This window comes from Paenibacillus sp. PastF-3, from assembly GCF_029893135.1.
Taxonomy (GTDB): domain Bacteria; phylum Bacillota; class Bacilli; order Paenibacillales; family Paenibacillaceae; genus Paenibacillus_AQ; species Paenibacillus_AQ nitricinens.
In genome coordinates this window covers 461373-519043 of the sequence record NZ_JARXWM010000002.1, presented here as the reverse complement: position 1 = coordinate 519043, position 57671 = coordinate 461373, and the positions used below count along the sequence as shown (strand labels likewise).

50 protein-coding genes (2 of these 50 cut by a window edge) are annotated in these 57671 nt (G+C 41.3%); 37 read left to right on the top strand and 13 right to left on the bottom strand.

What is annotated here, in order from left to right; translation table 11 throughout:
* From M2444_RS06375 to M2444_RS06345, 7 genes are all read left to right on the top strand, one after another.
* A protein-coding gene (locus M2444_RS06375) for an MDR family MFS transporter (RefSeq protein WP_094875525.1) crosses the window boundary here: on the top strand, positions 1 to 1374 show its 3' portion. 165 nt of this gene lie to the left of the window's left edge; only the last 1374 of its 1539 coding nucleotides appear in the window; the start codon falls outside the window, past its left edge; it ends in the stop codon at positions 1372 to 1374.
* 290 nt (positions 1375 to 1664) lie between these two features.
* A complete protein-coding gene (locus tag M2444_RS06370) occupies positions 1665 to 2624 on the top strand; it encodes an ABC transporter permease (protein ID WP_094870227.1) in 960 nt (319 codons plus the stop codon).
* 17 nt (positions 2625 to 2641) lie between these two features.
* Entirely contained in the window at positions 2642 to 3538 is an 897-nt protein-coding gene (locus M2444_RS06365; RefSeq protein ID WP_042190000.1) for a carbohydrate ABC transporter permease, read from the top strand.
* 92 nt (positions 3539 to 3630) lie between these two features.
* Entirely contained in the window at positions 3631 to 5466 is a 1836-nt protein-coding gene (locus M2444_RS06360) for a type 2 periplasmic-binding domain-containing protein (RefSeq protein WP_280786553.1), read from the top strand.
* A 140-nt stretch (positions 5467 to 5606) separates the two neighbouring features.
* Positions 5607 to 7352 carry a sensor histidine kinase gene (locus tag M2444_RS06355; RefSeq protein ID WP_280786552.1) on the top strand — a complete coding sequence of 582 codons (1746 nt, stop codon included), beginning with the start codon at positions 5607 to 5609 and terminating at the stop codon, positions 7350 to 7352.
* On the top strand, positions 7345 to 8748 hold the full coding sequence (locus M2444_RS06350) for a response regulator (protein WP_280786551.1): 1404 nt from the start codon (positions 7345 to 7347) through the stop codon (positions 8746 to 8748). Before M2444_RS06355 ends, M2444_RS06350 begins: the two co-directional genes overlap by 8 nt.
* Positions 8745 to 10415 (top strand): extracellular solute-binding protein, encoded by a 1671-nt coding sequence (locus M2444_RS06345; protein ID WP_280786550.1) that lies wholly within the window; start codon positions 8745 to 8747, stop codon positions 10413 to 10415. The genes M2444_RS06350 and M2444_RS06345 overlap by 4 nt, the downstream gene beginning before the upstream one ends.
* A 356-nt stretch (positions 10416 to 10771) precedes the next feature.
* On the opposite strand, the gene M2444_RS06340 is transcribed toward M2444_RS06345, so the two are convergent.
* On the bottom strand, positions 10772 to 11191 hold the full coding sequence (locus M2444_RS06340) for a MarR family winged helix-turn-helix transcriptional regulator (protein WP_094870222.1): 420 nt from the start codon (positions 11189 to 11191) through the stop codon (positions 10772 to 10774).
* Between the two features lie 164 nt (positions 11192 to 11355).
* Between M2444_RS06340 and M2444_RS06335 the strand changes: the two genes are divergently transcribed.
* The gene (locus M2444_RS06335; protein ID WP_280786549.1) at positions 11356 to 12819 is read left to right on the top strand and encodes an MFS transporter; all 1464 of its coding nucleotides are present in this window, start codon (positions 11356 to 11358) and stop codon (positions 12817 to 12819) included.
* A gap of 28 nt (positions 12820 to 12847) precedes the next feature.
* On the opposite strand, the gene M2444_RS06330 is transcribed toward M2444_RS06335, so the two are convergent.
* Entirely contained in the window at positions 12848 to 13921 is a 1074-nt protein-coding gene (locus tag M2444_RS06330; protein ID WP_094870220.1) for a glycosyltransferase WbsX family protein, read from the bottom strand.
* Positions 13922 to 13934: 13 nt separating this feature from the next.
* Positions 13935 to 14972 (bottom strand): glycosyltransferase family protein, encoded by a 1038-nt coding sequence (locus tag M2444_RS06325; protein WP_179283582.1) that lies wholly within the window; start codon positions 14970 to 14972, stop codon positions 13935 to 13937.
* Between the two features lie 206 nt (positions 14973 to 15178).
* Here M2444_RS06325 and M2444_RS06320 point away from each other — a divergent pair, with 206 nt between their 5' ends.
* Positions 15179 to 15589 carry a hypothetical protein gene (locus tag M2444_RS06320; protein ID WP_256989811.1) on the top strand — a complete coding sequence of 137 codons (411 nt, stop codon included), beginning with the start codon at positions 15179 to 15181 and terminating at the stop codon, positions 15587 to 15589.
* Positions 15590 to 15680: 91 nt separating this feature from the next.
* Here M2444_RS06320 and M2444_RS06315 read toward each other — a convergent pair whose 3' ends face one another.
* Positions 15681 to 17036, bottom strand: a complete 1356-nt coding sequence (locus tag M2444_RS06315; protein ID WP_256989813.1) for a PFL family protein — start codon at positions 17034 to 17036, stop codon at positions 15681 to 15683.
* A 13-nt stretch (positions 17037 to 17049) separates the two neighbouring features.
* Positions 17050 to 17319, bottom strand: coding sequence for an ACT domain-containing protein (locus tag M2444_RS06310; RefSeq protein ID WP_042189980.1), 270 nt, complete (start codon positions 17317 to 17319; stop codon positions 17050 to 17052).
* Between the two features lie 217 nt (positions 17320 to 17536).
* Between M2444_RS06310 and M2444_RS06305 the strand changes: the two genes are divergently transcribed.
* The 6 genes from M2444_RS06305 to map all read left to right on the top strand — a co-directional run bounded on the left by M2444_RS06305 (position 17537) and on the right by map (position 27788).
* Entirely contained in the window at positions 17537 to 19168 is a 1632-nt protein-coding gene (locus M2444_RS06305) for a diguanylate cyclase (protein WP_280786548.1), read from the top strand.
* A 21-nt stretch (positions 19169 to 19189) separates the two neighbouring features.
* Entirely contained in the window at positions 19190 to 19564 is a 375-nt protein-coding gene (locus M2444_RS06300) for a response regulator transcription factor (protein ID WP_094870215.1), read from the top strand.
* Positions 19548 to 22808, top strand: a complete 3261-nt coding sequence (locus M2444_RS06295) for an ATP-binding protein (RefSeq protein ID WP_094875535.1) — start codon at positions 19548 to 19550, stop codon at positions 22806 to 22808. Before M2444_RS06300 ends, M2444_RS06295 begins: the two co-directional genes overlap by 17 nt.
* Positions 22809 to 23066: 258 nt before the next feature.
* A complete protein-coding gene (locus tag M2444_RS06290; protein WP_094870247.1) occupies positions 23067 to 24929 on the top strand; it encodes an assimilatory sulfite reductase (NADPH) flavoprotein subunit in 1863 nt (620 codons plus the stop codon).
* A gap of 45 nt (positions 24930 to 24974) precedes the next feature.
* Positions 24975 to 26699 carry an assimilatory sulfite reductase (NADPH) hemoprotein subunit gene (gene cysI, locus M2444_RS06285; protein WP_280786547.1) on the top strand — a complete coding sequence of 575 codons (1725 nt, stop codon included), beginning with the start codon at positions 24975 to 24977 and terminating at the stop codon, positions 26697 to 26699.
* Between the two features lie 342 nt (positions 26700 to 27041).
* Entirely contained in the window at positions 27042 to 27788 is a 747-nt protein-coding gene (gene map / locus M2444_RS06280; RefSeq protein ID WP_094870212.1) for a type I methionyl aminopeptidase, read from the top strand.
* Between the two features lie 81 nt (positions 27789 to 27869).
* On the opposite strand, the gene M2444_RS06275 is transcribed toward map, so the two are convergent.
* Entirely contained in the window at positions 27870 to 28274 is a 405-nt protein-coding gene (locus M2444_RS06275; RefSeq protein ID WP_042189973.1) for a CBS domain-containing protein, read from the bottom strand.
* Positions 28275 to 28455: 181 nt separating this feature from the next.
* Between M2444_RS06275 and M2444_RS06270 the strand changes: the two genes are divergently transcribed.
* From M2444_RS06270 to M2444_RS06250, 5 genes are all read left to right on the top strand, one after another.
* Positions 28456 to 30564, top strand: coding sequence for a methyl-accepting chemotaxis protein (locus M2444_RS06270; protein ID WP_280786546.1), 2109 nt, complete (start codon positions 28456 to 28458; stop codon positions 30562 to 30564).
* 284 nt (positions 30565 to 30848) lie between these two features.
* Complete coding sequence (locus tag M2444_RS06265) at positions 30849 to 31049, top strand: cold-shock protein (RefSeq protein ID WP_036685790.1); 201 nt, start codon at positions 30849 to 30851, stop codon at positions 31047 to 31049.
* A 121-nt stretch (positions 31050 to 31170) separates the two neighbouring features.
* Entirely contained in the window at positions 31171 to 31398 is a 228-nt protein-coding gene (locus tag M2444_RS06260; protein WP_094870210.1) for a helix-turn-helix domain-containing protein, read from the top strand.
* 237 nt (positions 31399 to 31635) lie between these two features.
* Positions 31636 to 32730, top strand: coding sequence for an LCP family protein (locus M2444_RS06255; RefSeq protein WP_280786545.1), 1095 nt, complete (start codon positions 31636 to 31638; stop codon positions 32728 to 32730).
* 44 nt (positions 32731 to 32774) lie between these two features.
* Entirely contained in the window at positions 32775 to 33254 is a 480-nt protein-coding gene (locus M2444_RS06250; RefSeq protein WP_280786544.1) for a DinB family protein, read from the top strand.
* Positions 33255 to 33279: 25 nt separating this feature from the next.
* Here the strand turns inward: M2444_RS06250 and M2444_RS06245 are convergent, their stop codons facing one another.
* The 3 genes from M2444_RS06245 to M2444_RS06235 all read right to left on the bottom strand — a co-directional run bounded on the left by M2444_RS06245 (position 33280) and on the right by M2444_RS06235 (position 35820).
* On the bottom strand, positions 33280 to 33489 hold the full coding sequence (locus tag M2444_RS06245; RefSeq protein ID WP_094870207.1) for a hypothetical protein: 210 nt from the start codon (positions 33487 to 33489) through the stop codon (positions 33280 to 33282).
* A gap of 293 nt (positions 33490 to 33782) precedes the next feature.
* Entirely contained in the window at positions 33783 to 35090 is a 1308-nt protein-coding gene (locus M2444_RS06240) for an ATP-binding protein (protein ID WP_280786543.1), read from the bottom strand.
* The gene (locus M2444_RS06235) at positions 35083 to 35820 is read right to left on the bottom strand and encodes a LytR/AlgR family response regulator transcription factor (RefSeq protein WP_094870205.1); all 738 of its coding nucleotides are present in this window, start codon (positions 35818 to 35820) and stop codon (positions 35083 to 35085) included. The genes M2444_RS06240 and M2444_RS06235 overlap by 8 nt, the downstream gene beginning before the upstream one ends.
* A 194-nt stretch (positions 35821 to 36014) precedes the next feature.
* Here M2444_RS06235 and M2444_RS06230 point away from each other — a divergent pair, with 194 nt between their 5' ends.
* The 8 genes from M2444_RS06230 to M2444_RS06195 all read left to right on the top strand — a co-directional run bounded on the left by M2444_RS06230 (position 36015) and on the right by M2444_RS06195 (position 43209).
* On the top strand, positions 36015 to 36926 hold the full coding sequence (locus M2444_RS06230; RefSeq protein WP_280786542.1) for an ABC transporter ATP-binding protein: 912 nt from the start codon (positions 36015 to 36017) through the stop codon (positions 36924 to 36926).
* Between the two features lie 3 nt (positions 36927 to 36929).
* On the top strand, positions 36930 to 37727 hold the full coding sequence (locus M2444_RS06225) for an ABC transporter permease (protein ID WP_094870203.1): 798 nt from the start codon (positions 36930 to 36932) through the stop codon (positions 37725 to 37727).
* Positions 37728 to 37884: 157 nt separating this feature from the next.
* Positions 37885 to 39672, top strand: a complete 1788-nt coding sequence (locus M2444_RS06220) for an ABC transporter ATP-binding protein (protein WP_280786541.1) — start codon at positions 37885 to 37887, stop codon at positions 39670 to 39672.
* On the top strand, positions 39623 to 41041 hold the full coding sequence (locus M2444_RS06215) for a radical SAM/SPASM domain-containing protein (protein ID WP_280786540.1): 1419 nt from the start codon (positions 39623 to 39625) through the stop codon (positions 41039 to 41041). Before M2444_RS06220 ends, M2444_RS06215 begins: the two co-directional genes overlap by 50 nt.
* Positions 41038 to 42099 (top strand): TIGR04066 family peptide maturation system protein, encoded by a 1062-nt coding sequence (locus tag M2444_RS06210; RefSeq protein ID WP_280786539.1) that lies wholly within the window; start codon positions 41038 to 41040, stop codon positions 42097 to 42099. Before M2444_RS06215 ends, M2444_RS06210 begins: the two co-directional genes overlap by 4 nt.
* Before the next feature lie 14 nt (positions 42100 to 42113).
* Positions 42114 to 42341 (top strand): hypothetical protein, encoded by a 228-nt coding sequence (locus M2444_RS06205; protein ID WP_280786538.1) that lies wholly within the window; start codon positions 42114 to 42116, stop codon positions 42339 to 42341.
* Between the two features lie 94 nt (positions 42342 to 42435).
* Positions 42436 to 42579: a hypothetical protein gene (locus M2444_RS06200; RefSeq protein WP_280786537.1), complete on the top strand. Its 144-nt coding sequence runs from the start codon at positions 42436 to 42438 to the stop codon at positions 42577 to 42579.
* Positions 42580 to 42849: 270 nt separating this feature from the next.
* Entirely contained in the window at positions 42850 to 43209 is a 360-nt protein-coding gene (locus M2444_RS06195) for a hypothetical protein (RefSeq protein WP_094870202.1), read from the top strand.
* A 35-nt stretch (positions 43210 to 43244) separates the two neighbouring features.
* Here M2444_RS06195 and M2444_RS06190 read toward each other — a convergent pair whose 3' ends face one another.
* The gene (locus M2444_RS06190; protein ID WP_280786536.1) at positions 43245 to 44507 is read right to left on the bottom strand and encodes a serine hydrolase domain-containing protein; all 1263 of its coding nucleotides are present in this window, start codon (positions 44505 to 44507) and stop codon (positions 43245 to 43247) included.
* A 66-nt stretch (positions 44508 to 44573) separates the two neighbouring features.
* On the opposite strand from M2444_RS06190, the gene M2444_RS06185 reads away from it, so the two are divergent.
* From M2444_RS06185 to M2444_RS06170, 4 genes are read left to right on the top strand one after another with little or no spacing between them, the layout of a single operon-like run.
* Positions 44574 to 45257 carry a response regulator transcription factor gene (locus M2444_RS06185; protein WP_094870200.1) on the top strand — a complete coding sequence of 228 codons (684 nt, stop codon included), beginning with the start codon at positions 44574 to 44576 and terminating at the stop codon, positions 45255 to 45257.
* A 2-nt stretch (positions 45258 to 45259) separates the two neighbouring features.
* Positions 45260 to 46534, top strand: a complete 1275-nt coding sequence (locus M2444_RS06180; RefSeq protein ID WP_280786535.1) for a HAMP domain-containing sensor histidine kinase — start codon at positions 45260 to 45262, stop codon at positions 46532 to 46534.
* A gap of 26 nt (positions 46535 to 46560) precedes the next feature.
* Positions 46561 to 47466 (top strand): ABC transporter ATP-binding protein, encoded by a 906-nt coding sequence (locus tag M2444_RS06175; RefSeq protein ID WP_256990353.1) that lies wholly within the window; start codon positions 46561 to 46563, stop codon positions 47464 to 47466.
* 2 nt (positions 47467 to 47468) lie between these two features.
* The gene (locus tag M2444_RS06170; protein ID WP_280786534.1) at positions 47469 to 49811 is read left to right on the top strand and encodes an ABC transporter permease; all 2343 of its coding nucleotides are present in this window, start codon (positions 47469 to 47471) and stop codon (positions 49809 to 49811) included.
* An 87-nt stretch (positions 49812 to 49898) separates the two neighbouring features.
* On the opposite strand, the gene M2444_RS06165 is transcribed toward M2444_RS06170, so the two are convergent.
* Positions 49899 to 50327 (bottom strand): VOC family protein, encoded by a 429-nt coding sequence (locus tag M2444_RS06165; protein ID WP_042189935.1) that lies wholly within the window; start codon positions 50325 to 50327, stop codon positions 49899 to 49901.
* A gap of 188 nt (positions 50328 to 50515) precedes the next feature.
* Positions 50516 to 50914 carry a DUF2871 domain-containing protein gene (locus M2444_RS06160; protein WP_094870196.1) on the bottom strand — a complete coding sequence of 133 codons (399 nt, stop codon included), beginning with the start codon at positions 50912 to 50914 and terminating at the stop codon, positions 50516 to 50518.
* Between the two features lie 349 nt (positions 50915 to 51263).
* On the opposite strand from M2444_RS06160, the gene M2444_RS06155 reads away from it, so the two are divergent.
* A complete protein-coding gene (locus tag M2444_RS06155; RefSeq protein ID WP_234532155.1) occupies positions 51264 to 51479 on the top strand; it encodes a hypothetical protein in 216 nt (71 codons plus the stop codon).
* 117 nt (positions 51480 to 51596) lie between these two features.
* On the opposite strand, the gene M2444_RS06150 is transcribed toward M2444_RS06155, so the two are convergent.
* Positions 51597 to 52562 (bottom strand): NAD(P)H-dependent flavin oxidoreductase, encoded by a 966-nt coding sequence (locus tag M2444_RS06150; RefSeq protein WP_094870195.1) that lies wholly within the window; start codon positions 52560 to 52562, stop codon positions 51597 to 51599.
* Between the two features lie 208 nt (positions 52563 to 52770).
* Between M2444_RS06150 and M2444_RS06145 the strand changes: the two genes are divergently transcribed.
* From M2444_RS06145 to M2444_RS06130, 4 genes are all read left to right on the top strand, one after another.
* Positions 52771 to 53415, top strand: a complete 645-nt coding sequence (locus M2444_RS06145) for an MgtC/SapB family protein (RefSeq protein ID WP_280786533.1) — start codon at positions 52771 to 52773, stop codon at positions 53413 to 53415.
* Between the two features lie 501 nt (positions 53416 to 53916).
* Entirely contained in the window at positions 53917 to 55074 is a 1158-nt protein-coding gene (locus M2444_RS06140; RefSeq protein WP_094870194.1) for an ROK family transcriptional regulator, read from the top strand.
* 30 nt (positions 55075 to 55104) lie between these two features.
* Complete coding sequence (locus M2444_RS06135; RefSeq protein WP_094875560.1) at positions 55105 to 56109, top strand: asparaginase; 1005 nt, start codon at positions 55105 to 55107, stop codon at positions 56107 to 56109.
* Between the two features lie 89 nt (positions 56110 to 56198).
* Positions 56199 to 57671: the 5' portion of a glutathione ABC transporter substrate-binding protein gene (locus M2444_RS06130; protein WP_094870192.1), read on the top strand. 132 nt of this gene lie beyond the right edge of the window; 1473 of the gene's 1605 nt are visible here — the first part of the coding sequence; its start codon is at positions 56199 to 56201; its stop codon lies off the right edge, out of view.

Below are 57671 nucleotides of genomic sequence, written 5' to 3'. Positions count from 1 at the left end.
GTAGCCGAGATGGCGGGTATGCCCATTTTCGGCAAGCTGTCTGATATGTATGGTCGTAAGAAGTTTTTTATTTTTGGAATTATTGTATTCATGGCAGGTTCGGCTCTCTGTGGAACGGCTGATACAATAACTCAGTTAGCTGCATACCGGGCTATTCAGGGCATTGGTGGCGGGGCGCTGGTGCCAATCGCTTTTGCAATCATGTTCGATGCCGTACCGCTGCAGACCCGGGGAAAACTGGGCGGGGCATTCGGCGCTGTATTTGGCTTGTCGAGTATATTTGGTCCATTGCTCGGTGCGTATATTACCGATCATATTGCTTGGCAATGGATATTTTATATTAACTTACCCCTTGGTCTGTTGGCTTTTGCGATGGTCGTATTCTTTTATAAAGAATCGCATGAGCATTCAAAACAGCCTATTGACTGGTTGGGAGCGGGTACGCTGCTTGGTTCAGTCATTTCCTTAATGTTTGCGCTGGAGCTAGGCGGAAAAGAGTATGCTTGGGGATCGTCCATGATTCTTGGTTTGTTTGCAGCCTTTGCCATCCTTGCAGTTGTGTTTCTTTTTGTAGAGACCAAAGCGAAAGAACCGATTATTTCCTTTGCTTTGTTTAAAAAAAGATTATACGCGGTGAGCATTATTTGTGCTCTGTTTAGCGGTGCAGCTTTTATTGTGGCTTCCGTGTATATTCCGATCTTTATTCAAGGAGTATTGGGCGGATCAGCTACAAATTCAGGACTTGTATTGCTACCAATGATGGTCGGCTCAGTGGTTACGGCTACGATGGGCGGATTTCTAATGTCAAAAACCAGTTACCGCAGCCTGCTGATTCCTACATTCGCACTTTTGGTGATCGGTACTGGACTTGTAGCGACACTCACGCCGGATGCTTCACGACTGCTTGTTACGTTGTATATGATTTTGATTGGGCTAGGGATTGGTGCTTCATTCTCAGTGCTAAGTACGGCATCTATTCATGGATTGACCGCACAGCAACGTGGCTCTGCCAGCGCAACGCTGAATTTCATTCGTTCACTGGGCATGACGATAGGCATTACTACCTTCGGTATCATTCAAAGTCACTATTTCTCAGGCAGTCTTACCAAGCTACTCTCGGCTAATGGTGGTGGAGCGGCTCCTGCGGGAGCTATGGATTTTAAAGACCCACATGCTTTGCTCTCACCGGAGACTAGGGCGCTCATTCCACCTGAAATTCTGGGTAAAATTACCGCTGGGTTATCCTCATCCATTGTAAACACCTTTGCTTGGGCGCTGATTCCTGCAGCTTTAGCGTTATTGGCTTCGTTTTATATGGGACGTCAGAAGATGGATGCCTCTGCGGAGGGGAATGTTCAGGCGTCTGGACATTAGCATGTAGTCTAGATAATATTCGATTGATTATGATTCAGTGAAAATAGACATATAAAAAAACGACCACCACTTCGGGTACTTCCTAAGTGGTGGTCGTTTTTGTCTAAAGGCATATGTGTGCTCCATTACGCCCAAAGCGACTAGGTAGAAAATGGTCGATTGTACTGCGAATTTGGTTCACAAGTATCTGACGGTTTCCCTGAGAAGGCGTTCTGCTCTCTATCTCGCCAGAAGCTCAGATTCTGATACTCTGAAAACGTAATCAAAATCTGGGTATAGGAGATTCCGATATGGGGGTACCTGCTGGCAAACGGCTTCCCAGCGTTGATCCGGTTCATCGATCCCGCTGGAAGATGAAGAACAAACATAAATTGTTCTTCATGGCTTTTCCATTTCTTGTTGTCACCTTTATTTTCTATTATCTGCCGATCAGCGGATGGATTTATGCCTTTTATGATTTCATTCCCGGAATACCGTTGTCAGACACGCCTTACGTTGGATTGAAATGGTTCAAGACGATTGTATCTAATCCGACGCAGACCGCAGAGGTTCTGCGCGTGCTGAAGAACACGCTTGCTATGAGTTCACTCGGATTAATTACATCCATCTTTCCAGTGATCTTTGCCGTTATGTTGACTGAGGTGAAGTCAGGCTGGTATCGCAAGCTGGTGCAGACACTAACCACGATTCCAAACTTTATAAGCTGGATTCTAGTTTATGCCTTGGCATTCTCGTTGTTCTCTGTAGATAACGGTGTCATCACCCACATTCTGGTGCAGCTTGGAATAGTGGATGAAGGCTATAATTTCCTCGCTTCCAGCTCAAATATCTGGGTCACGATGATCGTTTGGTACTGGTGGAAGTCGTTAGGCTGGGGTGCCATTCTCTATCTTGCTGCAATTGCAGGCATTGATCAGGAATTGTACGAAGCTGTTGAGGTGGATGGAGCAAATCGGTTCCGGAAAATTTGGCATATCACCATTCCAGGTCTGATCCCGACCTTTTTTGTACTGCTGCTACTCTCTATAGGTAATCTGGTCAATAACGGGATGGAGCAGTACTTTGCCTTTCAAAATGCGATGAATAAGGACTCTATAGAAGTACTGGATCTTTATGTATATAACATTGCGTTCGCCAACAACTTTCCTTTTGCCACGGCTGTCAGCATGTTGAAGTCGGTTGTCAGTGTAATTCTACTGTTCGCAGCGAACACATTGTCTAAGATGGTGCGTGACGAATCTATCATTTAAGTCAGGGGTGATCCCATTTGAGAAAGAAAAAACTAACGGCTGGAGAACTTATCTTCCAGATTATGATCTATACGCTCTTTGGATTGTTCACCCTGTCATGCATCTACCCATTCTATTATTTGTTCATCAATACGATCAGCTCGAATGATCTTAGCGCAGCGGGTGATATCAAATTTTATCCAAGACAGATCCATTTTGATAACTATAGTAAGGTGCTAAGAATCAGTGGTCTAGGACATGCGGCGACAGTCTCTGTGTATAGAACGGTTGTGGGGACATTGCTTACTGTGGGGTCGTCAGCTTTTTTAGGATACTTGTTCACCAAAAAGGAAATGTGGGGCCGGAGTATTTGGTATCGGAGTGTCGTGGTTACGATGTATTTTAGCGCAGGGCTGATCCCTTGGTACATCACGATGCATAATTTGCATCTGACTAATAATTATCTGGCTTATATTTTGCCTACGATTATTACGCCATTCAACATCATTCTGGTTAAGACCTTCGTTGAGGCCATTCCTCCATCCCTTGAGGAGTCAGCGTCTATGGATGGTGCTGGTTACATGAGAGTGTTTTGGAGCATTATTGTACCGCTTACTACGCCCATTTTGGCTACAATTACGATTTTTTCCGCAGTGAATCAATGGAACTCATTTATTGATACGGCGTTTCTGATGACAGATACGAAATATTTTACGCTCCAATTCTTGTTATGGCGTTATTTGAACGAGTCCAGCTCGCTCGCGGCTTTAATTCGTAATTCACCAGATATGGCCGCTAGTGTAGCGAATATGCAGACTCCAACCTCTGTACGGATGACCGTAACGATGATCGTCGTATTGCCGATTCTAATCGTGTACCCATTCTTCCAGCGCTTTTTCGTCAAAGGGATTATGATCGGTGCGGTTAAGGGCTAATGAGCTACCGGATCGGTAATGAAATGGGGTTTTCCTCTGCTAGGAGCAGAGTTGGACTATAAGAAAAGATACGAAAGGGAGGGTATAAAGCAATGAGACTAAGAAGAGCATCGCTTGTCATGCTATCCGTAATCCTGGTTTTCGTTCTGGCAGCATGTGGCGGGGGAAATAATACGGCTAACTCGGGCAAAAACACGAGCACAGAGAAACCTACGTCCGCTGCCACGAATGCGCCGGCGGAAGAGACAGCAGCACCAGATGACGGAACACTAGATCATTCCAAGCCGCTGAAGCTGACCGTATTCTCTACAACGGCTAACTATGCGGGTCCACAAACCGGTTGGTTTGCCAAAATCATCAAAGATAAGTTCAATATTGAGATGGACATTGTAGCCTCAAACCTGACGGGTGGAGATACCAAAATCTCTGCAATGATGGCATCCGGCGATCTTGGCGATATTATCATTTTCGGTGATGATAAGAACCATTATCCAAACGCGATCAAAGGAAAACTTCTCTTAGACTGGACTCAAGACGGGCTCCTAGATAAATACGGAAAAGACATTACTAGTACGTTTCCAAAAGCTATCGAGAAAGCAAAGGTCGCTTTTGGTAGTGGGACATCCGTTTTTGGCATCGGGAACAGCGTAGCTTCTAATCCATCTGGACCCTCTGAAGGAAAAGACATGACTTGGGGACCCGACCTACGCTGGGATCTTTACCAACAAATCGGAGCACCTGAAATTTCAAAGATAGAAGATTATCTTCCCGTGCTGAAAAAAATGCAAGAGCTTGAACCAAAAAATGAGCAAGGAAAGAAAACCTATGCCTTCTCGATGTGGTCTGACTGGGACGGCAACTATAAAATGACACTGGCTAAACAGTTCGCCAACATGATGGGTTATGACGAAATTCCTGACACTGCTGTGTATGTTAAAGCAGATGAAGAAAAGTATTATGACTTCCTATCCGAAGATAGCTGGTATATGAAGTCGCTCAAACTGTATTTTGAAGCTAACCAAATGGGGCTGGTTGATCCAGATTCCATGACGCAAAAATTCGACGATGTGGTAGCGAAATACAAAGATGGTCGTCTGTTGTTCTCCTGGTTCCCGTGGCTTGGAGCAGCTAACTACAATACACCGGAAAGAACAGCAGAAGGTAAAGGTTTTGCACTAGTTCCGTTCAAGGATGAGCTGATGTATTCCACTGGCTTCAATGTATACGGTGGTAACGGTATTATAGCAATCGGTGCAAAATCTAAAGAACCTGCTAGAATTATGGAATTCCTTAACTGGATGTACACTCCGGAAGGCGCAATGATCTCTGCAGGAAGCGGAACAGCGGTGCCGAACGGACCTAAAGGTCTGACTTGGGATATGGATGCAAGCGGTAAACCTGTCGTGACTGACTTTGGCTGGAAGGCTTATACCGATCAACAGAATACACAAGTGCCTGCAGAATATGGTGGTGGTGACTACTACTACGGCTCTAACCAAATGAACTTCTCTTTTGTAGTTCCGGCGATGGTGAATCCTGACAACAAAGAGCCATACGATCACAATCTATGGACGACAACCTTAGAGCGTAATCCGTCTAAACTTGATAGTGACTGGAGAGCGAAGATGGGTGTTCTGACGCCTAAGGAGTATTTTGAGAAAAATAATCTATTGGCTGTCGCGCCACAAGGCTTCACAGGTAAAGAGCCATTGATGATGGACAAAACAGTGGAGCAAAAGAACAAACAAATCGGTACGGTCATTCAACAAATTTCTTGGAAAATGGTATTTGCTAAGAATCAAGCAGAATATGACAAATTGAATAAAGAAATGCATGATAAGGTGAATGGTCTCGGTTATGCCGAAGTGATGGATTTCTCGATTAAAAAGGCAGAGGAACTGTTTGAGGCTCGCAAAAGCGTGAAATAAGGTTTAATTAGAAAAAATACAAATAGGGCGGGGCGGCGTGAAGGCTGTTCTGCCCTATTCTATTCAATTAAGGATAAATGTGGTATTCTCACATTGATATATATAGAACGCTTACAAGAAGAAAGAAGAGGATCATTCAGATGGTGAGAGTATTCCGGCGTAGTCATACCCCAGCTGTCAAATCCTTACGTAAGACTTTATTCATCTATCTAGTGATCGGAACGTTACTTCCGCTTCTTTTAGTAGGATTCGTAACCTACACCTCTATTTACTCTATCCTTTCAGGGAAAATTGGCAATGGTATAAGTGCAAGCTTGAAACAGGAAGCCTCTAGCTTGGAGAATGCCATCGACAATATGGATTTTGCCTCTAAACAGTTTGCGCTGGATGGTCAGATTGTGGAAGAAATGTCCTCTTTTATTCAGGAAAAACAAATTTATCGCAAATCGCAAATGATGAACTCCATCAACCAGAAGATCAACCTCGTTAATTTCACGAATCCCTACATTGGACTTACAGCCTACATTATGCCAAGCAGTGATGATCCGGTTCTGTTCACAAATATGAGTGCGCGCAGAAATTTCGATATCAGTACATTACCTTCTTTTATGCGATATAACGGAGCTGATTATTATGGGCCGCATTCTACGATGTATGCCGTCGGCGATAATCTCGTGTTCTCAGAACAGCGCATTGTACGCGTACCAGGTGAACATAAGCTATATATTTATTTAGAGACAAATTATAGTCTGCTTCGCAAAATATTTAATCAGGAATCTTACGGGATGAAGGTTAACCACCTACTTGTGAATCAACAGGGCACTAGCACTTATGTCATTGATGGTAAATTACCTCAAGGAATTATCAAAGCTGCTGGAAGCAACTCTAATCTATCACATGAAACACTTACCGGATATCATCTGTTTCGATACGCTAGTCCACAGGGATGGAAGCTTATTGCAGTAGTTAAAAAGTCCGAATTCAACAGTGAAATTTATTCTTGGTTCTATAAAATGATCCTGCTCGCGTTCTCGACACTACTCTTTGCCGGAGTTCTGGCTTTGATGATTTGGAAAAAGATTTATGGCCCTTTGCGGAAGGTTAACCTTGAAATTAATCGAATGGCGGAAAATGTTACTTCTCCCGTTGCCTACACGAATGTGGAAGAGTTTGATTTTGTGCTTAGTAACTTTCAGCAGATGAAGAAACAGGTGAATGAGCTGATTGTTGCGGTAGCCTATAATGAGAAGCAGAAAAGCCAATTCGAGATTGAAAAGCTACTTAGCCAGATTAACCCTCACTTTTTGCATAATACATTGAATACGGTGCAGTGGATGGCAAGGCTTAACGGTCAGAAGGAGATCGACAAGCTGGTCACTCTTCTTGTAAAGGTGCTGCATTATAATCTGGGCAAGCAAAGCATCATCGTTACCCTTGGAGAGGAAATTGAAGCGATCCGAAATTATATGGAGCTGCAGCGTATTCGTTATGACTATGAATTCGAATTTAACGTGGAGGCTGATGAGGATGTATTGTCTGTGGCTGTCCCTAGATTCTTACTTCAACCCCTTGTAGAGAACTCGATTTATCATGGTCTAAGCGATAATGGCAGGGTGGACGTCTTGATTACAAAGCATGGTGAAGGAGAAGTTCAGCTGTGTGTAAGAGACAACGGGGCTGGAATGGATGCAGATACGTTAGATCAGCTGCTGTCAGAGGATGGCGCTAAGAAGCGGGGGCTCGGAATCGGCTTCTCATACGTGAACCGGATGCTCAGAACCTACTATGGAGAACAAATGAAGCTGGAGATGTACAGCAAACTAGGGGAAGGTACGGTTGTATCTATCGTAATTCCGAGGAAAGGTAAGGAGGACTTCGATGATTAAAGCTGTAGTGGTTGATGATGAGAGACTTGTGCGGAAAGGTTTTATCTCTCTAATTGATTGGTCATCCTTAGGAGTTGTGATTGTCGGTGAGGCGGGAGATGGCAAATCCGCTTTGGAGCTACTTCAACAACAGGATGTAGATCTGATATTTGTAGATTTGACTATGCCCGGCATTTCTGGGTTTGAGCTAATTAAACTAGTAAGGCAGCGTTTCGCAGGTGTTCGCTGTGTTGTGCTTACTTGCCATCATGAGTTTGACTATGTGCAGGAGGCCATGCGTTTAGGAGCCGTTGATTATATTGTCAAAACTCTATTGGAGATGGAAAATGCGGACGAGACTATACGTCGCCTGGTCGATCGCATCAAATGGGAGGACAATACAAGGGATGCACTGGTTCATGGTGAAGGTAAAAGGATAGCTGCAGACAAGGCACTGCTCTATTTACCATTAAGCAGCCACTGTAATGAAGAAGAGTTATTTCACCTATCCTTCGTGAAGAATAATCCGCTGATTACCTTTCATGAGATGTGGATGTCGCCCTTGCTTCACCGGTTCTCGGAAGAGGAGGGGAAGCGTGAGCTTAAGAACCAGCTTTCTGGGAGATGGCAGACCGCGCTCATCAGTGGGTTAAGAGATCAGTCACTACAGGAATTGGAGGAGCAGCTCACCACGAAGCTTCGGCATATGCTATTTTATCATTCTAGTGCTGAAGAACTGACCTTTCTGAATTATGAGGAACTAAAGAAGGAAATAGCGATTCCCCATTTAAAACCGGATGAAGCTGATGTATTCGAGCAAGCTCATAGTCTCAAGTGGACGATTGATGGGAATGAATGGGAGAATTTTGTAATGAACATAAGCTTGCAGAAGCCTCGATACGATAGATTTCCAGCTTTCGCACATTCTCTTTTACAAAGCTGGAGCGCTTTATTGTTAAAACCTGATGATGCTGTTCAACTGGAACGCGATATTTCGATGAACTTGAATTGGTGTCACTGGAAGACCTGGCTGCGCCGATTCTCTGATCATGTGGGACGGAGAATGCTCGAGCTAGGATTGACTAAAGAAGTGATGTCTTGTCTTATTCGCGCAGTTCGTTATATGCAGAGCCATGCAGGTGACAAAATCAATCAGAGCGACGTAGCGGCGGAAATTAATATGAGCCGTGGTTATTTCAGTCAATGTTTCGCTCGTTTTGCCGGGGAGACATTCGGTGAATGTTTACGGGGAATGCGACTTGAGTTGGCTAAATCATTATTGCGGGAGACTTCATTACCCGTCTGTGAGATTGCTTCAAGGTCTGGCTTTGAAGATGACCGCTATTTCAGTAGACTGTTCAGAGAACGTATTGGTCAACTGCCGAGTGAATATCGTGCGGAGGAGAAGGACCAATGATGAGATTGTGGAGATTCATCCTCTTATTTGTAATGATGATCGGACTTACATCATGCCGTGACCAGAACAAAACAGTAGATTCTACTCGAAGTCCTCAGGGTGAGGTCGAAGATGCTTCTGTAGCGTATAGCAAATACGAAGATCCGATCGTGATTCGTGTAGGATTTAAGGTTCCTGATTCCAGGCTAAATACAGGTGACAGCAACGACAACAATCCAATCACCCGTTATTTGGAGAGCATTACGAATATCAAGGTAGTTCACTCTTGGGAAGCGAAGGGTGAAGATGCCTTTAATCAAAAAGCACAACTTGCGATCGATAGCAATGATTTGCCGGATGCGATGGTTGTAGATCGAGATCAATTAAAGAAACTCATTGACAATGATATGATAGAGGACCTCACAGAGACCTACAATGTATATGGCTCTGATTTAATTAAGGATATGTACAATTCTACTCAGGGTGAGGCATTATCTGATGCTTCCCGATACGGTAAGTTATATGGATTACCTAACGTAGCAATTGATGCGGATTCGCCTGTTCTGCTCTGGGTGCGTCAGGATTGGATGGATAAACTGGAGCTGCAGGCACCGCAAACCTTTGAAGATATTGAGAACATAGCGAAGGCTTTTATGGAGAAAGACCCCGATGGCAATGGTAAAAGAGATACCGTCGGACTTAGCGGCTATAAGAATATCGTCTATGGGACAAAGCCATTAGTAAATGGTCTGGATGCTGTGTTTAGTGCATTGCATGCTTTTCCTACCAATTGGATCAAGGATAACGCTGGGAATATTGTATATGGATCCATTACACCTGAGACCAAACAAGCGCTTGCCAAACTGGCAGATTGGTATAAAAGAGGGTTGCTGGACCCCAATTTTGCACTTTATAAAGAAACACAAGAGCCTATTATTACAGGGAAATCAGGCATGTTCTTTGGCCCATGGTGGATGCCATATTATCCTTTGTCAGAGGCGGTTGCCCTCGATACGAAGGCAGAATGGAGAGCATATGCAGCTCCACTTGATGAGTCTGGTAAGTTTGTTGCACATTTGGCTCCGGTAACAGACCGTTACCTTGTTGTGCGTAAAGGTTTCGAGCATCCAGAGGCGATTATGAAGCAGTTGAACGTGTTTACAAGACTTGAGAGAAGACAAGACCCTAATTCGGAGGAAGTTAAGACGCTTGATGATTTCTCAGCGCAAACAGGAATTCAGTTGCGTGCCTATTATCCGTTTGACCTTCTAATTGATTATTCGGATGCAATAGAGAAACATTATGCAGATATCCAGCAAGCTTTGCATGGCAAAATTGACCCGGATACATTAAATCCAGATACCCGTCTCATTTATGATCAATGGGTGGAGGACACGGAACAACCAAAGAAAGATCTGGAAGGCTGGAAAGCAGCGAATGCCTATAAATATGGAGTTGCTGTCTTAACCTCTACCGCTATTGAGGGAGTGCGAGGGGTCTTTTACGGAAACACCCAACGAATGAAGAGCAAATGGACGGAGCTGCAAAATCTGGAGAGCGAGACATTTTTGAATATCATCGTGGGCGATTCACCACTTAGTGACTTTGACGTTTTTGTAGAGAAGTGGAAGAGTCTAGGTGGGGAAGCGATTACGAAAGAAGTTGCTGAGACCGTAAAATTGAAATGAACACGGGATGATATAGGTTTTTTCGCTAAAAGTAGCGGAGTGAATGGACTGATTGTGGAAAAGTGGAGTGTCCTCACCAAGGAAACGGGAGCACTGATCGATAATTAGGGAATTCCTCCCTGTAATTCTGAGATTTCTGCTCATCTGACTAATAATTAGGGAATTCCTCCCTATAATTTCGCTGATTCGTTGGTAAATACCGATATTACTCTGATTTTTAGGGAGGATTTCCCTCTTTCTATTCATTTAAAACATTTATCAGCTATTTTCAGGGAGCTTTTCCCTAATAATTCTCAAAAAAAGAAGCTGTCCCTTAAGTAGCCATTACTACTTTTGAGACAGTTTCTTTTTTTGTCCTATTCTTCGTCAGTGCTGATTTTTTGAAGTAAGGTACGAAGCTGCTCTACTTCCGCGGTGGTTAATTTACCAACTAGGCTCTTGTTATAATCATCTAAAATAGACTGAAGAATTGGCGAAAAATCGATTGCTTTAGGCGTTGGATATAGTAGTTGAGAGCGTCGATCATTAGGATCTGGTTTACGTTCAATATAACCCGAATTCTCTAATTGCTTCACGGAGCGAGCGGTGGTGGCTTTATCAAATTTTAGTTCAGAAGTTAGTTGATCTTGTGTAATCCCTGGTCTGGAAGTAATCAGTTTTAGAAAACTATGTTGCCCACCACTACCTATTCCATAGGGCATGAACTTTTTTACCAATTGCTTCTGATTTTGACGATGAAAATAGGAAATCAACTTTCCTATAGGCTCTTTTTCCAAGATATAGACACCTCTTTGGGTATATAGTTCGCTTATTTGCTACTCTGAGACAAAGTGTACAATAAAGTCGTTGCGCGCGCAACTAAATTGATGTAGACTATGTAAGTAAGTTTTGTTGCGTGCGCAACTAAACGTTGATTATACATTCAATGAGGTGTTAGTTTATGAGTTCTATTAGCGCAACCTATCAGGAAGACAAGGAAATTCAGAAGAAACGCTGGATGATTTTAATTGTACTGAATATTTTCACCTTCATGTCCACACTGGATGGCAGTATCGTCAACATCGCTCTGCCAGAATTATCGAAACAATTGAAGCTGCCTATGGCACAAATCGAATGGGTAACCACAGGTTATTTGATGGCGATATGTGCTGCGATTCTTTTCTTCGGGAAGCTTGGAGATATTGTTGGGAAGATTCGAATCTTTAAGATAGGGACGATTGTTTTTGTTATTGGTTCGATGCTGTGTGGATTCAGTTTAAGTTTACCGGCATTACTTGCTTCACGCGTCATTCAGGCTATTGGAGCTTCGATGACCATGGCGAATAGCCAGGGAATCGTTACGGATATCTTTCCAGCCAATGAGCGGGGTAAAGCGCTTGGTTTCATAGGTACATTCGTGTCTCTGGGAAGTATAGCTGGCCCTAGCTTAGGTGGGATTATGGTTTCGACATTAGGCTGGGAGTATATCTTTTGGGTGAACATTCCTATTGGAGTGATCGCTATTCTGTTAGGCTGGAAGGTACTGCCTAAGGATTTAACTAGGACGAAATCTACAATAGACGTTCCAGGTAGTTTACTCTTCGCTATTTTTATCATAAGTTTGTTCGCAGGGCTTTTATTGGGACAGCAGCTCGGTTATGGCGATAGCTTAATTGTGACGGCTTTAATCGTAGCTATAGTCAGCTTCATTGCTTTCTTATGGACGGAGCTTCGTCGGAAAGAGCCGCTACTACAATTGTCATTATTTAAGAATCCGTTGTTTTCATTAAGTATTTTATGTGGGTTTCTCGTGTTTACAGCGAACTTCTGCTTTAATATCATCGCGCCATTTTATGCACAGAATATGCTGAATCTATCGCCCTTTGAAGCGGGATTCCTGTTGATGCTGTTACCGATATGTATGGTTGTCGTAGCACCAATAAGCGGAGCTTTATCGGATAAAATCGGGTCTGAATTCCTAACTTTTGCAGGGCTGGTAGTCATGGTTATTGCTCAGTTTGGATTAGCAGAGCTTCATGAAGGAAGCTCTGTTGTGCTGGTAGGCGTGTGGATTGCTATGTTAGGAATCGGTAGTGGTCTATTTCAATCGCCGAACAATTCACTTGTGATGTCTAAGGTGCCTAGGACTCAGCTTGGTTCTGCGGGCAGCGTCAATTCGTTAGTTCGTAATGTGGGGATGGTCGTCGGTATTACGATAGCTACTACGATTCTCTTTCATGTGATGAGCAGTGAAGCTGGTTATCGGGTAACAGGTTTAGTTCCAGATAGACCAGAGTTATTTATCAGTGGGATGCATGTAGTGTTCATGACTTCGGCATCCATATGCTTTGTGGCTGCACTGCTAACGGGTTGGAGAATGATAAGTGCAAGGAGCGCCAGAGTGCAGACTTCGGAAAGATCATAAGGAATAAAAGAAGAAGATCCTTCTGACGCTACGGCGTGGAAGGATCTTCTTTGTGAGGAGATTGAAGGGCTTTCTTAACGGCTTGCAAGTATTGATACCGATACTGATCATCCGGTTCTAAATAGGCACCCTCAGCCCACTCGTTCCAAGCGTTAATATAAATAAAATCACTTTTGAACATCTTCTTGGTCCTCTCAATTTGTCGAGACAGATATTGACCGAATTTGTGAGGATTTGCACCTAAAGTACTTTGTCCGGCAGCACCTTTACGTGGTGTATTATCCCAGTTGACAAATGCTCCCGGATATATAATTTCCCCATCTCTATGAGGTGTCCGTTCTAACATAGATTCCCATAATTCATCATAATCAATGACAATATGCTTTTGATCCTCTACCTGCTTGGAACTCCATAAGTGCTTTACACCGCCATGTGCGAATGTGTAGTGAGGCTCGAATTCTAGACTGGCGTCGAACCCGTGCTCTGTCATTAGGGGGAATCCGCCCAGTGTCCGGACAAGATGAAGGCCCTTAAGTCCGTTTTGCTGAGCTAAATCACGCCAACATTGAAGCATTTCATCACACCGAGGGATGCTGGAGGATCTATAGATAATAAATACTGGTTTGCCGTCTACGCAAATATATCGTTCATCTTGGAAAGCCTCGAGTAAAGTATAAAAATGCATTCGCCAATCCCGTTCTTCTCCATATTCCTGTGGCATCAAGACATCTTCTTCAGTGCCATCCCAGCTTCGTGTCCAAGGTTCATTAGCCCAAGACAGACAAAAGGGGAAGTCAGGCTCTTTGCTGGCAAGAATCTGCTGAACCGGTTGTTCCAGAAGTCGCCTGCCATTGAACCAATAGTGATAATAACAAAACCCGTAAATGCCATGAGCTTTTGCAGTTTCAGCCTGCCATTGTTTCACTTTAGGGTCCGTTAAATCGTAGTAGTTATTATTTAATGGTTTTTTCGGTTGATCATGTTCAGGATAAAGGGCTGTAGCCTTCCTGACATTTGTCCATTCTGTAAATCCCTCTCCCCACCAGGAATCGTTCTCTGTTATCTGATGAAACTGAGGCAATACAAAAGCGATGCATTTCAAGTCAGATCACCCCCTATGGCTCCGTGAATATTTTTTTGAGCAGCAGCTTTCCCTGCTGAAGATAGGAATAATTGTACTTTACTTCCTTTAGAGCACGAGAGGCCGAACTTCTCCTTTCATCACTATGAGCAATATAGTACCTGAAGCTCTCAGAGAGCTCTTTAAAGTTCTGGAAACGAATAAGACTTTCTTCTGCAATGGGGTAACTTTGAAGATGGGGATGGTCTTCCACGAACTGAAATACGCCGCAAGCAGAGACCTCCATAATTTGCTGCACAGAACCTGTGCAATTGATGACGATCCTTGCTCCGTTATAATAGTTAGACATTTCTGCTTTATCGTAGGTGATGTCTATGAAATTTTTGGTGGGCTCCCACCCGCTACCAATGGTCATTATCTTGAGGCCATGAAGTAGTTCTGAATGAGCTAGGGTGTCCAGAACATTATTCATTTGAAAATGGCCGAGAATGAGTACGTCACTGTGGTAACATTTCTCTACACGTCTTGGGTAATAGAGGTCTGTATCTGGAGCATAGGGGAGGTAGCTAGAATGTTTCTCCCGTAAACCTTGATAATAGATTAGATTAGCTATGTTCTGTGTGAAAATATAATCGAATAATAGCGCTAGATTACGTTCTGTTCGGGTAAGGCAGGTCGTGTCTGCCATCCATACGGCCTTAGGAGCGTTATAAGCTTTGAGGGCAGGAATATTCTCCTCAGGGAACAGGGTCTCTGATCCCAAGGCCAATATCAGATCAGGCTGATACTGGGCTAAATATTCTTCCAGATTATGATGTAGCTTAATGGCAAGCACTTCTTTGACCAGATGCCTTAGCTGATCTTTAAAAAGTCGTACATTAGGCATTTTTTCACTTATCTCTGAGGGGATCAGAAGCAATACTCTTAATTGTTTTAGTTCCCGTGTTATGGATTCCGTTCTATAAGAGTTCTCGAGAATGAGATTATGGTGTTGCGGTTGATGAACTTGGCTGATGGAGACTTCGTGAGTTGAAGGCAATTGAGGAGTGAGCCTAGTAGCTGTCTTCTTCATAATTCCTCCTGTATTCATTGGAGCCAGTCGTTCGCTCTAGCACCTAGTCTTGCTAATCATTATATGTGTAGGGGGTTCATTTGACTTTAGGTATAAGACCATTAATCTGAATCTTGAAGGAAAAAGCGGATTTAGTAAAAGATGTATATCTATCTATGACCGGATTGTCTTGTCTAACATAAGATATACTATAAAACCTGAAAGGGATGATCGTCTTGCCAACCTTCGATAATATTCTTGTTACAGGAAGTCAGACCATTCAAAATGATCTGCATGTCAACGGGAATGAGACTATCGATTTAGACTTGCAATTAAATGGTAGTCAGACCATTATGGGAAGCCTTCAGGTGAACGGCAGTCAGTCCCTGCTCGGTCATTTGGGGGTTACCGGTGAAATTAGCGGTGCAGGCACCATCAAAACTGCGACCCGTTTGATCGCGGTGAATCAGGCTTTGTCACCAGTTTCAGCCCCTACGAGCCTTCAAGAAGTCAGATATTTCGCTATGGGAGTTGCAAGTCAGACAGGACTCGTGCTGAAGGGCACGGATGGAAATGACTATGTATTATTTATCGATTTGACCGGGGGAACACCTAATATTGGGATCCAGCGGGCTTAAATCTGATAACATTAACATCTTCGGGCTATGAACAATAAAAAAACAGCAAGTCGCCTAGGTACAAATAGGGACTTGCTGTTTGAGGTTTCTATTAATTCTTAAAGCTGTGAATTGGAGCAGGAATTCGTCCACCTCGGTTAACGAAATTGGCGCAATTAAAGCCGTTAACAGCCATGACAGGCGCATATCCAAGGAGGCCGCCAAATTCTACAATTTCGCCTACATCCTTGCCAATAACAGGAATGACGCGAACAGCGGTTGTTTTGTTATTGACCATTCCGATAGCAGCTTCATCGGCGATGATGCCAGAGATCGTCTCTTTGGTGGTACTTCCCGGAATAGCAATCATGTCCAGTCCTACAGAACATACACAGGTCATGGCTTCTAGCTTTTCGAGCGTAAGAGCACCACGCTGTACGGCTTGAATCATTCCGTGATCTTCACTAACCGGAATAAAGGCGCCACTGAGTCCGCCAACATAGGAGGAGGCCATAACGCCACCTTTTTTAACATTGTCATTTAGAATCGCCAGAGCGGCTGTTGTTCCTGGTGCGCCAGCTTCTTCCAGACCCATGACTTGAAAGATCTCTGCAATGGAATCCCCAATTTCTGGTGTTGGAGCCAGAGATAAATCGATAATCCCAAAAGGCACGTTCATCCGTTTCGATGCTTCCTGCGCAACTAGTTGTCCCACACGCGTAACTTTAAACGCAGTCCGTTTGATCGTTTCACATAAGGTTTCGAAGTCCTGCCCCTTTACTTCCTCTAATGCACGCTTGATTACACCTGGGCCACTGACACCAACGTTGATGACACATTCCCGTTCACCAACCCCATGAAAGGCTCCAGCCATAAAAGGATTGTCCTCGACAGCATTACAGAAGACAACCAGCTTAGCACAGCCGATGGAATCCCGATCCTTGGTGCGTTCCGCAGTTTGAATAATGATATCACCCATTAATTTCACAGCATCCATATTGATTCCACTTCTGGAAGAGCCGACATTGACGGATGAACAGACTCTTTCAGTAACTGCTAGTGCTTCTGGGATGCTGTCGATTAGAATACGGTCACCTTTGGTGCACCCTTTTTGCACAAGCGCAGAGAAGCCACCAATAAAGTTAACGCCAACTTCTTTGGCAGCCTTGTCCAAAATTTCCGCTACAGGCACATACGTATCCGTCTTCACGGCGCCAGCAGCAATAGCAATAGGGGTCACAGAAATCCGTTTATTAACAATGGGTACACCGAATTGTCTTTCCAGATCTTCACCTGTTTTGACGAGCTTCTCAGCGGATCTAGTGATTTTGTCGTATACGTTTTGGTTAAAAGTTCTCATATCTGTATGCGCACAATCCATGAGGCTGATTCCCATCGTTATGGTACGTACATCCAGATTCATTTCACGGATCATTTTATTTGTTTCTTGTACTTCCACCAGTGATATCATGGTCATCCTCCTAAATGCGGTGCATAATATTAAAAATATCCTCATGCTGAAGCTTGATTTCCACGCCGATCGCTTCTCCGATTAAATGCAAATCCTCAACAATATCCTCAAATGCTTTAGTCGCGCCAGAAATGTCTACAATCATCATCATATTGAAATAATCTTGTACAATCGTCTGAGAAATATCCAGAATGTTCAAATTGTGCTCGGCCAGATATGTACATACCTTGGCGATAATCCCTACTTTGTCTTTTCCTAATACAGTAATAATCCCCTTCATAAATACAGCCTCCCTTTGTATATGGTGATTACGCCGTGTAAACGGAATGAACCATTCCAATCATTATTACAAATGCTGAAGCAAGCTTCAACCAAAGGTTTTTTGTCAGTTTGATCATTTTTATATAAAGTCCTGTGAATTTAAAGAAAATTCGATTGACAGTATATGAAAAATATGATGAAGTGAGAGATTGATACGATACTCTGAAGGAGTAAATATGACTACACAAAAATATAAAGATATGGTTGAAGAGCGGACCAAACAAACCCTCCAGGAATGGTCGGAACTGTCGGAAGTTAACGAGAAGGACATTTATCGTTTTTTGCATAATTTGAAAGGTACGGCAGGAACAGTGGGGTTACAAGAAGTTGAACAGTTTGCCGATGCAACGTTGCCCTATTTCATGGAAAGTAGCCTTAAGAGCTGGTCTTTTGAAGAGTGGGGCGATTATTTGTATCCGCTTATTCCACTGTTTAACCAAGATTCATCGGGTTCTCTAGGTTCAGTTAAGACGTTAGACAAAAAAGGAACTGATGATGCGCTCCCACATAATGATATTTTACTTATTGATGATGATGTAGAATTAGTGGCTTATTTAAAAGAATCATTGGAGAAGCAGAACTATTATGTAAGCATTGCCTTATCCGCTGAACGAGGTCTCAAGATTTTTTATGAAAGTAAACCGGATCTAATTCTTCTGGATATTCTTTTGCCGGATATCAGCGGGATTGAGGTCTTGAATCAAATTATCGGCAAAGCCAAAAAAGAACGTATTCCAATCATCATTATAAGTGGGGAGTCCTCCAAAGCGACGCAATTGCATGCATATAGGCTGGGGGTGATGGATTTTTTATCGAAGCCTGTAGATATTGATTTATTTCTGGCATTAATTAAAAACCGCTTTGAGTTAAAGCGGGAGTGGCAGGAATCCATCATTGTGGATGAATTGACGGGTGCGTTCAATCGAAAACACTTTAATCAAGTGATGAAACAGCTGATTTGCGATTTTAAGCGTACGGAACGGGTGTTTTCTTTAGCGCTGATTGATCTGGACTATTTCAAAAAGATTAATGATACATACGGTCATCTAATCGGAGATGAGGTATTACAGTCCTTGTCTGAGCTTGTAAAGGGTTCGATTCGTATGGAAGATACCTTTTGCCGCTTCGGTGGAGAAGAGTTTGCTGTGTTCCTGCCAAATACGGATGCGAGTTCTGCATTGACAGTAATAAACCGTATTCAGGAGCGATTTGCTGCCACCGACTTTTTTGCGAAGAATGAAGTCTTTCATGTGACCTTCTCGAGTGGGATATCAGAGGTAACAGAAGCTGAGAATATTGCCGATAAAATTGTAGAGGAAGCAGACCAGGCTCTCTATGCCAGCAAAGATGCCGGAAGGAATCAGACTACACTCTACACGGACCATTTATCGTCGACTAAAAAGCATTCGGTTCTAAATGTAATTGTTGTGGATGATGATGCGTTAATTCGAAAAATAGTGACTCATCAGATTGATACTTGGGAGCCGGAGGATATTGCTGAGGTGAATATCAGCAGTTTTGCGAATGGGCTGGATTTCTTGCAGTCGGATTGGTATTCCATAGATGAGAAATATATTATTCTACTTGATGGTGTGATGCCGGATCTTGATGGTGTTGAAGTTCTGGAAAGAATTCGCAAGACATATCCGGAAGTGAATATATTAGTGATCATGCTGACAGGGAGAAATAATCAGGCGGATATTGTACATGCCCTGCAGATGGGTGCCGATGATTATGTAGTAAAACCTGTTCATATGCCTGAGCTGTTGTCCCGAATGGAACGGTTGGCTCATAGATTCTTGTTCTAACACGAAGGGAATTGTGCGAATATGCAAAAAATAATGGTAGTGGATGATGAAGAAGTATTACGGATGTTAATCGAGGATACATTGGAAGATTTGGAGAATGTTGAGATTCACACAGCGGAGAATGGTTTGGAGGCGCTATCTAAGCTGTCTACGGATCCTTATGATCTGGTAATTCTGGATTATATGATGCCGGAAATGACAGGGATTGAAGTGCTTCAGCAGCTGGATGAGGAGAAGAAGAAAACTACAGCTATATTAATGTTGACGGCCAAGGCTCAAGATGTGGATCGACTTCGCGCTGTTGAAGCAGGAGCACGTTATTTTATGCCCAAGCCCTTTAGTCCGATGGAACTCTTGCAGATTGTGGAGGGGATCCTAAGTGACGAAGAGAAGTAACGTTAATCACAGTATCAGAAATAGGTATTTTCGTATCATTGCGCTTGTTTTCGCTTTAATCATCCTTATGGGCTCGGTATTTTTCTTTTTCATTAACGATGAACAGAACAAATTAAGTAGAGACCGAGAAATTCTGCAAAATAAGGCGGATACGATTACCGATTTGGCGAGTGCTTTAAATGAGGTGTTTTTCCGTGCCAGGGGATTCAGCGCTCTTAAAAGTGATAACGAATTAAAGCTCCTGAATGTAGGACTAATTAACTTTGATAAGATTCTGGATACCTATTCCAATCTCAATCTATCTCCCGAAGAAGCTTTGTTCAGAGATGGTCTAAAGGCCTTTTATGTCCAGTATAAAAATAAAACGTTACCTGAAGCGATTCGGCTAGTTGAGGCAGATGACTATGTGGCTTTGCGTGCTCTGTCCGCAGATGGTACCACTAAATCAGTGAATGATTTTCTTGGCTATACGGAAGAGTACAAAAAACGCTCGGATGAAGCCTTAAATTCTATGGCTATGGATTATATTAAACAGGCAAATGAATTTACCTTTATCGCATTTTTTATAAGCGCGATTATTCTGTTGTTCTTTACCTTTATGATCTGGCGGATTCTAAAGAACCTCATTGACCCTATTCTGAAGCTGGAAGGGGCAACGCATTCACTGGCTGCCGGTGAGGAAATTCTTCTGGGCAAGCTTAAGCATCAAGATGAAATTGGCCGACTTTATAATGCTTTTCTAAATATGGCCAGAAGTATTCAGGATAAAGAAGAAGAGTTGATGATGCAGAATGAAGAGCTGCACGCTCAGCAGGATGAGCTTCAGGATCAGCAGTATAGGCTGCAACGTTCACTCAGTGAAATTGAGAGCATGATGAAAGCGCTCGATCAGTCATCTGCCGTCGGTATCCTTACCGCTAAAGGTGTGTTTACTTACGCCAATGAGAACTTAAGTGAATATACCCGCTATAAGAAATCGGAGATTATCGGCTATACATATAGACTTTTTGAACTTTATAATGTGTCTCCTGAAGAATTCCAAAAAATCAGCAATAAATTAAGTACGGGCGGAGTATGGAGCAATGAGCTTCAGATTGTAGCCAAAGACGGATTGCCGATCTGGCTGCATCTGACGATTGTGCCATACTTGAATGAAGAGGGTGTAATTTATCAGTACATTCTTATTGCGAACGATATTAACTCTATGAAGAGCGTGCAGCAAGAGCTTGCTGAGACGCTGAAAAATACAGAACAGACTAAAAAGATGCTTGAGCTAAACAACCAGCTGAATCATGATATTACCTACACGTTAGATAAACATGAATTTGCAGATAAGTTTATTGAATTTATGCATCATCTGTATTCCTTTGATTCAAGCTTCTTCTTGCTAGTAAAAGATAAGATTGCAGCTGTTAAAGGGATACCTCAGGAAAATGTAGAGCGTTATCTCGATAGTGAGAACAATGAAATGTTATATCGTTTAAAGACTGAAAAGACCTATCTGATTAAGCGTTTAGCTACGCAATCGGAACAGGGAATCTCTTCGGATGAGGTCTACTGTTATGACTTCTACACGACTGTTGTGAATGCAGAAGATGAGATTCTAGCTGTATTTTGCGGAACCCGGATTGGACATTCCTTCAGCAAAGAAGAGATTAATGAGGTTCAAGGGATGATGAACCGCGTAGCTCTGGCGATTGAACGTTTGTTCATGTATGAAGAGATTGAACATGGACGGAAGCTGAATCGAGATATCGTCAATAACGTAAATGAAGGCATTCAGTTCGTGAATACTGATGGCATGATGCTGCAGATGAATAAGGCGCTCTGCAGCATAGTGAATTATGAATGGAACGAAGGTACCTTGATCCCTAGACAAGAATGGATGGATTATTTCATCGAACGCTCGAATGAGAACCAAGAACTTAGGTCGTTTTTTGAACAAGCAATTTCTGAGGATGCTCTGGAGTCAAGCAGTATGCAATACTCCATTGGAACGGAATCCAAGAAGCATATTGATGTTTATGCGATTCCTGTATTCCGACGTGAGCTCCGGATTGGTACATTGTTCGTATACAGAGATATCACTAGGGAGTACGAGCTGGATCTTATGAAATCCGATCTTGTTAGTACAGTAAGCCATGAGCTGAGAACGCCATTGTCGAGTGTACTAGGATTCACGGAATTGCTATTGTCCAAAACCATGAAGCCGGAGAAGCAGCTGAAGTATCTGGAGACGATTCATAAAGAAGCGAAGCGGTTGACTGAGCTCATTAATGATTTTCTGGATCTGCAGAGAATGGAGTCAGGAAAGCAGCAGTATATTACGGAGCATGTGAATCTCAGTGAAATTGTACTAGGGGTTATCGATCAATATAAGCTTAGCAGCACACATCATGTGCTTCTGGTGGATGAGGCTCTAAATGCGGAAGTAGATGTGGACAAGGATAAGATTGTTCAAGTTCTAACGAATCTGTTAAGTAATGCGATCAAGTTCTCGCCTACTAACAATGAAGTGAAAGTGCTGTTGCATAATGAGCCAGACCAGATTATTGTGCGTATTCAAGATAACGGTCTCGGGATTCCTAAGGATCAAATAGGCCAGCTATTTCAAAAATTCAGAAGAGTGGATAATAGTGCCTCCAAAAGAATTGGCGGAACAGGTCTTGGTCTTGCCATCTGTAAAGAAATTATTGAGAAACAAAAGGGAACCATCGGTATTGATTCCGTAGAGGGAGAGGGGACAACGGTTTGGTTTAGCCTCCCCATCCTCCATGGGGACACAAGCCGACAGCAAGATGAGCTAAATAAATGGAATGCAGATAAAGAGCTTAAGCCTAATGTAATGATCGTTGAAGATGATTACAGCCTTTCTTTGCTTTTATCCGAGGAGCTGAAAGGAAAGGGCTTCAGGGTAACTCATCATTATCATCCGAAGGAAGCTTTTGACCATGCCTTGAAAACACCATTTGTTGCGATCGTGGTTGATTTGATGCTGGGAGAAGAATTGGACGGATGGGATCTGATCCGAATGCTAAAAGAGGATTCGAGAACAGAGAATATTCCGATTGTAATCTCTTCCGCTCTGGATCAATCCGATAAGAACCAATTGAATGATGTGATACAGAAGTATTTAACCAAGCCTTATCCGCCTGGTGAGTTATCGAATACGCTTGAAGAGATTGTGAAGATAAAGACAGGGGCAGGCGAGGTATTATTTCCCGAAAGTAAGAAGGATTTATAGTTTTTATTTATCACAATATTTTATAAATAGTATCACTTTTTATAATGAAACCGATCAAAACAGCTTAAATCATACTGTTTTGATCGGTTTTTATGTACTTTATAGATACTTTTTCAATAAATACCATTAATTAGGTAAAAACGACTGGATTGATCGTTTACAATTATTGTGATAGCCTGATTTTATGAGGTTCTAAAAAAGGCTCAGATAGAGGTACGGATATTAACCAGATTTCATGTTTAGGAGAGGTGGATATTGTTGCAACTACAGGTAACGAACAGTCCCTTTAACGAGAACCAAGTCGAGCTTCTCAATCGTCTTCTACCAACCTTAACGGAGACACAGCAAATATGGCTTAGCGGATATTTATCTGCAATTGGGCGTACTGCGGCAGCAGCGCCAGTGGGTGCTGAACTTCAAGCGCCATCAAACACGGTCGGGACCGCAGAGGTCGGCGCTGCCGCTACGAGTCAACCTGCTGCATCACGTGAAGTAACCATTTTATTTGGTTCACAAACAGGGAATTGCCAGCGACTGGCGGGGAGCTTGTCCCGCAAGCTGGAAGAGCAAGGATTTCAGGTGACGCTCACCGCGATGAACAGCTTTAAGCCTAATGCGCTTAAGAAGGTAGAGAACCTGCTGCTGCTGGTCAGTACGCATGGCGAGGGTGATCCACCAGATAATGCACGGATGTTCCATGAGTTCCTCTACAGCAAAAGAGCACCTCAATTAGAGAACCTGCGGTTTTCAGTTCTGGCTCTGGGAGACACCTCTTATGAATTTTTCTGTCAGACGGGTAAAGAGTTCGATCAGAGGTTAGAAGAACTTGGTGGTAAGCGCCTAAGTCCACGTGTAGATTGTGATCTCGATTATGACGATTCCGTTGCCGAATGGTTTGAAGGTGTGATTGGTGCATTAAATGTAAATTTAAATGCTCCAGCCATTGCTGCAAAAGCAGTTCAAGCCGCAGAGGACGCAGAGTCACAAGAACCTCTATATACTCGGAATAATCCTTTTAAAGCAGAGGTACTGGAGAATCTGGATTTGAACGGACGCGGCTCGGACCGGGAGACTCGCCATTTGGAACTATCGCTTGAAGGCTCTAATATACAGTTTGAACCAGGGGATGCACTGGGAGTATATCCAGAGAATCATCCCGAACTGGTGGACGCTATTATTCATACTATGGGCTGGAATCCTAATGATAAGGTTCCGTTTAATAAGAAAGGTGATGAAGGAGCCTTACGTGAGGCACTTCTGCATCATTATGAAATCACTGTATTGACCAAACCTTTGCTGGAGCAAGCGGCAAAGCTGTCTGCTTCAAACAAGCTGAGTGAGTTATTAGCTCCAGATCGTGCTTCGGAGCTTAAAGCGTATATTCAAGGACGCGATCTACTCGATTTGATCCAGGACTTCTCACCGTGGGAAGGTCCAGCCAGCAGTTTTGTGACGATTTTGCGGAAGCTTCCTGCACGCCTATATTCTATCGCTAGCAGTTATAAAGCAAACCCGGATGAGGTTCATCTAACCGTCAGAGCTGTACGTTATGAGGCTCACGGTAGAGCACGTTACGGTGTCTGCTCAGTGCATTGCGCAGAAAGAGTAGAACCGGGGGATACACTGCCTATTTACATTCAGCATAATCCTAACTTTAAGCTGCCTACTAATCCGGATGCACCGATCATCATGATTGGACCGGGCACAGGTGTTGCGCCATTCCGCTCTTTCTTAGAGGAACGTGGAGAGCTGGGAGCGGAAGGGAAATCTTGGCTGTTCTATGGGGATCGGCATTTTGTAACAGATTTCCTCTATCAGACAGATTGGCAGAGAATGCTAAAGGATGGCGTTCTAAGTAAGCTGGATGTAGCCTTCTCACGTGATACCGAAGAGAAAGTATATGTACAACATCGTATTTTGCAAAAGAGTCGTGAGGTTTATGAATGGCTGCAAGAAGGTGCTCATATCTACGTTTGCGGTGACGAGAAGTACATGGCGCATGATGTTCATTCTGCCCTGCTTACAGTGATTCAGAGTGAGGGTGGACTGAGCCCTGAAGCGGCAGCGGCTTATCTGGAAGATATGCAACAGACGCAGCGTTACCAGCGTGATGTCTATTAATGGATAGATGGAGTTATCGAATGACTTCGGGGGGAGATAACAACAATGGCAAACAATGAGAAGGTTAAGCCGATCGGCGGGCCTCCTAGTGATGTAGAGCATATTAAGTCGGAGAGTAACTATCTGCGGGGTGCATTGGTTGAGACACTAAGCAATCCGATTACGGGTGGTCTACCTGAAGATGATAATCGGCTGCTAAAATTTCACGGAAGCTATATGCAGGATGACAGAGATTTACGCAATGAACGGGAACGTCAGAAGCTGGAGCCGGCATTCCAGTTTATGCTTCGCGTAGTTGCCCCTGGTGGTGTAGCTACACCGGAACAATGGCTGGTGATGGATGATCTGGCACAGAAGTATGGTAACGGAACCTTACGTCTAACTACAAGACAGGCATTTCAAATGCATGGTGTGCTTAAATGGAACTTAAAGAAGACCATTCGGAGCATCAATGATACGCTAATGACGACCCTTGCAGCTTGTGGGGATGTTAACCGTAACGTAATGAGCAATCCGAATCCTTATCAATCTGAGGTGCATGCAGAAGTCTATGAATGGGCGCGCAAAGTTAGTGACCATCTATCCCCACGAACTCCCGCTTACCATGAAATTTGGCTAGACGGTGAAAAGGTAGTGGATAGTTTAGGAGATCGTGCAGAAGTTGAACCGATCTATGGTCCGGTATATTTACCGCGTAAATTCAAGATTGGTCTTGCGGTACCCCCTTCAAATGACGTAGATGTGTTCTCGCAGGATCTAGGCTTCATCGCTATTCTTGAGAATGATAAGCTGGTAGGGTTCAACGTTTCTGTAGGCGGCGGTATGGGAATGACGCATGGCGATACCAGCACGTATCCTCAGCTTGGCCGTATCATTGGTTTTTGCCGTCCTGATCAATTGATCGATGTAGCGGAGAAGACAGTAACGATTCAGCGGGACTATGGAAATCGTTCTGTCCGCAAAAATGCACGGTTCAAGTATACGATTGACCGCCACGGTTTGGAATGGTTTGTCGGTGAGCTGCATGAAAGACTCGGATGGCAGCTTGAGGCGGCACGTGATTACCATTTCGATCACAATGGAGACCGCTATGGCTGGGTGAAGGGTACCAATGGAAAATGGAATTTGACGCTTTATATCCAAAGCGGACGGATTCATGACCAAGAAGGGTACACATTGATGACTGGACTGCGGGAAATTGCCAAGATTCATACCGGGGATTTCCGGCTTACGCCGAATCAGAATTTAACGATTGCTAACGTAACCACTGCCAAAAAGCGAAAAGTGGCTGAGCTGGCTAGACAACATGGACTTACAGATGGAGCTCATCTATCTGCGCTACGACGCAGTTCAATGTCTTGTGTGGCACTACCAACCTGCGGACTTGCAATGGCTGAAGCGGAACGTTATTTGCCTTCGTTGATTGATAAGCTAGAGCTTGTCCTTGATGAAGCTGGTCTCCGTGATGAGGAAATCGTGATCCGGATGACAGGTTGTCCTAATGGGTGTGCAAGACCGGCACTAGGCGAAATCTCGTTTATTGGTAAAGGTCCAGGCAGATATAATATGTACTTGGGAGCAGGTTTTACGGGAGATCGCTTGAACAAAATGTATAAAGAAAACATAGATGAAAAAGAAATTCTGGAGACACTGGAGCCGATTCTTCATCATTATTCGAAGGAACGTCTGCATAGTGAGCATTTTGGAGATTTCGTAATCCGTACAGGTTATGTAAAGGCGGTAACCTCAGGTCTTAATTTTCATGACTAATCTAATATAGATTGAAGGGGTGTCCCGGAGCCTACATTATGGCTGCTGGGGCACCTCTTTGTTAGTTGATTTTTTGGTTTTAAACTTTAACGGTTGCTCGTTGTCGAGTGGATTGGAGCTAAGTTAGATTGAGTGGGACGGATAAGATGCTATCGGACTCAGATGATCTAATATTTTCATTAGAAAAAGGGATTCCTTTTAGAATGTGTATGAAAAATATATTTTTTTTGCATAATGATTTGGATTTCTCGTGTTTTTCTTTCATAATATAAAGGGGAAACTAAATACAAAAGAAGAGCCATTGCCCGAGAGTGATGTGTTCTGTACAGAAGAGGCGATATTATGATTATCATGAAAACGATGGAAGAGATCGAAAAAATGCGTGCGGCGGGAAAAATTCTCGCTGAATGTCATCGTCAAATTGCGCAAATTCTACAGCCGGGAATTACCACCTGGGAGATTGATGAATTTGCAGAAAAATTTATACTGTCTCAAGGAGCGACTCCTGAGCAAAAGGGATATAACGGATATCCGTACGCAACCTGTGCATCTGTAAATGATGTAATCTGCCACGGCTTTCCGAAGAAGGAACCACTTAAAGATGGAGATATAGTAACCATAGACATGGTAGTTAACTTAGAGGGCTGGTTGGCAGATTCCGCTTGGTCATATGGGATTGGCAACATTAGTGAGCAGGCGACCAAATTACTAGACACCACAAAAGAATCTTTATTCCGAGGTATCGAGCAGGCAGTTGCAGGCAACCGTATCGGGGATGTTGCTCATGCTATTCAAGTTTACGCAGAGTCTAATGGTTTTTCTGTTGTGCGTGATTTTATTGGCCATGGGATTGGTTCAGAAATGCATGAAGCACCAGAGGTACCTCACTATGGTCCGGCTGGCAGAGGACCCCGTCTTAAAGAGGGGATGGTATTTACCATTGAGCCGATGCTGAACACAGGCAGCTATAGAACAAAGATTGATGCCGATGGTTGGACTGCACGTACCATTGACGGCGGTCTGTCAGCACAGTATGAACATACATTAGCTATCACCCCTCAAGGAACGATTATCCTGACTGAACTATAATTTAGGGTAGAAAATAGACCTGATTAGCTTCATCTTCTAATGATGTTGCTGATCAGGTCTATTTGTTGTTCAACTAATCAATTAATCAGTAATGTTGCGAGTATAGTATTCAATGATATCTTTTCGACGAATAATTCCGACAAACACGCCTTCTTTATCAATCACAGGAACAAAATTCTGATCTGCGGCGAGCGTCAACATATCCTCCATTTCGGCATTTATGAGAACGCTCTCGTTATGGACATGCTTCTGGATATCGCTTACTGGAACTTCTCCTATATTGTCAAAAGTTAGACCTGCTGTGTTTTTCAGCTTCCACAATAGATCACCTTCCGAAAGTGTTCCTACATATTTTCCTTCATTATCAATAATAGGGATAGCCGTATAATGGTGCTGCTCTAATTGTTCTAAGGCTTCCAGCATGGATAGTGAGTTAGTGATATAGGCAACTTGATCTTTAGGCAACAAAAAAGAGGATATTTCCATCGGCATGAACTCCTTTGTATTGAGATTTTTTTAGTTAGGCTACTTTTATTTAAACATACTTTTTGAAGAGATAGGTGTTTTAAATTTTATTATTTAATTATAGGTAAAAAGACCTATTAAATGACAGTCGCATTTTGTCGATTAAAGATAAGGTATATTATCCTAGAGTGGAGTTGTTCAGATGGCGTTGTATCGTAGGCTTTCTTTAACGGTTAAATTTGTTCTGGTAGTAAGTTTAGTTATCATTGTTATCTTTTTCTTTAGTTTAGTTGCAAATCTGCAAAATCTGCGTAATGTGAGTATTTCGAATGGTGAACTTCAAGCGGAGGTTGCCGGACGAAGTTATGCGGAATCCATCCAGAATACTATGATAGACATGGAGTCAACAACTAAGGTATTCGCAGAAGTGTTGCTGGAATCAAGAGAACATCAGACCTTAAGTCGTGAGGATGTTATCTCTACAATGAAGGCTATGCTTGAGAACAGACCTGAAATTTTGGGTATTAGCACATTATGGGAGCCGAATGCCTTCGATCAAAAGGATCAGGCTAATATAAATAAAATGCCGTACGACGACAACACAGGGCGTTTTGTTCCTTATGTTGTTAAAAATGAGGGTTCAATTACGATTGAAGCTTCGAAAAATTACGAAGTAGAAGGCACCGGAGATTACTACCTTATACCTAAAAAAAATAAGAAACCGATCTATCTTGAACCGTATTCTTATGAGACAACTGTTGGGTCTATGCAGATGATTTCGATTATACAGCCCATTGTAACCAATTCGGGTACTTTTCTTGGGACTGTGGGATTTGATATCTCGCTAGCAGAGCTTCAGGCAAAAGCGGTTAATTATAGACCTATGGGAGGTTATGTTGCTCTTATTTCAAATGATGGGAAATATGTAGCGAATCCTAATGATCCACAGAGTGTACTTAAAGATTTTGGGGATACGGAAGAGAAAGCTGCATTGTGGAGACAAGTGAAGAACGGGAAGAGTGTACAGGGGTATACCAATAATTCCAAAGGAGAAACTGTGCTCCGAATTTTTGTTCCAATCCAAATGCCAAAAAGTGAACAGGTCTGGTATACCCAGACAGCCATTCCTAAATCTACAATTATGGCGGACTTCGAACAAGCCAAAACAGAATCTTTTATTATCATGTTAGTTGGGATGACGATTTTAGGACTAGTTGTAGGCTTTCAACTATGGTTGATGGTGATCAAACCGCTTCGAATGTTATCTGAGAAATTGCAGCTTATGTCTCAAGGGGATTTAACCCAAACCTTGCAGGTTCGAAATAATGATGAATTCGGCAAGATGGCTACGCATTTTAATCAGATGACACATAAGCTTCGAGAAATGTTTGGACTTGTAGCTGACTTGTCGATGTCAGTGGGTGCTACTTCTGAAGAGTTGACAGCGAACGCTGAACAGACAGGGAAAGCTGCTGAACAGATTGCTGTGGCTATTGGACGAGTCGCCGAGGGAGCGCAACTGCAGAATGGTTATGCAGGAGAATCTTCTCTGGCCATGAGCGATCTTAGCGTTGGAGTGCAACGTATCGCTGACTCTTCATCAGCGGTGTCTGCATCTGCCGATGAAGTAACCGATCAAACGAAGAGAGGCAGTGCACAGCTTCAAATGGCGGTGAACCAGATGACAGAGCTTAAGCAATCCGTGGACAAGACGAGTCTGGCGATTGAACGACTAGGTGAAAGATCTGTACAGATTAGTGGGATTATTGGTCTGATCTCGAGTATCAGTAAACAGACTAATCTATTGGCATTAAACGCAGCGATTGAAGCATCCAGAGTGGGTGAACAAGGTCGTGGATTTGCTGTAGTAGCTTCGGAAATACGGATGTTGGCGGATCAAACGAAACAAGCTGCCGAACAAGTTACTGAATTAGTCGAACATGTTGTCCAAGATACTAATCAAGCCTCACAGGCTATGGCCGTTGGTAATGAACAAGTACGTATCGGTGTGCAGGGTGTATCTGACAGTGATCTTTTGTTTACATCGATTCTTGCTGAAATGACACAGGTTACAGATCAGATTCAGGAGGTATCTGCAGCCGCACAGCAGATGACCGCTGGTACAGAGGAGATTTCAGCTAGTGTCAAAGTATTAGCCGATCTTGCATCGGAAGCGTCCGCAGATTCACAAAGTGTAGCAGCAGCGTCAGAGGAGCAGCTTGCTTCTATGGAAGAGATAACTGCCTCGACGGAATCCCTCAGCTCAATGGTGCAAGATTTGCTGGATAAATTGTCTTATTTTAAGATTTAAAATAATTGAGATGTTGTAATTGTAAGTGGGAAACCCGGTTCTTTTCTATAGGATCAGGGTTTTTCCATTTCTTACATAATCTAAAAGGTATCTAGATGGCATCGGATGTGCTATAATCAATATATCGAAAGTAGTTACCTGCTAATTCACATAGCGTAGAGGGTTATTCTTAAGATGACAATAACCTTGTACCATATGTGAATTTTTATTTTTTTAGAGATTTTGTAAGAGATTTTTTTGGGATAAGAATAACATGTAAATTAAAAAAAGGTGGTAATTATATTATGCAAACAGGAACAGTGAAATGGTTTAACGCGGACAAAGGCTTTGGTTTTATCGAGGTTGAAGGTGGAGAAGACGTATTCGTACATTTCAGCGCAATCACTGGTGACGGATTCAAGTCTTTGGATGAAGGACAACGTGTAGAATTTAACGTAGTTCAAGGCAATCGTGGTCAACAAGCTGAGAATGTTGTAAAACTCTAAAGTTGTGAAAAAAATCCCCAAACTTATAGTTTGGGGATTTTTTTAAATATAAGAAATTATAAGTTTCACACAATACTATATGTCTTATATTTCTCGCTTAGTTGAAAGGTGGCGGATGTAAGTGCAGGTGTTTGAAGACTGGAATTTAAAAGTGAAGAAAACCTTTAACGCTACAAGCAACAAGGAAGTATTGACTGTGTCTGAAGCCGGTAGTTTACTTGGTCTGTCTAAAGATCAAATGAAAAGCTATGTAGACCAGCATAAGTTAACCAAAGTCCCAATTATGAGAAGTGTTGTCAGGTATCTTATACTGAAAAGTGAAATCGATACGATCCTGAACAAAACCTAATGTATTCTCAATAAACTTTGCAGACCCATCCTTCATAGGATGTGGTCTTTTTTTTTTGCCTCAAAAATTTCTTATAAAAAGAAACTTATCGATCCAATGATCGTCTATAATTATGGGATATTTAGGTAATGGGGTAGGCATAAACAGTAATAGAAGTTTAAACGTAATTGTGTGGAATAAAAGGTGATGTTCATTAATGGTGAGAAGTCGCATAAACAGAAAGGGTAATTCATCCAAATGAAAAATAAACAGAGCACTCATCCATCTGCTTCATTTACTTTAAGCAGAATCGAGAAAAAGAAAGTGAAAAAAAATAAAATCAGTAAAAAAATGAAAATTTGGTACTTTTCGATGGCTATCGTACTTATTATTGGACTGGGATCTTTTATTTTCCGTAAAGAATTAATGATTTTTGGGTTTAATAATGTTGTAGCCCCAACGATTGAACACACCCTTAAGGACTCCTATGTGCCATTAGAAGACAGCGGAGAACCAGGATTACAACCAACGATAGAAAATAAAGACCGTCCTTTTTCTCTCCTTCTACTAGGCACCGATCAGCGTGGCAAAGAAAACGGGCTTTCTGATTCCATTATTTATACAGTTATTCGACCTGAAGACCATAAAGCACTGCTCGTCTCCATTCCCCGTGATTCCTATACAGAAATTATTGGAGCAGAAAATATCAAAGGAGCAAGAAAAGAAACCAAGATTAATGCGGCACATTCCTACGGAGGTCCTCAAATGAGTGTGGATACCGTTAAGAATCTTTTGAATGCGCCAATTGATTACTATGCTACGATTAATTTTAATGGGCTTGTGGGTGTTACAGATGCTCTTGGAGGAGTGGTGCTTCCAATCACCAAGGTGATAGAGAATAAGAGTCCCGATCATGAGAAACTAAGAATTGAGCCGAACAAACCGATCTATTCCGGTAAGGAAGCTTTAATGTATGTAAGATATCGGGAAGATTCTGATTTTAAGAGAACAGAGAGACAGCGGATTTTCTTGAAAGCAGCGCTTGATCGGATGAAAAGAATAGATAATATTCTTAATATACAGAACATTATCGAAATTGCTGGCAGTAACTTTAAAACGAATATGAAGTCAGATTTTATTTTGGATTTGGCTAAGAAGGTAATTCTTGAAGGTGGAACCCCTGAAATAACGAGTCATATGCTCCAAGGGGAAGGAAAACATACGGATCAATGGTATTATATACTCGATGAAAATGATGTAAAGCGTACTCATGATATGATCGAGATTTGGCTGAACCCAGACTCTACTGAGGCTGATTTAATCACTGCTTCTAAGGATGATGCTGCTGCATAATATTTTTGCTATTCTATTTTATATTCACACGGAGGTTAGCTTCTATGGCATTAAAATCAAAGGAGCAAATGATACTCGAATTTAAGTCTCTTATTCCATTCGTGAAATCATTAGAAGAGGTGCCAGATAAACATTGGGATAAGCCCATAGCTACTGGTAAATGGACCGTGAAGGATATTCTCTGTCACCTCATGCTATGGGATAAATATTTCTATGAAGGTGCTATTAAGCAGATTATTTTGAAAGAACCATTAACAACGAAACATTTGGATTTTAACGAATTTAATGCTAACGCGATGGAGTATGCCAAATTGTTATCCAAGCAGACCTTGATTGAACAATTTGTGCTCTACAGATCTAGAATTTTAGATGCAGTCTCTGGATTAACGGATGAAGAATGCGAATTGGAATATAAGGATGGAGACCACAAGAAGTTCAGTGTTCGCAAGTATTTGAGAAGTTTTATCCCACATGATAAGCATCATAAAAAACAGATTGAACAATTTCTAAACTGCATCGATTAGAGATGAATTGTTGTCTCCTTATGGCTTAAGCTTTAGCGCGATTCTGAACCATTTTCATGGATTGGCGAATAAGTATTGGACCGAACATGCTGCCAGCATAGGCGGCTATAAAAGAATGTAAGGGAAACTTTATAGCGAAATAAATGACCGATCCAGCTACAAAATCAATAAGAATGAATTTCTTGATCTCGGATAGTGGGATTGTGACGAATACAAATGATTCTTTATTTTTCAAACCGTTGGCCTCCTATTTGAAAATGTTTCAAAAAAATCCACTATTCATTCTATTTTGAGAACAAGATGTCCCATTCGAAATATTTAGACTAACGGCATACGTTCATTACCATCGGGCTTATAAGACCATAATATCTGGGGCACGAATTTCCCTATGTGGTACGGTGAAGATGCAGTATTTCGTTTTCGTCTAAATATACAATCGAACCGTAAGTAAAATAATAGAAATATACTTGTAACTGAAATGCACCCCTTAGAATAAACATTGGAAAACCTTCTGGGTCCGATGTCTTTCTATGAGGTGCATTTTTGCTCAGTTTCTGCAACTGATAAGATCTCAATGTTAAAAAGACAAATTTCCACTTGGAAAATTTGGTTTTCATAGGTGATATCCCATATTCCGCCGATTTCTTCTACCGCATTCTTTACGCTTTTTAGACCGATACCATGAAAATGCTTGTCTCGTTTTGTTGTGGCTAATTCTCCGAAATGATTCGTACGTATGGAATGCTGATATGGATTCTGTATTCTGATAAATAAAGTACCCTTATGATAATGAAGTTGGAACTTAATATAAGGCTGAGTCACACCTGGATGCTTGCATGCTTCTATAGCATTATCAAGGGTGTTCCCTAGAATAATGCTAAATGCATAAGCATCTAGATCAAGCTGAGGTGGAATCTTAATATCCGTTTGAAAGGAGATACCCAGCTTTTTGGCAAATTGCGACTTGTAATTAATGATAGAGTCGATTAGGATGGAGCCGGTATTACTTTCACCTGAAGAGAGTTCTATTACTCCAAGAAGCTTATCTACATCATTCAGTCCGGCTTCTTTTTCCCCAGCTTGTAATTGAGACCTCAGGCCGAGCAAGATATTCCTGAAATCATGTTGAAACGTAAAGACTTCTTGCTGCCTTTCTTTCGTGAGCAGATACTGGTTCATATAGTAGGTGTTCTGCTGTTCCAACAAGTAGTTTTTATTCTGTGCCGATTGTATGGTTAATACACGATCACACAAAAGAATGATCAGGAAGTTGATCAACAGCATTCCTCCGGACAAGGCCGGATACAACGCCGGATATTCCCGCAATGACAGCTCGCCCGATAATTTTGCAATACTGAGAATACTGATAAACGGAAAGCAGAACAACCCGATCCAATACCAACTGCTTAGACTGCCCTCGCCAAAAGCTTTGGTAAAACGAAGCGTGATCTGTACCAGTATAAACATCAGAATCTTAGACAAAAACAAGGTAAAGATGTATCCGCTTGTCGTATACACAGGTGCAGTTGCTGCATCTGAAAGAATAATCAGTGCGACTATAAATAAAGCAGCACCAATACGCCATTGTATTTTTCCTTTATACAAAAAGGACAATAGAACGATCCCCACTATATTAAGCCCTAGCATCCATAAGCCTGGAAGTGGGCTGTTATGAAGGAGGAGTACGAAAATATAATAAGCAGTGTATACGGAATAAAGGATTACTTTGGATTCCCAAAGCCGTGGGAAACAATGATCATAGAAATAATGAATGATAAATGGGAGAGCTGCCAGTGTGAGGGCATAGAACAGCTCATCCAGTAGAATATTATTCAAGCAGACTCCCCCTGAATTGCAAATAACTCTTTTTCACTACGGTGCTTTGCTTATCGCTAATCGGAAGTTCTTCCCCACTCGTTAATACAATTTTTTTGCCCTGAATTTGTTTTATGTAATCGAAATTCACAAGATACGATTGATGAATCCGCACAAACTGCTTCGAAGGTAGCTTTCCTTCTTCTATAGATAAAGTACTGTAATATTCCGTTTGATCTTCCGTTGTTTGCAAAATGATTTTTCGGCGATCACTTGCCAAGTACATAATATTACGGATTGGAATCAGTAGTTTAGTTCCACTTTGGTGTACAGGCAGTAATTTTGGTTGATTTTGCTGACGCTTGACCTTTATTTGCTGAATCATAGAGAGTAGTTTTTTTTCAAAAGACTCGTTATGTATAGGCTTCTTTATAAAACCGGAAGGTTGAACGTCAAATAGTTGAACATGATACTCTTCGTGGCTCGATACGTAAATCAACCGAACCCTATCATTATCACAATCTCTCCGTAATATATGACCCGCTGTTATTCCGCTTATTCCCTTCATTTCTATATCCATAAAAATAAGATCAAATGGACAACCATGTTGTATGGCTTTCGTGAAACTTTCACCAGAATAGAATATGGATACCTCTATCTTTACGGTCTGCTGAATGGGATGGTTAAGGATCAATCTCTCCATATATTCTGTTGCCTTGAAATCATCATCACAAATAGCAATATGTATCATGTGAAATTCCCCTCCTGTGTTATAAATAATAATACATTATATGGGAGTATAATCAACCTTTATCCTTTTAGGGATCACTTGGAAGTGGCGAAAGTTACATTTATTCCCGTGTTTTTTACCATAACGATTAGTAATTCTAGTAAACATGCTAATTTAATATCAATTAGTAGCAGACGGTATGGAGGAGTTGAAAAATGAATACAACAATCTTTGAAGCTGAGGGATTAACTAAACAGTACGGCAGTGCAAATGCGCTTCAAAATATAAATATGAAGATTAAACAGGGTGATATCTATGGCTTTGTAGGTGAGAATGGAGCAGGTAAAACCACACTCATGAAAATAATTAGTGGATTAGTTTATCCTACAAAAGGGACTATCCAATTGATGGGTAAGAGTAATGAGAAGGACCTCGCACGAGTCAGAAAAAAAATGGGGGTTTTAATAGAGCTACCTGCCCTCTACCCCCATATGAATGCTGAAGAGAATTTAAGCTTTTATTGCAAGATTCATGGTATTTCGGATTTCAAGAGAATTAAAGATGTGCTGAATTTAGTGGGACTAACGGATGTTGAAAACAAAAATACTACGGAATATTCTCTGGGTATGCGTCAACGATTAGGGCTGGCAATCTCCCTTCTCAACGAACCGGAATTTTTAGTTTTGGATGAACCGATTAATGGGCTTGATCCTACAGGGATTGTAGAGATGAGAAAATTATTGGCTAAGCTGGCACATGAAAAAGGGGTTACCCTCTTGATTTCCAGCCATATTTTGAGCGAGCTCCAATTGTTAGCTACCAAATTCGGGTTTATTCATAAAGGGCAGTTCATTAAGGAAGTCTCTGTGGAAGAACTCTTGCAATCAGCCGAAGCGCAAATTTGTATTAAGACCGTTGAAATAGCTGCAGCAATAAACGTGCTTAAGAACGATCTTAATATTCATTCGATCACATTGTCAGAGGCCGGAGAAATATTGGTTCCCAAGGATTTGACAGATCTTGAACAGTTAATGTCAACGTTAATTAGAAATGGAATTCCACTTGAAGGAATCAACCTGTCCACAGCGAATCTTGAGCATTATTATATGGATCTGATAGGAGAATGAGCAATGAGGGATTTTCTGAAAGCTGAGTCTTACTTTATAAGAAGGGATATCATGTTTAAGGGAATTTCTCTTCTGTTCCTTATAGCAAGTCTGGTATTAGCAATCTGGATTGGGGGTAAAGCTGGTTTTGAAATCGGTAATCTCGCGGAACCCTTAACGATTGTGACACCTTTATCTTTATTTTTTTATTTTATTATTCCAGTTTACGTATGTTTTTTTGCAACCGAAGGATTTGAATATGGATCTATCAAAGTTATTCTGGCTTCCGGACAAAGTAGGTTTATCTATATCACGGGGAAATACCTTTCTGTTTTTAAAATTATTATATGGTGGATTTTACAATTTACAGTAGTGTTTTATCTCGCTTATATGATAGCTGCTTTGATAATCGGGACTGACATCGGTAATCGTAATTTTTCTGCTGACTTGATTCAGGTTTCCCGTGTACTGGGATTAAATGTCCTTTATTTATCAGCTTATGCTGCTCTAATCATTATGGTTGGTATTCTTATTAAAAGAACGGCTTCAGCGGTGGTTGTAACTTTTCTAATTATATTCGGCGACTTCATGATATCCGGTTATTTCCGTGATGCTTCCTCCGCATGGTTAAGGGGGATTTCAGACCATGCTTTAACGACCCAAGTTATGAAGTTTTCCGGAATTTACGTCGTTAATTCACAAAATATAGTCCTAACAGGAGCAAAGAGCTTTATGGAAGTGGTGCTAATTCCTGTGATTATTATAGCTATTAGTTTGTCTGTCACCTATATTTCGTTTGGAAAAAGAGATATACACGCGTAGAGAAAAGGAGGAATTGAAATGGACAGGGGTAATAGATCACCAAAAACGATCGTTATTGTAGGTGCGTTGCTAGCTATTGTAGTTTTTGTTGTTCTTTTTGTTGGTATTGAGATGGGATGAGGCTAGTCTCAGTATATGTCGCGAGGAGTCATGTGAAATGAAACACAATGAAGTATGGACCAGCATTAAAGAATTATTTCATCCTTACCGTAAAAACATTTGGATAATCAGTATTGTTATGTTGGCGACTTCTATAGGGAGCTTTTTGACGCCTTGGTTTACCAAGCAACTTATTGACATTGGTATTCTAGGTTTGGATTTCTATCGAGTTATTCAATATGTAGGACTAATTTTTTTAGTATTCCTTATCCAACAATTACTTGGTATTTTTCAATTCTATTACTACAAGGAAATAAGTGTGAGAATACCATATGACTTGAATAAGAAAGCTTGTAAACATGTGTTATCCGTACGCACGAAATTTTTTAAAGACAGAAATTTCTCAGTAGTGATGTCTGAGCTTTTTCAAGATATCGCCAACATATCGTCTTTGACAGACACGCAATTTTTAACATCTTTCGTTAATCTATTTAAAGTTTTCGCCGGCTTAACAGCATTGTTTTATATTAACTGGAAATTAACTCTAGTTATGCTCGCTACAATTCCAGTCAAAATGCTAATTAGCAGTTTTTTATATAAAAAGCAAGTAAAGGTATATGAAATCATTATGCACTTGCAATCAAATTTCTCAGAATGGTTAGGGGATGCAATTAGTGGCATTGAAGCGATAAAAGTATGGGGGATTACTGGAAAACGGCTTGCGAAACTGAAAGTAAATCTGGATGGAAGTAAAAATGCTAAATCCAAGTTAATGCGTTATGGATTTATTGATAGTATATCGGGTTCATTTATGACGACATTGTTTACTTGTGGTCTTTACTTGTACGGTGCTTGGTTAATCCAAAAAGATGAGATCACTATTGGTGGTCTGGTATCCTTCATTTCGTACTCATCATTGGTATTTGAACCAATTACTATCATATCGTATTTGATTACTCAATTATCCAGCGTGAAACCAGCTTTTGAGCGGTTTTTAAAATTTCTAAATACGGATGCTGAAATTGATAAACCGGAAGCGAAGGAATTATTAGAATCAATATCTATCAATGATCTGAAATTCGAAAACGTATCCTTAGTTTATGAGAATGAAAAAGCTCTGGATCAAGTGAATTTCACCATTCAAAAAGGTGAGAAAGTAGCGATTATTGGTTTGAACGGCAGCGGCAAATCATCCGTTGTAAATCTGCTGCTAAGATTCTATGAGCCTACTGAAGGCAGCATCAAAATAAACGATAAAGATGTAAAAGAGTATACTTTTGAATCCTATCGCTCGATATGGAGCTTGATGGCTCAAAACAATTATCTTTTCAATGATACTGTGGCGAATAATATCAACATTTCTGAAGAGCTTACACTTACTGAGATATTGGAAAGCTGCAAACAGTCAGGGGCATATTCATTTATCCAAGACCTACCCGAAAAAATGGACACTCGAATTGGTTACAATGGCGCTAAACTATCGGGTGGACAAAAACAAAAAATAGCACTTGCCCGAACATTAGCACGTAAGGATACAAAAATTCTGCTATTGGATGAAGCAACCTCAAGCTATGACTATTACTCGGAGCAGGTTTTTAACGAGGAATTGTTATCTTCCGATCGTTATATGATGACTATCATTATCACGCATCGACCGGAAGTATTAAAGAGATTAGATAAGATCATTTATTTAAATGGTGGCAAGGTTCTTGGGATAGGAACTTTTGATGAGTTGTATACATCTCAGGAGAGTTTTAGAGAAATGATTACTAGTACTCAAAGGGAGGAAACCCCGGATGCCTTTTATTCCTTTTCAAACGAGAGCGAATCTACATTACGTCTATGACATGAATAAAAACAGTATTTATAAAATCAAACAGAATCAGTATGAAGCGTTAAGTCATATTTCTGAAGGCAGTTATGAGGAAGCTGATGTAAATGTGCTTAAAGATTTTCAAAAGAGAGGGCTTCTAGCTGAATCTCCGATTCTACAAATTGAGCATCCGGCAAGTCAAATGTTGGAGTACCAGTTAGAGCGCTGTGTAAACTCAATCACTTTTCAAATGTCTCAAAATTGCAACTTGCGTTGTGGTTACTGTCCTTACTCAAGCAATGAAATTTATAATAATCGTTCACATTCTGCTCTGAATATAACCTGGGATACTCTGCAGCAAGGGATTGATTTCCTTGTAGCCCATTCTAAAGACGTGGACCACTTGCATGTAGCTTTTTATGGTGGGGAGCCTTTGATTGAAAAAAATCTCATCATAGATACTATGAAATATACACAGGAAAAAGTCAGCGGCAAAGAAATTTCCTTTGGTATGACTACTAATGGCACACTTCTGGATGATAGTTTTGCAAGGGAAGTTCGTGATTTTAACATATCCATTATGATTAGCCTGGATGGACCGAAGGATGTTCATAATGAAAATAGGACGTTTGTAAATGGACGTGGTTCCTATGAGATTGTATATCGTAATGTTGTACATATTCGAGATAACTATCCTGATCTATATCAAAAACTGAAGTTCAATACAGTTATTAGTCCAGATGGTAAGTTCGAAGAGATCTTTGATTATTTTAGAGCGGGAGAAGGAGTTAGTGACCTCTCTAAAGTTAACTTTAATACACTATCCATGAACTATACAGAGACGGAATTCGTTTATGGTGAGGCTTATTTTGAAGAACGAAATTACGAAGCTTTGAAGGCATATCTATTGCTGCTAGGAAAAGTAAAAGAAGAGCCTGTGGCCTATCATAAACGTGATATTGAAACCATTTATAGCTACAAAGAGTTTCTTTCGCCAATCAATGAGACTCCGAAAATTGCTCATCCTAGCGGGACTTGTATACCAGGCTTGAAAAAACTTTTTGTAGATGTAAACGGCAACTTATTTCCTTGTGAGCGTATTGATGAAAATTCTTCACTGATGAAAATGGGAAATCTTCAGGATGGTTTTGATATTAAAAAGGTTCGAGAAATTTTGAATGTTGGAGCAGTTACGGAACAACACTGTAAAGAATGCTGGGCCTTTCATTGCTGCTCTATATGCCCCGCTGCAGCGGATAATGGAAAGGATGAACATTATTCAGAAAGCTATAAGCTTAGCAAATGCAACAGGGTTAAAGCGTCGGCATTAGAGAATTTGAAGAACTATACGATGATGAGGGAATTTAAATATCAGTTTAAAAGAGAGGATATTTCACTGTGAAGAAAAAACTGGCGGTTTACCCTTTTCATAAAGGTCTGATGCCTTTATTGCTAACAGAAAGTGAGCTTCAGAAATTCGAGCTGATGTATGCCGTAGTTCCAAAGGGCTGGGAGTCATTCGATGAAGTGGACGACACTAAAAAGGCTTTAATATGTGATGAAGAGAGCTTTTTTTTAAATGATCTGATTAACTCAGTGGATGTACTGTTATTATGTAAGCCTCAATTTCAAGTTGATGAATCAGGTTACTGCCGGTTAACTTCACTTGCAGAAGAGAAGGGAAAGCATATTATGTACGTGGCTGAATTAAAAACTATATTAAACCAATCAACCATAGAGGGTTGGGAGTGTCTGAATCTAGAGCATCCTTCTATATCGAAACAGAATGCATTAGCGAGTATCGACGTCCCAGTTATTTTAATTATGGGGATGGGGGAAAACTGCGGAAAATGGAATTTGCAGCTTAAACTAAGTGAAAACTTTCGCATTTCGGGATATAAGATGAGTTTGATTTCCAGTAATGCACTATCTAGATTATGGGGATACCATACAATCCCAGACAGTATAGACAGCAATGATCTAACGTTTTCAGAACAGGTCGAGAGTATGAATGCCTATATTAAATATATAGAACAAGCTGAGAATCCAGATGTCATTATTATTGGAGTTCCAGGAAGCATTCTAAAGTATAGCACTTCAGTTCCCAATGGATATGGGTATATACCTTTTCTAATCAGTAATGCAGTCACACCAGATATCACAATATTAAGTTTGTATAACGGAAATTACGACGAATCTCATTTGAAAGAAATGAAGTCCACTTGTTTATACAAATATGGCGTTAATATTGATTACTATCATATTTCTGAGAATGTTTGTTTATATAATCCAGAAGCAAGACAACTAGAATACTATTCTGTAGATTATCGAGACTCAATGGAAAATAACTCCTATTCTCAAGAGGGGCTGTATACTTTTAATCATTCTAATTCTACAAGTCAAGAAGAGGCTTTTAGAAGAATTATGAGTGAGCTGCAAAATAATATTCCGATGATTTAAAGGAGGGGAAGGAGTTGTTGTATCAAAACGAACAGGTTATAGAAGAAACAGTCAAAAATTATGTTAAAGAATTCGATAGAACGACCAATCTATTAGGTGTAACTTCTGTTAGAAATATCATTTATATTTTAACAGATCTCGAGAACGAACTAGGATTCCAAATCAATGATTCTTTTGTCCGTGAAATCAAAGACTTAACTGTAGAAAAACTTATTGAAGTTATTCCGAACCATCTAAAGTAGTGGCATGGAAATTTCACTCTATCATTCTTAATGCTGACATAAGAGATGTATTCAAAACAGACCCTATGACAAACTGAAAGGAGGGGACTAAACAATGGAACTGAATAAAAACGCTTCTCAACAAGTAGCTCCTATGGTCTCTACATTTGCAACTTGCTGGTGTATGTGCCTATGCCTTATTTTTACAGAAAAAAGACATAGTGACCAATTAGATGCTTTGAATGCTGTTAAAAATTAATGGATTTATGCATCATTAATTGAGATCCTGTTTTTGACGAAGTTTGATTAGAAAATTGGCTGTTTTGGATACATCCTTTATGTCAGCATTTTAACTCTAATATAAAATCTCCGGCAACAATATTGCCAGGAGATTTTTTTGTTCAGGGCTTGTTTTGATTGAGCTGATATCGGAAGAGTATTGAAAGTCACAGAGGATTATTTTAATTATCGATATAATGAAAGCGTTATCTTTTTATTGCGGTTTACTTAAATTAAAAGGAGATAAGCTATGAGAGTGAGCAAAGTTTCTTTTAACCAGCTTGTGTTTATTTGTTTAGGGATTCAATACATGTTAATGCATTTGTTCTCTGCAGGCGAGGCGATTGTCATCACATCCATAGAGCTTGTTATATACATGGTTTTTACCGTTGTTGGCCTTGTAGGATTATTTATGCGGAGCAGAAAAGTGGATAGTGAGGCGATTTCTGGATTGGTCGCGCTATTCTTCAGTGTATTATGGATGGTATCTTTATTCTCCCAATTTCGGAAAGAAAGCTACCCGGATGCTTTAACAGTAATTAATTCGCTTGGTGTAACTACTGCCTTACTTGTACTTCTCGTTGAGTTTATCATTATAGCCAAGGCCTAGGGCAGACACGAATCAAAAAAACAAGACAGGTCTATTTAAGACTTGTCTTGTTTTTTGTGCATCCCCAGAAATGAAAGCTCACCCTGAGCATTCCGCTTAAATTCATATTCCGAATCATGCTTCGTATGATGGAATCTTGTTTCCGAGATGGGATAAAAGGGAGTGACTTCTACATCATTCCAGACAAAATAGTAATCTTGCCCACTACGCTCCACGCTCGCTTTGCAGCCATATCCCTCATAGGTTCCCATATATGAAGCATAAATGCTGTCATCAAGAGGGAAGGCTTGTGGAGAGACAGGCACCCTTTCAGGTTCACCAAATATTAATCCAGCTAGAGATTCCGTTAATTTGGTGACGGGTACGCAATCGTAATTGGTCAACATGATGACGCTTGTTTGATCTTCAGGATATCTATGTAGTTCACTTCGGAAGCCGCGGTAGGCACCGCCGTGATACATTCTTTTTCGATCAAAACGTTCGTCCAAGAACCAACCAAATCGATATTTGAGATTACTGGAATGAAAAGCCATCTCAAGGGTGTTATGAGACACTAATTGATCGGAGTACAAGGCTTGATCCCACAGGAAAAGATCGGCAGCCGTCGAATACATCCCGCCAGCGGATAAGATAGAGCTCATATCTATGTATTCCCCCTGAGTATACTCTCCCCAAGAAGAATGATAAGGCGAGGCTAATTTTGGAATAATCTGCTGATTGTTATAAACTCCTGTATTTACCATGCCCAGAGGCTGTAATATAAAAGTAGTGATATAATCTTCAAATGTCATCCCTGTAATCTTCTCAATAATCATCCCCAGCAAATAATAACCTGAGTTGTTATAGGCAAATGAAGTGCCAGGCATAAATGCAGGGGGTTGACTCACAAATAGCTGTAACATCTCTTGTGGAGTCAGCTTTAGCTTATTTAATTTTTGATTATATTCGGGTATGGAAGTGTAGTTGGCTATACCAGAGGTATGTCCCAGCAGGTGAAGGATGGTAATCCCCTCTAGTGCATGCTGCTGAGGGAGATATTTTAGGATTGGATCTTCCAGTCTGAGACGTTTTTGTTCTTTTAGCATCAGGATAGCCATGCCAGTGAATGATTTGGTAAGTGACCAGATCCGGAATTTGGTATCTAAAGTGTTCGGGACCTGATGTTCAAGATTCGCATATCCGTACGCTTTATGTAACTTGATTTCTCCACGCTGAGCTAGTAAGACTGTGCCACTTAATGGCCAGCTTTGTTCGTATTTATCTAAATAGTGCTCCAGACGCTGGAATTGTGTATCCACAGGTAACCCCTCCTTAAAGGCATATTCTAACATATTAATAAATTCTGTTGAAGCGGAGAGAAATCGATGAGATATGATTGTTTGATTATTGATGATGAAATTGAGCTTGCGGAGACCACCTGCGAATATTTTAATTTGTTTGATGTTCAAACCGCATTTGTTACGAGCGCCGATGCCTGCCGGAACTTTTTGTGTGAGCATCAGGTGTCGATGTTACTCCTTGATATTAATTTAGGCGGTGAATCCGGCTTTCAGTTATGCAAAGAGCTGCGTCAGACGACCGGGATTCCCATCCTGTTTATTAGTGCCCGCTCCAGTGAGGATGATGTATTGATTGCACTTGATATCGGGGGAGATGATTATATTCATAAGCCGTATACCCTGAGAGTGTTGCTGGCAAAAGTAAAAGCGGTGCTTAAACGGTACAACAACGAAGTTGTAGCCGAGTCCTCTTTTCTTGAATCCGGCCCCATCCAGATTGATCCCGAACTCAGAAGGGCAAGTCTTAACGGCGTACCCCTCAAGCTGAAAACAATGGAATATAAATTGCTTAAGTTTTTGATCCAGCATAAAAATCGGGTAATCGCTAAAGAGGAGCTATTTACAGAGGTATGGGGGGATGTTTTTGCGGGAGATGGCACCTTAAATGTACATATCCGTCATCTTCGTGAGAAGATTGAGCAGAATCCTAACGATCCACAGTACATCCGTACCGTATGGGGTATCGGTTATGCTTTTGAGGATAAATAGCGATGACTAAAAAATTGCTACTGGCCCTAATGCTCACAATACTCGCTGCAAGTATAACTCTCTTATTCCTGATATTCAATTTGAAGGTGGAGACCTCCACAGACCGAGTGGCGATCAATACCATCGTTAAGCTTACAGAGCAGCATTGGGATAAAATTGATCCGAAACTGTACATGGAAAGTCCTTATGATTTCGCCATTATCGATACGTCTGGTAAATTGAAATATCAGACTGAAAATGCGATTTCCATTAGCATTAACGAAGCTATCAATAATCGGGATACCTTAGTCGACGTTGTTGTTCAGGATCAGCTGGTGGGTAAAGTAATTATTAATAATGATTACCGTACGATTTTTATACATATGAAACAACAATTTATACAAGTTTCTGTTGCGATGCTGCTTTTGCTTACAATTCTCGGCATCCTCTATATTTGGTTCCTGAATAGATCCATTCTTCGTCCATTTCGCAAAATGCAGCTATTTGCGAACCATATCGCAAGAGGTGATCTTGAAGTGCCACTTGCGATGGATCGTAATCATCTATTTGGTGCCTTTACCGAAAGCTTCGATATGATGCGGGAAGAGCTTGCGGCGGCTAGGCATAGTGAATATTTAGCGAACAAGAGTAAGAAGGAGCTGGTTGCCAGTCTTAGTCATGATATTAAGACCCCCGTCGCTTCGATGAAGGCGATTACGGAACTGATGTTATTAAGCGCAAGAGATGAGAAGACAAGCAGACAGCTAAACACCTTATATTCCAAAGCGGATCAGATTGATCGCTTGGTCACAGACATGTTCCATTCCACCTTGGAGGAGCTGAATGAACTAAAAGTCAGCTTAACGGAGGAGCATAGTCATCTGCTCACCCAAATTATAAACAATGTGAACTTCTACGAACGAATTTCAGCTGCATCTGTGCCAGACTGCATCATTATGGCGGATCCATTACGGCTGCAGCAGGTCATCGATAATGTAGTGAACAATTCCTATAAATATGCCTTCTCCGGTACACACATCGATATTAAATTCGAGATTAGGGATCATTATCTGGAGGTTGATATTCTGGATTACGGTCCTGGTGTTCCAGAGGAGGAATTACCTTTAATATTCAATAAATTTTTTCGGGGCAGTTTAGCCGTGAGCCAGAACGGTGCAGGCTTAGGTCTGTATATTTCTCGTTATATGATGCAAAAAATGCAGGGCGATATTGTATGCTCCAATCGGGAGGATGGATTTACTGTAAAGCTGCTGATTCCTTTAGCAGGAAAGAATTAAGAATTCGCTAAGGATTGCACAAAGACATGTTAAGAACATTTAACGTACGATTAGGTTGCAATTACGAATCAGCCAGTGATTGCAGCCATTATATTGTGCGAGAGCAAGGGTTACTGTTAACGCAATTAATGAGCATGAACGTAAATGGAGTGTTCAACATGAACGAAGTGAATAATAAAGTATTGATGCAGACCCATAAGCTTGGAAAAACCTTCTCCCATGGAGGAACTCAGCAGCATGTATTAAAAAATCTAGATCTGACCTTATATCATGGTGATTTCACGATTATCATGGGCAGCTCTGGTTCTGGTAAATCAACACTGCTGTATGCCATTTCGGGAATGGATAAGCCAACGCTTGGAGAGGTTTTGTTTGAAGGTAAAGATATTACGGCGATGAGTAATGATCAGCTGGCGATATTCCGGCGGAAGAACTGTGGATTTGTGTTTCAGCAGATCCATCTACTCGATTCAATGAGTGTCCTCGACAATGTATTATCAAGTGCTTTTCTTGTACAAAAGGATAGGGCCGGGGCTGTGGAAAAAGCCAAAAAGCTGCTCTTAGATGTAGGCTTGGATGACTCCATCTGGGGGAAGTTTCCGGCGCAAATCTCTGGAGGTGAAGCTCAGCGTGCCGGAATTATCCGGGCCCTGATCAACAGTCCAAAAGCGGTATTTGCTGATGAGCCAACTGGAGCGCTAAATAGCTCAGCTGGAATAGGGGTACTGCGTGTCCTAACCGAGGTGAATAAGCAGGGGCAAAGCATAATTATGGTAACACATGATCTCAAAACTGCGCTGCGTGGTAATCGGATCTTGTATCTGCAGGATGGAGTAGTCATTGGAGATTTGCGCCTTTCCCCTTATAGCGAAAATAGTGGACCTGAACGGCAACAGCAATTACAGTCCTTTCTGACCGAATTGGGGTGGTAGGGATGAGAAGCTTAATAGGGAAACTTGCTTGGTCCAATATTCGCAAAAGAAAAAGTGCAACGATTACGCTCTTCGTATTGATCATGATAGCTGCGCTGCTGTTGAACATTGGTCTCACGGTCAGCTTGAAGCTTAATTCTTTTCAGCAAGAAAAAATGACTGAATTAAAGACTCCAGAATTAAGTGCATATTTTGCAAAAGATGATCATCTAAAAGAGTACGAGGGGCTTGTGGATAGTTATCCATATACCGAATCTTGGGAGAATGAAGCAGCGATTCTATTAGCAGACGCAAAAATGAAGTATGGAGAAACGGATACTACTGTAGCTTTTATAATTCTCAATGCGGATACACCGCGGACAATGGGACTATTCAAGACTATTACCCCGCTCGAATCTAGGGATCCGAACTTGATCTATCTGCCTTATTTATTCCATGTAGGATCGGGGTATGAGCTAGGTGATAACTTTTCTTTTGTATACAATAATAACCAATTCTCTTATACCATCGGCGGATTTATTGAGGAGCCGCTACTAGGGACGTTAACGAATGGAGCTTTAAAAGTATTTCTAAATGATGAAGGCTATAAGCAATTGGAGGAACGTCTTGGAACTGAAGCTCAGTATAGCTTTCTATCAGCAGATGTTACCGATCCTTCAAAGGATGTAAAGCTGGAACAAATGATAAGTGAGCGGATTTTTGCCTCAGGAATTAAGAGTCCATTTCAAGTAATGCGGGCGGAAGTCGGACTCGAAGGGAACCGTGTTTTTGTTAATCTTTTAGCAGCTATTTTGATCGTATTTGCACTTATTATGGTTCTGATTTCGCTTATTGTAATCCGGTTTCAAATATTAGGACATATTGAAGATAATTTGACTAACATCGGTGTTTTAAAGGCGAATGGTTATACCTCATGGCAGATCAAAAACTCGCTTCTCCTTCAGTTCACCGCGGTTTCCATCATCGCAGCTATACCGGGAGGAGGGGTAGCTGGGTTAGTTATGCCTTTGGTAGGGAATATGATTTCGTCTTCGATCGGGCTGCTGTGGCCTGTATCATTTGAAGTGGGCAGTGCAGCGCTTAGTTTGGTTGTCGTCTCTGGACTGGTTGCTATTGTTACTTATTTGTCGAGCCGGCGAATTCGGAATATTACTCCGATTGCTGCTTTGCAGAGCGGAATCCATGCTCACAATTTCAAGCGGAACCCTATTCCACTCGAAACATCCCGAATGAATCTGCAATTCAGCTTAAGCCTTAAAGCTTTATTAAGACAGATGAAACAGAATATGATGATCATATTGATTGTTGCCGGATTAACCTTTTCTAGTATTTTTTGCTCTATACTGAATTTCAACTTTAAAGGAGATACCTCCGCCGTTATAAAGTTGGTAGGCATAGAACGAAGCGATTTCATGTTGTTGCCAAAGAACGGAGATCTGCAGCAGGGGATGTTTAGTGAATTAGAAGCTATGCCAATAGTTAAAAAGTTGACTGTATTGGATAGCCTGGCCGCTTCGATCAAAGATACTAACTTTATGCTTCGAGTGTCAGACGATTTTAGCCAGCTGGAGACACAAACAACATACAAAGGCAGGCAACCCATTTATGATAACGAAATTTCGATTTCCGGTGTTATTGCAAAATTGGAGAATATAAATGTAGGGGACGAGGTTCCGGTCACTTTTAATGGTGTAACGGTGAATTATTTAGTCACTGGTCTAAGCCAGCAGATTAATCAACTGGGGATGGTAGCGAGCATGACTGGTGATGGAATGAAAAGACTGCAACCGGAGTACACCCCTCAGTCCATCAATGTGTATCTGAAAGACGGGGGAGATTCCAATGCTTTTGCGAAGGATCTGGAAGCGCGTTTCCCCGGACAATGGAGCATTACTAACGTTCGAGAAGCGATGGATAGTACACTTAATACATTTACTTCAGCAGTATCTTCTATGACAGCGGTGATTACTGTGGTTACGATTTTTGTAGTCAGTCTAATTTTGTATTTAGTGATTAAGACGTTGATTATGAAACGTAAGCGGGAATTCGGCATTTTTAAAGGTATCGGATATACCACCTTTAATCTAATGACACAGATTACGTTCAGTCTTTTTCCGGTGATTGTAGTTGGAGTAGTGCTGGGGAGTTTAGTGGGGTATATTTTCTCGGATTCGGCGTTTGTATTATTGCTTTCAAGTCTAGGCATCTATAACGTTCAGCTGGCGGTTAGTTTGCCTCAAGTGCTTCTACTGTGTGCGGTCATTCTAGTAGTTGCTTATGTGGTATCCATGCTAGTTGCAAGACGGATTCGGAAGGTTAGTGTATATGATTTGATTATGGACTAAGCGCTTGAATAAGAAACAACGAGTTGGAGGTAGGCCGCACCTGTATTAATAGGTTTCGCAGCCACTCTATACTCGTTGTTATTTTTATTACATATTCATTCGTCCGTCATCATAATTGAATTGCCAATCGATGCCGAATTTATCTTTTAGACTGCCATAACACGAGCTCCAGAAGGTTTCTTGTAATTCCATGCCTACTTTGCCGCCTTCTTTAAGCTTATGGAAATATTTTTTTATGCCATCCAAATCCTTACTTACTACCGAAAGACTTATGTTGTTTCCTTCCACGAAAGGCATGCCTGGAAAAACATCAGAGAACATTACATTACTGCCTTCGATATTCAAGCGAGTGTGCATAACTAAATCTTTAGCTTCTTCAGGAAGAGTGAAATTGGGATCGGGTGGTGTTTCGCCAAAGGTCATGATTTGTGGACGTTCAACACCAAACACCTCCGCGTAAAATTCTGCAGCTTGACGACAATTCCCGTTGAAATTCAGATAAACATCGATAGACATTACTTCACTCCTTAAAAGTTTTGGTGGCATCGAAAGCATAGTTTTAAGTTAAAATTTAAGATATCTCGCGACTTCCATATTGTATCATTTACCAGTGTATAAACAAATATACTTATAGTCTCATTTGGTATGAACTTAAATATGACTAATCAAAAAAGCCGCTGGAATAAGATCCAGCAGCTCTTTCCCTATGATTTAATTCGTTTACCGAGCAGAATTAGTAGCCATATGATACCAGCACCTACTATGGCATGGCCGAGACCTGCAATATGCGGTAAGAAGCTGATATCAGTCCCGTTAATTTGCAGCATCCCGCGAGTGGCCATAGTACCGATCGTGATCAGGAGACCAATGTTATATACAATGTACCATGCACCAAAGGATTTAGCCTCATGGATGTTAAATAACTTGGCCAGGATCAATGCGATTATAAAGAAGAAGAAGCCCAGTACAAGGATATGAGTATGAAGTGCAACTAAGATGGTGTTTCCTTCAAAATCATTCATTTTGGTAATTTCACGATAAGCAACACCCGCTATCAAACCAAGAATGGCATAGAAAAAAGAAGTGTAATACAATTTTTTCATGATCATGACTCCTTTATGTTTATTGTTATATTGAAATCATATCTTGCAAATAAGAACGCAGTATGAACAAATGAATATGTAGTGATTAATTTCACGAAATTGACAAAAATTAAACTCTTAAGCATGTCCCACATAGTTTCCACACAATATTCATCTATAATCATTAATATTATTGAACCCCACTATTCATTGGATTCAGGGTGTTCGATGGCACGGGAGGATGAATATGAAAAAAGCGGATTGGATTATAGCCATTCTAGTTATGGGAATGGGTCTGATGTGCATGTTGGTTTCAGCAAATTTTTTTCGTATTGATTTTTTCCGTATTATAAAGTAGGAGATGGTTTTTTTGAAAAGAGGAGTATTTGCAGTAATCTGTGTAGTTATTTTGTCATTTGGAATTGGAACAGCAGCTTATGCTGCCGGGTTTGCTCCAAGCACTTTTAAAGAGATGTTGCCTTTTATGAAAGAAAGACATCCTAACTTAGGTGATTCCGAGCTAGAACAAATGTATAAGAGCTGTCATCAACAAGAGGGCATTTCTAATACTCGTGGAATGATGTAAGGCGATGTTGATGTAGAATCAACTTATATTTAACGCCTTTTAAAAAGAGCTCTTTGTTGCATACAACAAAGGGCTCTTATTTTATCTGTATTATCGCATAAGCATCGTATTATAATCTTAAGTTGCGGGGTTCAATGCTCCTTGATACTCATGCATTAAATTGTCGATTATCTGCTGTACGGACAATATCTCTTTAATCTCATGAACTCTGGACCCGGCAAACACTAACCCGTTCTTAACATCTCCCCTAAGAGAAGTTAGCAGAGATTCCATGGTACAAAAGCGATGAGAACAAACCTTTAGACAATTAGAGCATTTGGCTATTTTTAATTTGGCATCATCACTAATGCGTTCTGTGAATTCATTACGAATTGCTCTGCCATCTAGCCCCACTGTAGACTTAATTAGAATAGTATCACCTTGCTGGGCATCTACATATTTTTGCTTAAAGGCCAGTGGAGCATCACATTCATGGCTCGCCACGAAACGAGTCCCCATCTGAACACCAGAAGCTCCAATCCGAAGGGCTTTTGCGATATCTTCTCCTGTCAGAATTCCACCAGCAGCAATTACTGGAATCGAAACGGCTTCTACAACCTCAGGAAGAATTTCGAACATGGATCTCTCTGTACCCAAATGGCCCCCAGCTTCAAATCCTTCCACTACGACTGCAGAGGCACCAAGTCTTTCGGATATTCTGGCTAATTTGGCGGAGGAAACAATAGACACCACAGGAGTACCATACTCTTTACCCCAAGCATAAATATCTCTGGAAATCCCGGCTCCAGAAATAATAAAGTCCACTTTTTCTTCCAAAGCGACCTTCATTTTTTCGGCAAAATCCTTCATCGCGAATAGAACGTTCACCCCGATATATCCAATCCCTTTTGAGAGCTCTCTTGTTTTGCGAATATGCATTCTCAGTTCATCAGTGGTGATTCCTGTACCAGAAATGGTGCCGATCCCACCTGCATTGGCTACAGCAGCAGCTAAGCCACTTAAGGATATGCCTACGCCCATACCCCCTTGAATTACAGGAACCTTGGATTTAATATGCCCAAATTGGATTGTTGGCAGTTTCATATACGCACCTCTTTCACGAGTTGTAGACCGTTATACAATGTCTACTGGAGTAACAGCTATAAAGGTATCACAGTTAAATCTTTGCAGATGTGACTGTGCGCATGCTCAAACTATGTTAAATATCATGTCCATCATATAGGAGGGGGAAATATAGAAATCCGTTTATGATACAATAAATAGCAATATTAAAAGGAGAGAAGGACTATGTATGGAGTTTGAATATTTACTTCGTGTAGTTGGAGCTGGAATTTGTGGTGTTTTAGTTGGCTTTGAACGAAAAAGCCGGAGAACGCATTTTATTGTTGCTTTAGGTGCTGCACTTATGATGATCATTTCAAAATATGGATTTCAGGATCAAGCGGATTGGTCCTATGTTAAACTCGATCCCGCACGTATAGCTGCCCAGGTAGTAAGTGGAGTGGGATTTCTTGGTGCAGGAATGATTTTCATGCATAGACACACTGTGAAGGGCCTGACAACTGCAGCGGGGATCTGGGCAACGGCGGGACTAGGGCTGGCGATTGGATCGGGCCTATATATTCTGGGTGGAGGAGCAACAATTATTATCTTACTCGGGCAAAAGATTTTGCATGGCCGATACAGTTGGCTGGCCTCACCGAAAACGCAACAGATTGTGATCTGTCTGACTAATTCAGAAGGAGCCGTGAGTAGAATTCAACAGCTCCTTGAAGAAAAAAATATTACCATTTTAAGCTTTCATGCTGAAAATAATAGTCTTGCCTCCGAATTGAATTTAGAAATAATCGTAAAATTTCCTGAATCGTTTAATGCTGTGAAATTGTTGTCACTGATACAAGAGGACGCGTCTGTTAAGGCAGTAGAGTTTCAATAATTTTTTAACACTCGCATCAAAAGTTGGTTTCTATATGAAGAACTTGCTTTTGATGCGGGTGCAATCTCCATTTCACTAAATCCGCGCACAATTCTACCCTTTTTCCAATATTCAGATTCACAAAACTTCTGCATCGATCCCAAACCTCTTTTTGTTTTTAAGATATTTCCACCACTTCTAATTAAGTTTTTCCTATTTATAGTTTCCACTCGTCTATTATGAGAGAGTTTTGGTCTTTAGTGTTATGTTTATGTCATGTATTTGAGGAGATTGTTATAAAAATCACATATTAAACGCTTTCATTTATTTCGAATAAAAAAATATGTCATTTATATTGACATACAATCAATGAGCCTTTATTATTAATCCCATCACTGGAGAAACTAAACTGAAATTTAATCAAATATTACATTAGCGTAGCTTAATTGGCAAATTTTTTCTTATTTTTATAGTTTTATTAGTTTGATTAATGCACTGAAGAAAATAATTAGGAGAATGTCTGTGAAAAAGCACGATCAGGATTTTATGAAGCGGCAAAATCGTTTGACGGTCTTCGAAATCATAAAAAATCAACAACCAATTTCTCGCGCTTCCATCGCCAAACAAACGGGTATGAGTCCTACAACTGTAAGTCGGATTGTTGGGGAATTAACTGAACAAGGGTATCTACTGGATTCTGATCAGGTATCTTCAGGATTAGGTCGGAAATCAACGTTGCTTGCTATGGTTGACGCTTCTGTGTTGTCGGTTGGGGTTGAACTGGATCGTAGTCTTATGATTGTAGGTATCGTAGATTTGCAAGGTAAGCTTCTTTGCAGCAGGCAATATCCGCGTACTCCGGACGAGAGTCCAGACAAGACACTGGAACGAATCAAAGAAGCAATTGAACAACTGACACAGCAGCATGTGATTGATAGAACTCGAATCGTCGGTATTGGCGTTGGACTTCCTGGCATTGTGAATAACGAAGAAGGGATTGTCGTCTTCTCGGTTCAGCTTGGATGGAAGAATGTACCCTTAGCTAAACGCCTAAAGGAACTAACCGGTTTTGAAATTGCTGTGGATAATGAGCTGAAGGTTAGAGCTCTTGCTGAACATCTCAAAGGTGCTGCTGTTGGATCTGTCCGTACCGCACTATTGGGCTTCGGGCAAGGCGTTGGCTCGGCGATGATCCTTGAGGGAGAGATCTACCGCGGGGTGATGAACAGTGCTGGTGAAATAGGGCATACGACAGTGGATCCTAACGGAATGATGTGTGAGTGCGGTAAGGCGGGTTGCTTACAGACCTATATTAATATCAGCTCATTGTTGTCAGAAGCCAATCGGATTCGTCCGATTCGCTCAATCGAGGAGTTGTTTGAAGCAAAAGATGCAGGAGAGCATTGGGCGGTTCATTTGATTGAGCGAGCACTCATGTATATGGCGATTACCATCAACAATGTCGTATGCATGTATAACCCCGATAGTGTGATCCTGAGTGGAGAACTCGTTGACAAATTTCCGGATGTTTATGAAGCAGTCGAGAAGCTATATCTTTCACGCTTCACATGGGAACCCCTTCGTGGGTCTTTCACCATTCATCGTTCGATGTTGAACGAGAATGGTGTAATTATCGGATCTGGACTACTATCGCAAAATCGTTTTTTCGCATTGGATTAAAAATAAATACATCGAAGGAGGCCTGTACAGATGGGATTTACAACATTAGTAGAAGAATATCGCGGTGGCTTACTAGAGAATGTACATTACGGTGCAGTTAGTGTGGTCGATGAGAAAGGTAATATTTTGTATAAAGCAGGTAATCCGGAGCATATAACCTATCTTCGTTCAGCAGCTAAACCATTCCAAGCTTTACCGGTTATGAAGCGTCGGATCGATGAAGTTTATGGTTTGACAAGTAAGGAAGCCTCACTCTTTACTGCTTCGCACCGGGGAGAGGCCTTTCATATTGAAGCACTTGAATCTCTTTTTCAGAAAATGGGCTTAAAAGAAGAGGGACTTCATTGTTGTTCTACATACCCGCTGAATGAGGAAGCCAAGGCAGAGCGCCATCGGGCGAATGAGCCGACTCGTAAAATCTTTCATAATTGCTCAGGTAAACATGCAGGGTTAATGGGCCTTAGCAAATATATGGGTTGGGATATAGATACTTATTATGATCCTAACCATCCCGTGCAACAGGAAATCATTGATATTATGGCTTATATCGCAGAAGTATCGAAGGAATCCATTCCTCAAGGGATTGATGGCTGTGGTCTTCCTATCTTCGCACTCCCTCTTCATAAAATCGCTTATTCCTATTTAAAGCTAGCCTGTCCTGATTTGATTGAGAATACGGAAATACGTAACGCAGCTGCTGCGACTGCAAAGCTTATGAACGATAATCCAGTGATGATTGCAGATACGAAATTCGTCTGCTCGGAGCTTCTAAAGGATGATAATCTTACGGCAAAGGGCGGCGCTAAAGGTGTATATGGAATTGGTCTCCGAAAGGAGCGAATCGGTATCTCGCTAAAAGTATCCGATGGTTCTGAGCAAGTCTGGCCTTGTATCATCGCATCGATTCTGGAACGTTTAGGCTATAGCAATCAAGATACGATTGATCGTTTATACGCACTCGTGCCGAACACTATTGTTAATGATGGCGGCACAGTTGTAGGCGAACGCCGTGCTGTATTCCAATGGGAAGTCTGATTATAAGGATCGAGAATAATCTTCAAGTCTCATGAATAATTGGACTGGGAGCTTTTCTAATACATCGTTTCTAAAGGGGAGTGTATAACATGAAAGTCAAAGGAAAAGTATGGTCAATGTTCATGCTGCTGCTTATTACAGTAGTAGTGACTGCAGGGTGCGGCAACAAAGCAAACAACGAGGGACAAGGCGGCAATACCGCTGGTGGAACTGAAACTAGCACCCCAACTACAAAAAATGATAAAGACATTGTAATTGCCATCAATTCTAACTTTATTACGCTGGACCCTCATAACGCAAGCGATACACATTCAATCAGCGCTGCCAGAACGATGTACGAAGGTCTAATGGGTTTTGATGAGAATATGAACGTTGTTCCTGTTCTTGCTTCAAGCCACACTATTAGTGAAGACGGATTGGTATATACATTCACTCTGCAAGAAAACGTTAAATTCCAAGACGGCACTGATTTTAATGCCGAAGCAGTGAAGGTGAATATTGCCCGTATTCAGGATGAGAAGAATAATCTGAGACTGCGCAAAAGCTTCGCCAAGGTGGCCAAAGTGGAGACTCCTGATGCCAAAACCGTGGTTATTACACTCAGCGAGCCATACAACGCATTTTTAAACAAGGTTGCAATGGCGCCTATCATTAGCCCTAAAGCTATAACAGAGAATGGGGCCGATATTTCAAAAAAACCTGTAGGTACTGGCCCATTTAAGTTCAAAGAGTGGGTGCAAGGTGATCGTCTAGTTGTTGAGAAGAATGCGGATTACTGGCAAAAAGACTTGCCGAAAGTGGACAGTATCACCTTTAGACCTGTACCAGAGAATGGATCACGGATTGCGATGCTAAAAACTGGTGAGGCTGATTTCATTTATCCAATGCCAACCGAGCAAGTATCCGAGGTTGAAGGTCTTGAAGGAATTACTGTAGATACCATCGATTCTACCATTGTTCGTTATGTAACGTTAAATACGATGAAAAAGCCTTTCGATGATGTAAAGGTACGTCAAGCCATTAACTATGCTATCAACAAAGAAGCATATATCAAGGTTGTGAAATCGGGTCTTGGCGCTAAGCTTGATTCCACGATGTCTTCCAAAACACAATATTACTCCCAACAAACAGGTTATGACTATGACATTGAAAAAGCTAAGCAACTGCTTGCTGAAGCGGGGTATCCAGACGGATTCGAAACCGAAATTTGGGGAGAAAACGAATCTGAAACCATGAAGGGTATGCAATTTATTCAACAACAGCTAGCACTTGTAGGCATCAAGGTAGAAGTGAAGTCTATGGAAGGCGGTACATTGTCTGACCAAATTAATGCTGCTAAAACACCTGAAGAAGCAAAAATTCAAATGTGGTATGTCAGCTGGTCTCCATCCTCCGGTGATGCAGATGGTGCTACTAGAGGTTTGTTCAGTAGTGAAATGTTCCCACCAGCTGGCTCGAATACAGCTTATTATAAAAATGAAAATGTAGATAAATGGATTGCGGAAGCAAACAAATCTGTTGATCCAGAAGCGGCTAAATCTATTTATGCAAATATTCAAAAA

Coding starts and splice junctions, on each gene's coding strand:
- M2444_RS06325 (WP_179283582.1), bottom strand. CDS start 14,972: ATGAAGAAGACAGCTACTAGGCTCACTCCTCAATTGCCTTCAACTCAC.
- M2444_RS06320 (WP_256989811.1), top strand. CDS start 15,179: ATGATCGTCTTGCCAACCTTCGATAATATTCTTGTTACAGGAAGTCAG.
- M2444_RS06230 (WP_280786542.1), top strand. CDS start 36,015: ATGAATACAACAATCTTTGAAGCTGAGGGATTAACTAAACAGTACGGC.
- M2444_RS06355 (WP_280786552.1), top strand. CDS start 5,607: ATGGTGAGAGTATTCCGGCGTAGTCATACCCCAGCTGTCAAATCCTTA.
- M2444_RS06165 (WP_042189935.1), bottom strand. CDS start 50,327: ATGTCTATCGATGTTTATCTGAATTTCAACGGGAATTGTCGTCAAGCT.
- M2444_RS06255 (WP_280786545.1), top strand. CDS start 31,636: ATGAAAAATAAACAGAGCACTCATCCATCTGCTTCATTTACTTTAAGC.
- cysI (WP_280786547.1), top strand. CDS start 24,975: ATGGCAAACAATGAGAAGGTTAAGCCGATCGGCGGGCCTCCTAGTGAT.
- M2444_RS06215 (WP_280786540.1), top strand. CDS start 39,623: ATGCCTTTTATTCCTTTTCAAACGAGAGCGAATCTACATTACGTCTAT.
- M2444_RS06195 (WP_094870202.1), top strand. CDS start 42,850: ATGAGAGTGAGCAAAGTTTCTTTTAACCAGCTTGTGTTTATTTGTTTA.
- M2444_RS06345 (WP_280786550.1), top strand. CDS start 8,745: ATGATGAGATTGTGGAGATTCATCCTCTTATTTGTAATGATGATCGGA.
- M2444_RS06150 (WP_094870195.1), bottom strand. CDS start 52,562: ATGAAACTGCCAACAATCCAATTTGGGCATATTAAATCCAAGGTTCCT.
- M2444_RS06200 (WP_280786537.1), top strand. CDS start 42,436: ATGGAACTGAATAAAAACGCTTCTCAACAAGTAGCTCCTATGGTCTCT.
- M2444_RS06170 (WP_280786534.1), top strand. CDS start 47,469: ATGAGAAGCTTAATAGGGAAACTTGCTTGGTCCAATATTCGCAAAAGA.
- M2444_RS06275 (WP_042189973.1), bottom strand. CDS start 28,274: ATGGAAATATCCTCTTTTTTGTTGCCTAAAGATCAAGTTGCCTATATC.
- M2444_RS06250 (WP_280786544.1), top strand. CDS start 32,775: ATGGCATTAAAATCAAAGGAGCAAATGATACTCGAATTTAAGTCTCTT.
- M2444_RS06265 (WP_036685790.1), top strand. CDS start 30,849: ATGCAAACAGGAACAGTGAAATGGTTTAACGCGGACAAAGGCTTTGGT.
- M2444_RS06305 (WP_280786548.1), top strand. CDS start 17,537: ATGACTACACAAAAATATAAAGATATGGTTGAAGAGCGGACCAAACAA.
- M2444_RS06350 (WP_280786551.1), top strand. CDS start 7,345: ATGATTAAAGCTGTAGTGGTTGATGATGAGAGACTTGTGCGGAAAGGT.
- M2444_RS06310 (WP_042189980.1), bottom strand. CDS start 17,319: ATGAAGGGGATTATTACTGTATTAGGAAAAGACAAAGTAGGGATTATC.
- map (WP_094870212.1), top strand. CDS start 27,042: ATGATTATCATGAAAACGATGGAAGAGATCGAAAAAATGCGTGCGGCG.
- M2444_RS06225 (WP_094870203.1), top strand. CDS start 36,930: ATGAGGGATTTTCTGAAAGCTGAGTCTTACTTTATAAGAAGGGATATC.
- M2444_RS06135 (WP_094875560.1), top strand. CDS start 55,105: ATGGGATTTACAACATTAGTAGAAGAATATCGCGGTGGCTTACTAGAG.
- M2444_RS06180 (WP_280786535.1), top strand. CDS start 45,260: ATGACTAAAAAATTGCTACTGGCCCTAATGCTCACAATACTCGCTGCA.
- M2444_RS06360 (WP_280786553.1), top strand. CDS start 3,631: ATGAGACTAAGAAGAGCATCGCTTGTCATGCTATCCGTAATCCTGGTT.
- M2444_RS06300 (WP_094870215.1), top strand. CDS start 19,190: ATGCAAAAAATAATGGTAGTGGATGATGAAGAAGTATTACGGATGTTA.
- M2444_RS06175 (WP_256990353.1), top strand. CDS start 46,561: ATGTTAAGAACATTTAACGTACGATTAGGTTGCAATTACGAATCAGCC.
- M2444_RS06145 (WP_280786533.1), top strand. CDS start 52,771: ATGGAGTTTGAATATTTACTTCGTGTAGTTGGAGCTGGAATTTGTGGT.
- M2444_RS06270 (WP_280786546.1), top strand. CDS start 28,456: ATGGCGTTGTATCGTAGGCTTTCTTTAACGGTTAAATTTGTTCTGGTA.
- M2444_RS06335 (WP_280786549.1), top strand. CDS start 11,356: ATGAGTTCTATTAGCGCAACCTATCAGGAAGACAAGGAAATTCAGAAG.
- M2444_RS06235 (WP_094870205.1), bottom strand. CDS start 35,820: ATGATACATATTGCTATTTGTGATGATGATTTCAAGGCAACAGAATAT.
- M2444_RS06160 (WP_094870196.1), bottom strand. CDS start 50,914: ATGAAAAAATTGTATTACACTTCTTTTTTCTATGCCATTCTTGGTTTG.
- M2444_RS06370 (WP_094870227.1), top strand. CDS start 1,665: ATGGGGGTACCTGCTGGCAAACGGCTTCCCAGCGTTGATCCGGTTCAT.
- M2444_RS06220 (WP_280786541.1), top strand. CDS start 37,885: ATGAAACACAATGAAGTATGGACCAGCATTAAAGAATTATTTCATCCT.
- M2444_RS06185 (WP_094870200.1), top strand. CDS start 44,574: ATGAGATATGATTGTTTGATTATTGATGATGAAATTGAGCTTGCGGAG.